We start from the raw sequence: 56730 nt of genomic DNA on the forward strand, positions 1-56730 counted from the left end.
CCCCAAGCATGGGCGTCACCCCCAATTCGACCCTGCGTCTGGACAGCTACCTGGGCTACAAGCATCAGTTTGACAGCAGCCTGGGCTACGAGGTGGGGTTGATCCATTATAGTCAGCCAAACATCGCAGGCCCCGACAGTTACGCCCTGTACGGGGGTATCTCGGTGCTGGGCAGCCGCTTCGGCGGGGCGCTGCGTGACAACCCCGACAACCGCACTGGCACGTTGTTCGCCGACTTCGGCCAACTGCCATTGTTCGACGCAGACTTCACCGTCAAGCTCGCCCACCACCGCCTGGGCACGCCCTTTACCATTGGCGATGGCAGCCAGGTGAATGCCTTTTCCGATTGGTCGTTGGAGCTGTCGCGGCCCTGGCTAGGCATTGACCTCAACTTGATCTACAGCAACTCCAGCCTCAGTGGCGGCTGTGATGCGTACTCGGGCATCAACACCTATTGCGACAGCATGGTCACCCTCAAGGCGCAGCGCAGCTTCTTTTAACGACGCGGTGCCAGCGCCAGGGCAATACCGCCCAGGACCACCACGCAGGCGATCAGCAAGCGCAACGACAACGGCTCACCGATCAGGGCGACCCCACCCAGTGCGGCAATCACCGGCACGCTAAGCTGCAGGGTCGCCGCCTGTTGCGCACTGATCTGCCTGACCACGCCATACCACACGGCGTAGCCGGCGCCAGAAGCCAGCACACCGGAGCCCAGGGCATACAACAAGCCGAGTGGCGTAAAGTGCGGGCCGGCGCCCAGCAACAGCATCGGTAGCAGCAGCATCAGGCAAGGCAGGCTGCGGGAAAAATTGCCGGCGGTGTCGGCCAGCGGCCTGGGCGAGCCTTTGCCCAGCAGCGTATACACGCCCCAGGCCACGCCGGACAAGGCCATCAGCAAGGCACTGGCCAACGGCGGCGCCGAGGCACCGGGCAAAAGAAGCACCAGCAGGCCGGCAAAGGCGATCAGCATGCCCAGCAGCATGCGCACCGTGATGTGTTCACCCTTGTACCAGGCAAAGCCGAACATGGTGATCTGCACTGCACCGAACAGCAACAATGCGCCCGCGCCTGCCCCCAATTGCAGATACGCCGCAGAAAACAGGAACGCGTACAGGAACAGGGCCAGGCCGCCCCGCCAACTGCCACCCATGGCCTGCGCCGGCCTGCGCAGGCGGATCAGCAACAACAGAAACAACGCACCACTGGTCAGGCGCACCACGGTGAAGGATGCCGGGTCGATGGCCCCGTCTTTCAGCGCCAGCCGGCAAAACACCGAGTTGGCAGCGAAAGCCACCAGGCTGAACAGTGCAGGCCAAAGCCAGGCCCTGGCCTTGCGGTGGGCAAGCGTGGTGGTGCCGGTGCTCATGGTGTGGTCACCTCTGAGTAAACATTGTTGTCATGGCGGCAATGCTGAAAGGGCCAGCACCGATATACAACAAAGTGATTCCTGGGCGCCACCGGTGAATCGCCCGGCGCTACAGCACAGCTACGGCCTCGATCTCGACCAACATGGCATCCAGCGCCAGCCGGGGCACCGGTATCAGCGTGCAGGTCGGTTTCATGTGCGGGCCCCAGGCCTTGTCGGCCTCGGCCACCCATTGGCGCAGGCGCGCTTCGGAATGCTCGACAATCAGCAGGGTCAACTTGAACACCTGCGCCAGGCTGGCACCTTTCGACGCCAGGGCCAGCTCCAGGTTGGCCAGTGCCTGGCGGGCCTGTTCGGCGAACAATGGCGACAACTGGCCGTTGCTGTCCTCTCCACCCTGGCCGGCGATGAACAGCAGACGGCTGTCGGCGCGCACTTCGGCGACATGGGAATAGGCGTTGCCACTGGGGTCGTACAGGCCTTCGGGGTTGCTTAGCTGGAATGCACTTGATGGGGTCACGACACGCCCTCGCTTGGTTGAAAGAGTGGCGCAGTATCAGACCTTGAGTTAACTCGAGGTCAAGCACAGAGTAGGACGTTTCGCACAAGGCAATGTGCTGCTTGAACCACGCGTCTGTTTGCGCACTGGCGGCCCGGTAGTAAATTGCAGGACCCGGCATGGAGGCCTGTCCATAACAAGGAAATGCTCATGAGCAAGTATGATTTTCAGCTGGCCTATACCATCAAACCGCACAACGCTGCCCACGATGAAGCCGACGCCGTGCAAGCGCGCCTGCACCTGCGCGTGAAGCTCGGCCTGGACACCGTCGAGCATATCGAAACCACTTTGCTCGGTGTCATCACCCTCAAAAGCGCCACTGTCGCAGACCGCAAGCGGGAAGCTGAGAAGCTGCTTCACGATTACATCCATGACGCGCTCAAACAGTTGCGCGTTCTGTCCACCGTAGAATTCTACGGCTGCCTGATGGTGGACGGGTTGGGCCCGGCCGTACGCTTCGACATCCTGCCCAGATGAACCTCGACGGCATCAGGCGCCCCCGCGCCTGACGCCGAGTACCGTCATTTCTCCTGCAGTACCGCCCTGCCTTTCACCGCCCGCGGCCCGCGCCAGGCCCAGAACAGCAACCCGGGGAATGGTGCGTAGACCACGAACACAATCCACAGCATCTTGCGTTCGGCGCGCCGCTCACTGCCGATGATGTGCCAGATGGCCCAGATCTCCAGCAGGATGACCAGGGCCGCGATGATGAGCCAGATCGTACCGATTTCCATGAGCGCTCTCCCAATTGGCATGTTATGGGTTGGGTTGCTGCAAGCGCTGAGGGTTCAGATTGATTTTCCCGCCTCAAGGGCCCTCACGCAGTTGCAACCACTGCGCCAGGCTAGACCGGTTGCCTGAACACGACCTGCAATGCGACACAGCCACCGGGGAGATTGTCTTTCCTCCGGGCACCGTCCACACTCTGCGGGCCAGCCAGGAAGCGGAGTCCAGAGTGCCCACGCCACGCCAGTTCAGCAAGAAGACCAGCACCAGCAACATGCTGCGGCTCAAAACCAGCAGCGCCAGTGCCCAGGCTCCCTATCGGGTCGACTTCGTCCTGCTCGAACACTTCTCGATGGCCAGTTTCACCGTGGCCATGGACGTGCTGGTCACAGCCAACCTGTTGCGCGCCGACAGCTTCCAGTTCACCCCGCTGTCGCTGGACGGCGACCGCGTGCTCAGCGACCTGGGGCTGGAACTGGTGGCCACCGAGCTGTCCGCCGAAGCGTTGCGGGAGCTGGACCTGTTGGTGATCTGTGGCGGCTTGCGCACACCGCTGAAGTACCCGGAACTCGACCGCCTGCTGGACGACTGCGCCACCCACGGCATGGCCCTGGGCGGCTTGTGGAACGGTGCCTGGTTTCTTGGCCGCGCCGGGGTGCTGGACGACTATGGCTGCAGCATCCACCCCGAACAGCGCGCCAGCCTGTCCGAACGCAGCCCGCAAACACGTATTACCCCGGCAAGCTTCACCCTCGACCGCGATCGCCTGAGCGCCGCCAGCCCCAACGGCGCCATGGAGCTGATGCTGGGCCTGGTGCGCCGGCTGTATGGTGACGGCCTGGCCGAAGGCGTGGAGGAAATCCTGTCGTTCTCCGGTGCGCGCTACCGCCAGGTTGGCCCGGGGGCGAAGAAGTCCATGAGCCTGCACCTGCGTACCATCGTCGAACTCATGGAAAACAACCTTGAGGAAACCCTCAGCCTCGACCAACTGGCGGCCTACAGCGGGCGCTCGCGGCGGCAGATCGACCGGCTGTTCCAGGCCCAGCTTGGCACGTCGCCACGGCGTTACTACATGGAACTGCGCATCACCAAAAGCCGCCGCCTGCTGCAGTACTCCGACCTGTCGGTGATGGACGTGGCAGTGGCCTGCGGCTTTGTTTCGGTGTCGCACTTCAGCAAGTGCTATGCGGCGTACTTTGGTTACCCGCCGTCACGTGAGCAGCGGCTGGGCGAGTGAGCGGCGTTCAGGCGCGGATGTAGCGCAATACGGCGTCACAGATCATGGCCTTGTGGCGCTGCTTGACCTGGTCATCAGACAGATCGATCTGGAAGATCTCGCCAAAGGTGTGACGGTTCGACACCCGGTAGAAACAGAACGAGCTCATCAGCATGTGCAGGTCGATAACCTCGATGCCGGTGCGGAACACGCCTTCCTGCACGCCACGATGCAGGGTGTTGCCCAAGGCTTCGAGCACCAGGCTGCTCATTTCGCGAATGGCCGGCGACTGCTTGACGTATTCCCCGTAGTGGATGTTTTCGGTGCAGATGATGCGCACGAAATCGACATTGCGGTCGTGGTGATCGAAGGTGAACTCCACCAGCCGGCGTATCGCCTGCTCAGCCGGTAACGACTCCAGGTCCAGGCTCTGCTCGGTCTTGCGAATATCCCCGTACAGCTTCACCAGGCACTCGCAGTACAGCTGCTCCTTGCTGCCGAAGTAGTAGTAGATCATGCGCTTGGAGGTAGCGGTACGCTCGGCGATGGCGTCCACGCGTGCGCCGGCCAGCCCTTGCTGGACGAACTCGTTGATGGCGGCCTGGAGGATGTCCTCGCGGGTTTTCTCGGGGTTGTTCTTGCGCGTTTTGCGCCCCCCTTCGGTTTCAGGCTGGCCGAGGCTGACTACGGAATCACTCATACCCACTCACAGGCTATTTATTGGAATGTGGGGGGATTATCCGCGAGCGCGGCCACGCAGGGAAGCACGCTGTTGGTCGGGTAGCCATAACGCATTGTGGCTGGCGGGCCTTGATATCGCGCCCCGCAACCCGCTAGCCTGCCTGCCCTTGCCGTGGATGGACCCTGCCTCATGCACCCGCGCGACCTCGCCGCCTACCTGTTCCTGGCCATCGCCTGGGGCTTTTCTTTCCTGGTGCTGCTCAAGGTGGTGCATGCCTTTGGCTGGGTGGGCGCGGTCAGCCTACGGGCACTGATTGCCAGCGGCACCCTGGCGACCCTTGCCGCCCTGTTGGGCCGCAGGCTGCGCCTGCGCTCGCTGCTGGTACCCTTGCTGGTGGTGGGCGCGACCACGGTGGCCGGGCAACTGATCGGCATGTCATACGCCACCCCACGTATCGGTACGGCCATGGCGGCCATTTTTGTCGCCACCATTCCGCTGTTTTCAATGCTGATCGGGCGGGTGTGGGGGCTGGAGAAAATCACCCCGCAAGGCCTGACCGGGCTGCTGCTGGGTATTGTCGGCATCGTCATACTGGTCGGTTTTCCGGCCCGCCCTGTAGATGACGATTTCATCCACGGCTGCATCGCTTCGCTGCTAGGCGCCATCAGCGCCGCCTACGGCAGCAATTACGCCAGCCTGCACCTGCGCGGCCAGGACCCGTGGACAGTCACCGGCGGCGCGTTCCTGGCTGGCGGGCTGCTGACCCTGCCGCTGCTGCTGGCAGTACCGGTGCCCAGCGTGCCACAGGCGGGCGATTGGCTTTACCTGCTGATTAGCGGCGCAGTGATGAGCGCTACCACCTATGTACTGTATTTTGGCCTGGTAGCCCGCATCGGCGCGACCCGCGCCATCAGCGTGGAGTTCGTGGTCACGCTGGTAGCGGTATTGGTCGGCGCGCTGTTTCTCGATGAAGCCCTCAGCCTGTTGCAGGCAGCAGGTGGCCTGATAATTCTGCTTGGCTGCATGCTGGTGCTGGGCCTGCTGCCAAGGCGCAAGCAGCGGCTGCCCAGCTAGTGCGGGGTCAGTCGCGCTGGGCGGTGTCGCGCGTCGGTGGCGGGGTCAGGTGCAGCACGCGATTGCGCCCGCCCTCGGCGAGCAAGTAGCCGCCCTTGCGGTCTGCCACGATCGACTGCGGCGCCTTGAGGAAGGTCAGCATGGTGTGCTGGACGCCGTCAGCGTCGATGAGCAACAAGCGCGCGCGGTGCGTGTTGTCCTCGCTGATCCACAGGCCACGTTGGTCACAGTACAAGAACGTAGGGTTACGCAGGCCGTCGACCACTACTGGGTCGCGGCCATCGTCGGACAGGGCGCGGACCTTGCCATTGGCCTTTTCGGTATACAGCAGGCGGCCATCACTGCAACGGGTAAGGCCTTCGGTTTCGGTCAGGCCGGAACGCAGCACATCGAGCTGGCCGCTGTTCCAGTCATAGCGCATCAGGCGGCCGTTGCCCTTGCGGTCTTCGATAGCGAACAGATGGTCGCCGTCGTTCCACAGGCCTTGCACGCTCTCGCCATCGAACAGGTGGGTTACCTGGCCATCGCGAGACAGGCTGACGGGAGCCTGACCACCTTCCTGGCTGAACACCCAACCGCCCTGCGCCGCCACCATGCCATCAGGCTTGGACAGGTTGTCGATCACCACCACGCGATCACCGCTAGCGGTGATCTTGAGGATGCTGCCCCGGCCGTCGTCCAGCTCACGGCTGACCAGCAAGCTGCCATCGGCTTGTGGCAGCAACGAGGCGGCCTTGGTCACGTCGCGATGCAACACCTCGACATCCCAACCGGAAGCGGCCTGAACCGGGTAGAAACTTTGCCAGGCGAAGAAGCCCAGGGTGGCCACGAGCAGGCCAGTGGTGGCAGTCAAGGCGATGCGGGTGCTGCGCTTGCGCAGGATGTGCGGCATGTAGGGCTCCTCGGGATTGCTGGGGATCCTAGCAAGCGAATGTGAAAAAAATGTCGAAACCCACCGTACAGTTACAAAACAAAAGGATATAAAAATAACAAAACAATCTAACAAACTGGAATATATAAATTGAAAGCCTTACGCCGGCTCCTTAGTCTGGATGCATCGCCTCTCAGCCGATTCAAGGAACTATGCCCATGCCCGCCCGCACCTTCTCTCCCCTACGCCGTCTGCTGATCGGCGGATTGCTGGCCAGTGTCGCCAGCGCCTTGCTGCCCTGGTCCGAAGCCATTGCCGATGACGCCAAGACCCTGCGCATCGGTTACCAGAAGTTCAACAGCATCAACATCCTCAAAGGCAGCGGCGCGCTGGAGAAGGCCCTGGCACCGCAAGGCGTGAACGTGAGCTGGCACGAGTTTGCCGCCGGCCCGCAGTTGCTCGAAGCGCTGAGCACTGGCGCCATCGACCTCGGCCACGCTGCCGACGCCCCGTCGGTATTCGCCCAAGCCGCAGGCAAGCCGGTGGTGTACCTGGCTGCCGAACAACCGTATCCACGCGGCATCGGCCTGGTGGTGCGCGAGCAGGACCACCTGGCCAGCGTGCAGGACCTCAAAGGCAAGCGCGTGGCTACCGGCCGTGGCTGGAATGCCCAGTACCTGCTGGCCGTCGCGCTGGAACAAGCGGGCCTCAGCTATCAGGACATCACCCCCGCCTACGTCAACAATGCCGCCGATGCCGTGGCCGCGCTGCAATCGGGCAGTGTCCAGGCGGTGACCCTGTGGGACCCGTTCCTCGCCGCCGCAGAAAGCCAACCAGGGCTGAAAAACCTGCGCGACGGCAGCGGCCTGTCCAACAACCGCACCTTCTACCTGTCCACCGCCAGCTATGCCGACCAGCACCGTGCGCTGCTGAAGACCTTCTTTACCGAACTGGGCAAGGTCAGCCAGTGGGCCAACGCCAAGCCAGCCGAAGTCGCCGCGCTGCTGGCTCCGCAGCTGGGTATCAGCGCCAACGTGTTGGAAGTGGCCAGCGAACGGCGCAACTACAACGCCGTGGCCATTACCCCGCAGATCGTTGCCGAACAACAGAAGCTGGCCGATACCTTCCAGGGCCTAGGCCTGATTCCACGCAAGCTGCAGGTGGCCGATGCGGTCTACCCGGCTTCCGTGTTGCCTTGAGCGGAGCGCGCCGACCATGCCTCGCCCGATCCGCTTCAACGCCTTCAGCATGAACGCTGCCAGCCACCAATCCCCCGGCCTGTGGCGCCACCCACGCAACACCAGCGTGGCGTTCAACCGCCTGAACTACTGGACCGACCTGGCCCGCCTGCTTGAACGGGGCCTGTTCGACGCACTCTTCATTGCCGATGTGCTGGGCATCTACGACGTTTACCAGGGCGGCCCTGAAGCCGCCCTGCGCGGCGGCGTGCAGGTGCCGGTCAACGACCCGCTACTGCTGGTGCCGGCGATGGCCGGCGTTACCGAACACCTGGGTTTCGGTGTCACCTTCTCGTTGACCTACGAGCACCCTTACCCCTTCGCCCGGCGCATGTCCACGCTCGATCACCTGAGCAATGGCCGGGTCGGCTGGAACATCGTCACCGGCTACCTGGACAGCGCCGCCCGCAACCTGGGCCTGGCGCGTCAACTGGGCCACGACCAACGCTACGACCTGGCCGAGGAATACCTGCAGGTGTTGTACAAACTGTGGGAAAAAAGCTGGGACGACGATGCCGTGCTGTTGGAGCGCGACAGTGGGCGCTATATCGAACCCTCGCGGGTACACCCCATCAACCATGTGGGCGAGCATTTTCAGGTGCCCGGCATGCACCTGTGCCAGCCGTCGCCGCAGCGCACGCCGGTGCTGTTCCAGGCCGGGGCTTCGGCACGCGGCCAGCAGTTTGCCGCACGGCATGCCGAATGCGTGTTCATCAGCGGCCCAACGCCCACGGTGTTGCGCCGCTACGCCGACGGCATTCGCCAGGCCAGCGAGGCAGCTGGGCGTGGCCGTGACGAAGTGCTGATCTACGCCCAGGCGCTATTGATCGTCGCCCCCACGAGGGAGCAAGCCGAGGCTCGCTTCGCCGAATACCGGCGCTATGTCGACCTGGACGCCGCCCTGGCACTGTTGTCGGGCTGGACCGGTATCGACTTTGCGGGCCTCGACCCCGACGCGCCGATCGAATACGTCGAAAACGACGCTGGCCGCGCTGCCTTGGCGGCCTTTACGGCAGCCGACCCTGGCCGCCGCTGGACCGTACGCGAGGCCGCCGAGTTCGTTGGCCTGGGGGGCCGAGGCCCGGTGTTGGTGGGTGCCGCCAGCGAGGTGGCCGACCAGCTGGAAAGCTGGCTGGACCAGACCGGCATCGATGGTTTCAACCTGACGTACGCCGTGCAACCGGACGACCTGGCCAATGTGGTCGAGCTATTGGTGCCCGAGCTGCAGCGCCGCGGCCGCTACCCGCTGAACTACACCGAAGGTACCTTGCGCCACAAACTGTTCGGCCAAGGCGACCAGTTACCGGAACAGCATGTTGGGCGTCAGGTAGACATTCAGCAATCAAATACCGGGTATTCCAACATTTAATTTGTGGATGGCGCGCGCTCGACCCTATTCTGTCGCCACATCCCCTGCGCCGCACCGGCCGGTGCGGTTCAAGGCACGGGGAGAGAACAACAAGTCGAGATCGTCCATGTCGAACCATTCGTACTTCGCCCCCCACGGTGGGCACCCGGCTCAAACCGAGCTGCTGACTGACCGTGCCATGTTCACCGAAGCCTACGCTGTCATCCCTAAAGGCGTGATGCGTGACATCGTCACCAGCCACCTGCCGTTCTGGGACAAGATGCGCATGTGGGTCATCGCCCGCCCGCTGACCGGCTTTGCCGAAACCTTCTCCCAGTACATCGTCGAGCTGGCCCCGGAAGGCGGCAGCGAGCGCCCTGAGCTGGACCCGAACGCGGAAGCCGTGGTGTTCATCGTAGAGGGCGAACTGGACATCACCGTCGAAGGCAAGCACCACACCCTGGTACCAGGCGGCTACGCCTTCCTGGCCCCGGGCGCCGAATGGAGCCTGCGCAACAACAGCAAGTCCAACGTCACCTTCCACTGGCTGCGCAAGCACTACCAGAAAGTTGAAGGCCTGGACGTACCAGAATCCTTCGTCACCCACCGTGACAACGCCACCGTCATCGAGATGCCGGGCACCGAAGGCCGCTGGAAAACCACCCGTTTCGTCGACATGGCCGACATGCGCCACGACATGCACGTGAACATCGTCACCTTCCAGCCGGGCGGCGTGATCCCGTTCGCTGAAACCCACGTGATGGAACACGGCCTGTACGTGCTGGAAGGCAAGGCGGTGTATCGCCTGAACCAGGACTGGGTCGAAGTGGAAGCTGGCGACTTCATGTGGCTGCGCGCCTTCTGCCCGCAAGCCTGCTACGCCGGCGGCCCAGGCAACTTCAGCTACTTGCTGTACAAGGACGTGAACCGTCACGTACACCTGACACTGAACCCTAAGCGCTAAGCCCAGGCTGATGCCCGCAAGCCCGCCAACCTGGCGGGCTTTCTGTTTGCCGCGCATACTCAAACACCCATCCCTCGCGCGGTACCAGCCATGAACCGCTGCCTGCTGCTCGCCGCCCTGCTGCTGTGCACCTCTGCCCTGGCTGCCGATGACTGGAACCTGGCCTACGATCGCGAAGGCATTCGCGTGTACCTGAGCGCCGCAGCGGATTCGCCCTACCAGCAATTTCGTGGCGTGAGCACCATGAAAGCCAGCGTACGCACCCTTACCGACCTGCAAGAGAACCTGCGCGTAGCCTGCAAATGGCTGTACGCCTGTGACCAGATGCGTTTGCTGGACGTGGACGGCGCCAATACCTGGGTGTACCTGACCACCAACCTGCCCTGGCCGACGATGCCGCGGGACATCGTGCTGAAGGTGACCAGCGAACGCCTGGACGACGGCACCCTGCTGCGGCACCTGAGTGCCGAGCCCGACAGGATCCCCAAGGTGGACGGGCTGATCCGCGTGCAGCACCTGAGCGGCGAGTGGCGGATGAAGCCGCTGGGTGAGCGCGAAACCGAAGTGACGTATCAGTTGCAAGCCGACCCGGCCGGGGACGTGCCGGGCTGGCTTGCCAATCGGTTCGTGGTGGATGCACCAGTGGTGACGTTGCGTACGTTGCGGGCGGTGGCTGAGCGCCAGCCTTGAGGTGTGGGCAGCCCTGCGCTTTACGGCCGCGAACGCTAGGCGGCGGTAGCTGCCTGTGGCCGCATACATGCCTTGGCCCGGCGCCGGTAGGCCAGCAGCAGGCCCGCGTACCACAACGGCATCACGTACAACGCCGTGCGGGTGTCCGGTTCCAGGGCCAGCAGGCACAGCACGAAGATCAGGAACAGCTGCGCCAGCGCAGCGGTGGCCTTGCCACCTGGCAGCTTGAACCTGGACCGCTCATGGGCCTGCGGATTCTGCCGACGGTAAGCGAAGTAGGACAGCAGGATCAGTGACCAGGTAACGATGATCATCACTGCGGAGATGGTCGACACCAGGGTAAACACGGTCATCACTTCTGGAATCACGAACAGCAGCGTCAAGGCAATCGCCATGCACACCCCCGAGAACACCAGCGCCCGCACGGGCGTACCCGAGCCGGACAGCCGCCCGAACGCCACAGGCGCCTGCTGCTGATGTGACAGGCCGTAGAGCATCCGCGAGCCCGAGTAGACACCGCTGTTGGCCGACGACGCAGCCGACGTCAGCACCACGAAGTTGATGATGCCAGCGGCTGCGGGCAACCCGCCAAGCAGGAACAGTTCAACGAATGGGCTGCGGTTGGCCGGCACATTGGCCCAGGAGACCACACTGATGATGCACACCAGCGAACAGATGTAGAACAACAGGATGCGCACGGGGATGGTGTTGATTGCCTTGGGCAGGGTCTTCTCCGGGTCTTTGGCCTCCGCCGCTGCGGTGCCGATCAGCTCGGTGCCGACAAAGGAGAAGATGGCGATCTGAAACCCGGCGAGAAAGCCCAGGATGCCATGTGGCATGACCACGCCCGGTGCTACCAGGTGGCTGAACGAGGCGGTTACCCCTGCCGGCGAAGTGTAGGAGGTCGCGACCATTACCAGGCCGGTCACCACCAACAGCACGATGGCGACGATCTTGATCAGGCCAAACCAGAACTCCACTTCACCAAAGGCCTTCACCGCCAGCATGTTCAGCCCCAGCAGCAGGAACATGGTACCGAAGGCCGGTAGCCAGGTAGGCACATCGGGGTACCAGTACTGCACGAACCCCGCGACCACCACCACGTCACCCACCGCTGCCACTACCCAGCTGAGCCAGTACGACCAGCTGAGAATGTAACCGGCCCGTGGGCCCAGGTAGTTGTGCACCAGGTCGGCGAACGATTCCATCTGCAGGTTGGCCAGCAGCATCTCGCCCATGGCGCGCATGATGCAGAACACGAAAAAACCGATGATGGCGTAGACGAGGATGATCGAGGTGCCAGACAGCGCAATGATCTTGCCCGAACCCATGAACAGGCCGGTACCAATCGCACCACTGATGGAAATGAGCTGTATGTGCCGGTTTTCCAGCCGCCGTTTGAGCACACGGCCTTCTTCTGGAACTGCGCTTTGCGCGTTGCACGTTGGTTGCATAGTTGACCTCTTATTCTTTTTTTTGTAAAACCCCGCCGCCCCGCGCCGCACCATTTAATTGGTACTAAAGTGCAGGTTCTCGCCATTCAAGTCAGTCGAAACGTGGGTATTAACTCAGATGAAAAAACAGTGCCCGGTGCAACTTCGCAGCGGGTGTATTTGTTCTATTGAAACGCACCCAAGTGGCGCGTCCGATACAGTCCCGCGAAAGCCGTTTCATTCTGCCAGCGGCCCCGGTCAAGCGGAACGCTACAGAATGCACACCACCATCGGGATTTTGTGCAGTGTGAAAAGCCCGGGTGACAGTTTGCACAATGCACCTGCCAGAAGGCTTGACCCGGCAGTCACATCTTGTAGGTCGAAAGCAGAATGCTGGTCTCGGTGTTTTCGATGTGTGGTATCGAGCGAATGGTGTTCAACGCCCGGTCGAAGGCCTCGAGGGTGTCGGCGCGCAGCTCGGCCATCAGGTCCCAGCGGCCATTGGTGGTATGGATGGCCACCACGTTGGGGTGCCCACGCAGCGCGTGCTTGACCTCTGCGGCGTGGTGGCCGCTGATACCGATGCTGGTGATTGCGCGCACGCCCTGCTCCAGCGCATCGGAGCGCAGGCGTACCGTGTAGCCGATGATCACGCCCTGCTCTTCGAGCCGGGTAATACGGTTTTGCACGGTTGCCCGTGCCACCTTGAGCTTCTTTGCCAGGGTCAGCACGGGGGTGCGTGCATTGTCCCGCAACAGTGCAATCAGTTCCCGATCAATAGTGTCCATAGGCCTGCCAAATAATCAGATTGCTACTTTGGGGTGGCAGATTGTCTAGAAAGTTGACAAAACTGGCAACCTGCATTCTTCCGATTGACGCAACCTTTCATCAAAATGTTCACGCCACTTCAACAATCTCAAGCGTGCACCCGGAAGTACAGGGGTGACCGCGCAATAACAAGGTGCAAGAGCATGACGTATTTCATTGATGTTCCAACCATGTCGGACTTGGTACATGACATTGGCGTAGCGCCCTTCATTGGTGAACTGGCGGCAGCCATTCGCGAAGACTTCAAACGCTGGCAGGAGTTTGACAAGTCTGCGCGAGTTGCCAGCCATTCGGAAGTGGGTGTAATTGAACTGATGCCGGTCGCCGACAACAGCCGCTATGCCTTCAAATACGTCAACGGCCACCCGGCCAACACGGCCCGCGACCTGCATACGGTCATGGCCTTCGGCGTGCTGGCCGATGTCGACACCGGTTACCCGGTGCTGCTGTCCGAGCTGACCATCGCCACCGCCCTGCGCACCGCTGCGACATCGCTGATGGCAGCCCAGGCACTGGCCCGGCCCAATTCGCGCAAGATGGCGTTGATTGGCAACGGCGCACAAAGCGAGTTCCAGGCACTGGCCTTCCACAAGCACCTGGGCATCGAAGAAATCGTAGCCTACGACACCGACCCGCTGGCCACCGCCAAGCTGATCGCCAACCTCAAGGAATACAGTGGCCTGACCATCCGCCGGGCCGGCTCGGTGGCCGAAGCGGTGAAAGGCGTGGACATCATCACCACGGTGACCGCCGACAAGGCCTACGCCACCATCATCACCCCCGACATGCTCGAACCCGGCATGCACCTGAACGCTGTGGGTGGTGACTGCCCAGGCAAGACCGAGCTGCACGCCGATGTACTGCGCAAGGCCCGAGTGTTCGTCGAGTACGAACCGCAAACCCGTGTCGAAGGTGACATCCAGCAGTTGCCGGCAGACTTCCCGGTGATCGATTTGTGGCGCGTGCTGCGCGGTGAAAGCGAGGGCCGCCAAAGCGACAGCCAAGTCACCGTGTTCGATTCGGTGGGCTTCGCCCTGGAAGACTACACCGTACTACGGTACGTACTACAGCAGGCTGAAAAGCGCGGCATGGGCGCGAAGATCGACCTGGTGCCATGGGTAGAAGACGACCCGAAAGACCTGTTCAGCCATACCCGCGGCCGCGCGGGCAAAAGCCGCATCCGACGCGTTGCCTGACCCTGCTCCCAACCCGGTATTCCCACATGGCATTTCCAACGCGTTCGATTCAAGCACCTGCAGCCGTGGTCATGGTCCGGCCACATGCCTTCACCCCCAACCCAGAGACCGCAGCCGACAACTCGTTTCAACGCAGCCACCCGAGCCTCGCCGCACAAGCGCTGGCCGAGGTGGCACGTGATGAAGTCACCCAGGCCGTCGGTCGCCTTGAGGCCGAAGGCGTACGGGTACACCTGTTCGACGACTTCGGCGAACTCAATACCCCTGACTCGGTATTCCCCAACAACTGGTTCTCCACCCACCCCGGAGGGCACATCGCGATCTACTCGATGTACTCGCGCAACCGCCGCCGCGAGCGGCGCACCGATGTGATCGAAATGCTCAAGCATGAGTACCGCGTACAGGATGTCATCGACTATTCAGGGCTGGAGCAGGACGAACTGTTCCTCGAAGGGACCGGCGCCATGGTGTTCGACCACCTGTCACGGGTGGCCTACACCGCGCGTTCCAACCGCGCCGACCCGATTGCTCTCGAACGTTTCAGCACACACTTCAACTTTGAGCCGATGGTGTTCGACACGGCCGATGAACAAGGCACGCCGATCTACCACACCAATGTGCTGATGTGCGTGGCGACCGAGTTTGCCCTGGTAGGCTTCGGCACCTTCACCAACAAGGCGCGAGCCGAGGAAGTGCGCATGCGCCTGATTGAATCGGGGCGCGATGTGATCGACCTGAGCAACCAGCAAATCAGCCAGTTTGCCGGCAATGCCATCGAACTGTCCGGGCGTGACGGGCGCATTCTGGCGCTGTCACGCAAGGCCTTCGACAGCCTGAACGCCGAGCAACGCCAACGCATCGAACGCTCGGCGCGGCTGGTGCCACTGGACGTGCCGACCATCGAGATGGCCGGCGGCTCGGTGCGCTGCATGATTGCCGGCATTCACCTGTCGCCCCGCCTGGCTGCGGCGTACACCTGCGCCGGATGACTCGCGGCCTTGGTGCTGGTTGACGCGGTCGGTGTAGGAGCGGCCTTGTGTCGCGAAAGGGCCGCCACGCGGCCCCAGCAACTTGTGCACCACCGCTGAAATTCTGGGGCTGCTTTGCAGCCCTTTCGCGACACAAGGCCGCTCCTACAGCGACCGCGTCAGATCGTCAGGCCGCGTCAGATGCCACCACCTGCCAATAGCTGCGTCATCACCTCGGCCAACGCCTTGACCATCACATCTGCCGTCGGCCGGTGGACGATGACGATCTCATAGCTGTCGACCTCCGGCAGCCCTTGCCCTGCCCCCAGCACCCGGTGCTCACCAGTGGCCGCCCTTGGTGGCAGCAGGCTCACGCCCATGCCATCGGCGACCGCGGCCTGGATGCCACTGAGGCTGGAACTGGTGAAGCTGATACGCCAGCGTCGGCCCATGCCTTCGATCGCGTTGATCATGTCTTCGCGGTACAGGCCGCGTGGCGGGAAGGTCACCAGCGGGATCGGGTCGAGCTCGAAGGCGGGCGTACGCGCGCTGTCGATCCATTGCAGGCGCTCTGGCCAGCAGGCCACGCCCTCGCGGGTGTTGCGCCGCTGCTTGAGCAGCACCAGGTCAAGTTCACCATTGTCGTAGGCCTGGCTGAGGTCCCGGCACAAGCCACTGGTCACTTCCAGCTTCACCTGTGGCTGCAGCCGGCTGAAGGCCGACAACGCATTGGTGGTACGCCCGCCAACGAAGTCCTCGGGCACGCCAAGGCGCACGGTGGTACCCACCATCGCCCCGGCCAGGGCCTCGAGCATCTGGTCGTTCAGCGCCAGCATGTGCCGGGCATAGCCGAGCAGGGTTTGCCCGGCATCGGTCGGTAGCACATCACGGTTGCCGCGTACCAGTAGGCGGTGGCCGACCATGTCTTCCAGGCGGCGCACCTTCTGGCTGATCGTCGACTGGGTCGAATGCAGGCGCGCGGCAGCGGTGGTGAAGCTGCCGCAATCGGCCACCACGACAATGGCGCGCAGCAGGTCGAGGTCGAACAGAGCCCTATTCGATTTCACGCTGATAGACATCTTGGTATTCAACTACTGAATGGCGAACCTGCGTTCTATCACGGCTAGTCGCCAAGGGCCACACCTTCCCGCCGAGGGTCGGCACCACCTGACCAACCCTCGCCACTGCGCTGGATGATCTGCATGCCGCTGGTCATGGTCATCGGTGTCACGTCGTGTCCCCAGGCCGCCAACTGGCGGATCAGCGACGAGCTGGCCAGCCCTGCTTCCACTTCGGTACCCGCATTGCGGCTGCCGAAGTTGGGCAGGCCGGCGGCCTGCTGCGGGTCGAGCTGCCAATCCAGCAGGCCGACCAGCGCCTTGTTCACGTAACCAATGATCTGAGAACCGCCCGGCGAGCCGAGGCTGGCCACAAGCTCGCCAGAGGCACGCGAGAACACCAAGGTCGGCGCCATGGCCGACAGTGGCCGCTTGCCCGGCTGCACCCGGTTGGCCACCGGCTTGCCGTGCTCTTGGGGGGTGAAGGAAAAGTCGGTCAGGTGATTGTTGAGCAGGAAGCCTTTGACCATCAGGTGCGAACCGAATGCGGCCTCCACCGAGCTGGTCATGGCCAAGGCCTGCCCACTGTCATCCACGGCACTGAGGTGCGACGTGGAAATGCGCAATGGCGAGCGGTCAGGCGCCAGGGCCAGGTCCGCGCCTTGCGGCCGGCCCGGCAGTGCACGCTTCATGCTGTATTCACCGATCAAGGCGGCGCGGCTGGCCAGGTAGGCGGGATCGGTCAGGGCCTTGACCGGGACCGGCACATAGTCGCTGTCAGCCAGGTACTGGGCGCGGTCGGCATAGGCCAGGCGTTCGGCCTCGGCAATCAGATGCACGGCCAGTGGCGGTGCCTCCAGCCGGGCCGGGGACGAGGTGGCCAGCGGACGCAGCGCTGCCAGGTCGCGCTGGGGCGCAGCGCGTTGCACGGCTTCGAGCATGCCCAAGGTCTGCAGCACCGTCACCCCGCCCGACGATGGCGGCGGCATGCCGCATATTCGCCAGGCTTTGTAAGGGCCACACACCGGCTCGCGCTCCTTGGCCTGATACTGCTGCAAGTCCTGCAGCGACAGGTAACCCGCATTGGCATGGCTGCGCACCTTGGCCACAATGGCTTCGGCAATTTCACCGCTGTAGAACGCCTCGGGGCCTTCTGCCGCGATCCGCTCGAAGGTGTAGGCCAACTCAGGGTTTCGCAGTGTTGTGCCCACTGCCAGCGGCTTGCCCTGTTCATCCAGAAAATAGCGAGCCATTGCGGGTGAACGGCCAATGTAGGGGTCCCCGGCCAGCAACGTGTGCAGGCGCTCGGAAACCGCGAAACCGTTGCGTGCCAGGGCAATGGCCGGGGCGAACAGGTCGCGCCAAGGCAGCTTACCGTGTTGATCGTGGGCCAGTTTCAAGGCACGTAGCACCCCTGGCACGCCGACCGAACGGCCACCAATCTGCGCTGCCCGGAACGGCATCGGTGTACCGTCGGCTTGCAGGAACAGCTTCTCTGTCACCGCCGCCGGCGCAGCCTCGCGACCGTCGAATGCCTGTACGCGCCTGCCGTCCCAATACAAGATGAACGCCCCGCCGCCAATGCCACTGGACTGGGGTTCGACCAGGGTCAGCACCATCTGCATGGCGATGGCAGCGTCAATCGCACTGCCCCCGGCACGCAATATCGCCCGCCCCGCTTCACTGGCCAGCGGGTTGGCGGCAGCGGCCATGTGCCGGCTGGCGTGCACCGGCTGCAGCCCGCTGCGGTAACCAGAGGCCAGCTCCGGTGGTGCGGGCAGCACCTGGTCGGCACAGGCCCAGCCACTGGCAGCCACCAGGCACAGAGCGCTCATCAGCGGCGTAGAAAATTTCATCGTCTTGCTTCCTGCCTTCAACTATTCAGCCAGGCACTGTCGGTCATGCGCAAAGTTAACTTCAAGCCTTGCCGCGATTTTTCTAGGATGTAGCCAGGTCGATAAGGAGCCCGCCCATGCGTTTATCAATTGCCGCGACGCTGTTTGCCCTGTGCACCAGCCTTGCCACCCACGCCGAGACCCGCACTGTGGACAACCGCCTGCACAACGCCGCCCGCCACGATGACGTGCGCACTTTGCAACAATTGCTGGGGCAAGGTGCCCGGCTGGACAGCCGTGATGAGCAAGGGCGCACTGCCCTGCTGGTGGCGACCCACGGCAACCAGCTGGCGGCGGCGAAAGCCCTGATCGAAGCCGGGGCCGATGTGAATGCCAAGGACAACATCGACGACAGCCCCTACCTGTATGCTGGCGCCCGGGGCCTGAACGACATCCTGCGGCTGACCCTGCGCCACGGGGCGGACCTCAAGAGCACCAATCGTTACGGCGGCACCGCGCTGATTCCGGCTGCCGAGCGCGGGCATGTCGAGACCGTGCAAATGTTGATTGATGCCGGCGTTGACGTGAACCACCTTAACCGGCTGCACTGGACCGCGCTTATGGAGGCCGTGGTGCTGGGCGATGGCGGGCCGCGGCATGTGGAGATCGTGCGGCGGTTGCTGGCGGCCGGGGCGGATCGGCAGATTGCCGACAAGGACGGGGTGACCGCGCTGGAGCATGCGCGGCAGCGGGGGTATCGGCAGATGGAGATGCTGCTGGCCCACGAGTAAAGCCTGGCGTTGAAATGCTGGGGCGCAAAGCGCCCCTTAGAAATCACACCACTTCTTCGAACGGCAGCCCCACATAGTTCTCGGCAATGTTCACCAGCCCCGCTGGCGAGGTCAGGAAATACTCGCGGTCAGCCTCCTGCATCTTCTTGTCCCAGGCATCCTTGTGGCTACCGAAATCATGCAGCAGCTGGGTCATGAACCAGCTGAAGCGCTCGCCTTTCCATACCCGGCGCAAGGCCAGCGGCGAGTACTGCTGCAACAGGTCAGTGCGCCCTTCGCGGTATACCTTGAGCAGAATGCGGTACAGGTAGTTGACGTCCGAAGCGGCCAGGTTAAGGCCTTTGGCGCCGGTAGGCGGGACGATGTGCGCGGCGTCACCCACCAGGAACAAGTGGCCATACTGCATCGGCTCTACCACCAGGCTGCGCAGTGGCGCAATGCTTTTTTCCAGGGCTGGGCCCGTAACCAGGTCTGCCGCTACGTCGGCTGGCAAACGGGCTTTCAGCTCGTCCCAGAAACGCTCGTCAGACCATGCTTCGACCCGGTCCTGCAAAGGTACCTGCAGGTAGTAGCGGCTGCGGGTTTGCGAGCGTTGGCTGCACAACGCGAAACCTCGCTCGTGGTGGGCATAGATCAACTCGTGGTTGACCGGTGGGGTGTCCGACAGCAGGCCCAGCCAGCCAAACGGGTAAACCCGCTCGTACTGTTTCAGCACGCCCTCGGGAATGCTTTGCCGAGAGACGCCGTGGAAGCCGTCACAGCCGGCGATATAGTCACAGTCCACCCGATGCACCTGGCCGTCTTTTTCGAAGGTGAGATACGGCTTCTCGCCCTTCAGTTCGTGCGGCTGGACATTGCTGGCTGAATAGATGATTGGCGCGTCGTTGGCTTCACGGGCCTGCATAAGATCACGGGTGACTTCGGTCTGCCCATAGACCATCACCGTCTTGCCGCCGGTGAGGGCCTTGAGGTCCAGGCGTTGGCGGCGCCCGCCAACCAGCAGCTCGACACCTTCGTGCACCAGGCCCTCGCGGTCCATGCGTTCTGAGACTCCGGCTTCGCGCAACAGGTCGACAGTACCTTGCTCCAGCACCCCGGCGCGGATGCGGCCAAGGACATATTCGGCCGTCTGGCGTTCGAGGATGACGTTATCGATACCGGCCTTGTGCAGCAGCTGGCCCAGCAGCAGGCCCGATGGACCTGCACCAATAATTGCAACCTGAGTTTTCATTGTTGTTATCTCTTGTTCGGACGATGCCGGCCCAGGACTGGCAGTGGGCCCGCATCTGCTGTTAGGGTTTGCCCTTGCATTTTTACTGGCAAAAAACGCCAGTTAACTGTGCTATTCCATGCAAAACCTGCACTTTTACAAAAAACGTTCGATTAACGGACAGGTCAGCCCAGATGAAATCCACCCTCCCCGGCGTCCCGTTGTTCAAGCTGTATGGCGAAAACCAGGCGTGGCCCGGCACTGACCTGATGCATTGCGAATCGATCCCGGCACGCAGCCGCCTGCACCACTGGGAGATCAAGCCGCACCAGCATGCCGAGCTGTTCCAACTGCTGTATGTGCAGCGCGGCCAGGCCCAGGTGGAGATCGAGGGGGTGCGCAGTGCCATCGATGAGGCGGCGATCCAGGTGGTACCGCCGATGACCGTGCATGGCTTTCGCTTCAGCGCCGATATCCAGGGCTACGTGCTGACCTTCGGCACTGCGCTGGTAGCGAATCTGGAACAACGCCTGGGTGCGCCACTGACCGTGCTGGCACAACCTGCCTGTTACCCGCTGGGGCATGAGCGCGTGCACCTGCGCAGCCTGATCGACACCCTGCAGCAGGAGTACCAGGGCAATGCCCCGGCGCGCGCGGCAATGCTTGAAGCATTGGTTACCGCGCTTATGGTATGGATCAGCCGCCGCCAACAGTTGGGGCAAGCGCCACGTAACCGCGATGAGCGTGACCGCCTGTTGCTGGGGCAGTATTTGCGCCTGGTTGAAGCGCATTATCGCGAGCATCTGTCGGTAGAGGATTTTGCCGCGCGGCTGAATGTACCGAGCTTGCAGCTTAACCAGCTGTGCCGGGCGCTCAGTGGCCAGACTGCGCTGCAGGTTGTGCACCAGCGTTTGTTGCTGGAGGCTCGGCGTAACCTGATTTACACGCGGATGAGCATCGGGCAGTTATCGGATAGCCTGGGGTTCACCGACCCGACTTACTTTGCGCGGTGGTTCAAGCGTTTGAGCGGGCAGACGCCCAATGGATATCGGCGATCGGGGCAGCCTGACTGATTTGCAGCCGCCTGCTTGACGTATACGTCAACCTGCCTTCAGGATAGCCGCATACCCCACGCCGAGCCCCAGCATGAGCACCCAGACCTACAGCATCTCCGACCTGTCCCGCGAGCTGGACATCACCACCCGCGCGATTCGCTTCTACGAGGAACAGGGCCTGTTGAGCCCAGAGCGCCGTGGCCTGGAGCGTATCTACTCGCCGCGCGACAAGGTCAGCCTGAAGCTCATCCTGCGCGGCAAGCGCATCGGCTTTTCTTTGGCCGAGTGCCGCGAGCTGATCGAGCTGTACGACCCCACCAGCGGCAACCTCAAGCAGCTCAACAGCATGCTGGCGAAAATCGCCGAGCGTCGTGCCCAGCTGGAGCAGCAGATGCTCGACATTCACCAGATGCAACTGGAACTGGACACCGCCCAGGAGCGCTGCGAACAAGCCCTGGCCGCCACCCTGAACAACAAAGACAACCGCTGAACGCCACAGGAAACCCGCCATGTCCTTGCCCAAACACGTCCGCCTGGTCGAAGTAGGCCCCCGCGACGGCCTGCAGAACGAAGCCCAGCCCATCAGTGTCGCCGACAAGGTGCGACTGGTTGACGACCTCACCGAAGCAGGCCTGGCCTATATCGAAGTGGGCAGTTTCGTCTCGCCCAAGTGGGTGCCGCAGATGGCCGGCTCTGCCGAGGTGTTCGCCGGCATTCAGCAACGCCCAGGCGTGACCTATGCAGCGCTGGCGCCGAACCTGCGCGGCTTCGAGGACGCCCTGGCTGCCGGGGTGAAAGAAGTGGCGGTTTTCGCTGCGGCCTCCGAAGCGTTCTCGCAGCGCAACATCAATTGCTCGATCAGTGACAGCCTCAAACGCTTCGAGCCCATCATGGAAGCTGCGCGCAGCCATGGTGTGCGCGTGCGTGGGTATGTGTCGTGCGTGCTCGGCTGCCCTTATGAGGGCAAGGTCAGTGCCGAGCAGGTGGCCCCGGTGGCTCGCGCCCTGCACGACATGGGCTGCTACGAGGTCTCGCTGGGCGACACCATCGGCACCGGCACCGCCGGCGACACCCGCCGCCTGTTCGAGGTGGTCTCGGCGCAAGTACCGCGCGAGCAACTGGCCGGGCACTTCCATGACACTTATGGCCAGGCCCTGGCCAACGTCTATGCCAGCCTGCTTGAAGGCATCAGCGTGTTCGACAGCTCGGTGGCCGGGTTGGGCGGTTGCCCTTACGCCAAGGGCGCTACCGGCAACATCGCCAGTGAAGACGTGGTGTACCTGCTGCAAGGGCTGGGTATTGAAACCGGCATCGACCTGGGCCGGCTGATCGCCGCCGGCCAGCGCATCAGCAGCGTGCTGGGCCGCGACAACGGGTCGCGGGTAGCACGGGCGCGCAGCGCGCAATAAGTCACACGGGTGTCACATACGTGTGGGTGAAGTGTTACCGCCCCCACGTTTCACAGCAAAAAATCGGGTAACAGGGAAACAAATCGACAAAATTTCAGGCCAAGCGGTTTTGACGAAAAAAGCTAAGTGCTTGATTTTAAAGGGTTTGTAAAAGTTGGCACGCACCCTGCTATATCTTCGGTACAACAACAAAAAAAATGTGACACCCAATAAAAACAACAGGTAACGGCTCTGACATAACAAGAACAACACGGCAGAGGCGTAGCAAGCAGATTTTTTTGGAGTCGACACGCTTTTCAGGGGTACGCCCCGCGGTCTGGCACAGAACAATAAAACTACCTCAAGGTAGCAGCAGCCAGGTTCGGATCAGCCATGATGAAAGCAGGTCAGCGCTCAAAAAAATACGTTTGCTCTTGACCCCGCATGGGGGTCGCCCGCGACACCAGGACAAGCCGACAAAAACAACAATAGGCCGGTCCCAATAATAAAAAAAGAGCAGGCAACAACGCTTTGAGGGGAGCTTCGGCTCCCCTCAGTGCTTCCTGCCCTCTTCCTCCTTCTGCTTCTCCTCATCCTGCCCTTCGACCTTCTCTACCAGTAACGGCATCGTGCCCAGTACCAACAGGGCCAGTACCGTGCTGATCAGTGCCGTGGCTTCGCGGCCCATGCCAGCTGCTGTACCGATGGCTGCTGTCATCCACAACCCGGCCGCAGTAGTCAGGCCTTTCACATGGCTGGTGTCCTGGCCATTACCCTTGAGGATGGTGCCCGCCCCCAGAAAGCCGATCCCGGCGACGATGCCCTGGATCACCCGGCTCAACGCTTGCTCGTCAGCCCCGGCCATACTGGGTGCCAGCACGAACAAGGCGGCCCCCAGCGAGACCAGCATATGGGTACGCACCCCGGCAGACTTGCCTTTGTGTTCACGCTCGAATCCCAGCACGGCGCCAAGTACCGCAGCCATCAGCAGGCGCACAAGGATTTGTGTAACCTCGCGCTCATCGGTGACATCGGCGAACTCGGCCTGGATTGCTTGCCAGATGACGTCCATCGCGGTGGTGCCCCCTGCCTGAACATCGTGCTTGCATGGTTGACCTCTGCACACAGGGCAAAGTGCCGCTCAGCCTGCCGATGCAGCAACCAGCCCCAAACCGCGGTCCACCCTGTAACCCCCCCCAGGAGGACCACCCCATGCCCATTGAAGTCGACGAAACCACGCGCCGTTGCACACTGATCGGCGAAGACCTGCGCATCGAAGGTGAAGGCCCTGATATCGAAATCATCACCGACGAACAGTTGCATATGTCGGTGGCCCTGCTTGCGGGCCAGCGTGTGCCGATCACTGAAGCCGAGGCCGACGCACTCACCGTGGCGGGTGCGGTGGATAGCCGCAGGCATCTGAAGGCTAGCGTGCCAGGCTCGGTAATCTAAGGCCTGGCGGGGCCAAGCGGTAAATCTGATATGGTTTTTATCGCAAAACCTGAACCTGTGCTGATAACAGGTTCAAGGCCATAGTGCTCATGCCTGATCGAGGCCTGATGAGCACCGAGCCATGAACGATAGAATCCCTTTTACAGAGATCGCCACCGCCCCAGCCAGCCCCCAACCGCGACGCACCGACAGCGGCATCCATACCCGCAGCTTCACCGGGCTGTACCGCAACCTGCGCATCGGCTTTGCCGGCGCCCTGTTCGTGCTGTTCTTCGGCACCGCCTGGCTGAACTGGAACGGCCGCCAGGCCGTGCTGTGGGACCTGGGCAACAGTAAATTCCATATCTTCGGCGCCACGTTCTGGCCACAGGACTTCATCCTGCTGTCAGCGCTGCTGATCATCTGCGCCTTTGGCTTGTTTGCCATCACCGTCTATGCCGGGCGCGTATGGTGCGGTTACAGCTGCCCACAAAGTACCTGGACCTGGCTGTTCATGTGGTGCGAAAAGGTGACCGAGGGTGACCGTAACCAACGCATCAAGCTGGCCGCCGCGCCCTGGAGCCTGAACAAACTGGCGCGCCGCACGCTCAAGCACAGCCTGTGGCTGGCCATTGGCGTAGTCACCGGGCTGACCTTCGTCGGTTACTTCACCCCGATCCGGCCACTGGCTGCAGAGCTGTTCACCCTGCAACTGGGTGGCGTGGCGTTGTTCTGGGTTCTGTTCTTCACGGCCGCCACCTACATCAACGCCGGCCTGCTGCGCGATGCCGTGTGCCTGCATATGTGCCCGTATGCGCGCTTTCAGAGCGTGATGTTCGACAAGGACACCCTGGCAGTCGCCTATGACCCGCGTCGTGGCGAAACCCGTGGCCCCCGCAAGAAAGGCAGTGACGTTCAAGCTCAGGGCTTGGGCGACTGCATCGATTGCACCTTGTGCGTGCAGGTGTGCCCCACCGGCATCGACATTCGCGATGGCTTGCAGATGGCCTGCATCGGTTGCGCCGCGTGCATAGACGCCTGTGACGGGGTGATGGACAAGATGGGTTACGCCCGCGGCCTGATTGGCTACAAGTCCGAGCACAGCCTGCAAGGCGGTACCACTCACTGGCTACGCCCGCGCCTGCTGGGCTACGCCGCTGCACTGGTGGTGATGATCGGGGCGCTGGTGGTGGCCTTGCAGTTGCGCCCGATGGTGTCGCTGGATGTGATCAAGGACCGCGGCCTGTTCCGTGAAAACGCCCTGGGCCAGATCGAGAACATCTACCTGCTCAAGGTCATCAACAAGACCGAACGTACCCAGCATTATGAGCTGCGCCTGGTGGACGCCGACGGCTTTGCCTTGCAGGGCAACACCGCATTGGTCATCCCTGCGGGTGAAATGAGCGAATTGCCGGTGTCGGTGGCAATGCTCGCCGAACGCCCGACCAGCAGCTCGCAGACGCTGAGTTTTGAAATCAGCGAACGTGACGACCCCGCTATCCGTAGCGTGGCGCACAGTCGCTTCGTCGCCCCCATGAACCGTTGATCCCTTACACTGACGCCACCTTGCCTGCCAGGCTTCGACAGAAGGCCAGAATGAAACGCTACGAACGCTTCGCCGACGACATTGCCGAACTGATTCGCTCCGGGGTGCTGGGCCCCGGCCAGCGCGTGCCTTCGGTGCGCTACGCCAGCCAGACCCACGGGGTCAGCCCGTCTACTGTGTTCCAGGCCTATTACCTGCTGGAGCGGCGCGGGTTGATTCGCGCCCGGCCGCGCTCCGGGTATTTCGTCAACGCCCACGCTCCGCGCCAGTTCAGCGAGCCGCAGGCGCTGCAGCCGGTCAGCGAGTCTACCGACGTGGACGTCAGCGCGTTGGTGTTCTCCATCCTCGACTCGATCAAAGACCCCAACACCATACCGTTCGGCTCGGCCTTCCCCAGCCCCGAGCTGTTCCCCCTGCAACGCTTGTCGCGCTCGCTGGCCAGCGCCAGCCGCAGCATGGACCCGCGCATGGTGGTGACTGACCTGTCGCCGGGCAACCCGCAGCTGCGCCGGCAAATCGCACTGCGTTACATGGTCGGCGGGCTGATGTTGCCCATGGAAGAGCTGCTGATCACCAACGGTGCGCTGGAAGCCTTGAACCTGTGCCTGCAGGCAGTGACCCAGCCGGGTGACCTGGTCGCGATCGAAGCCCCCGCCTTCTATGCCTGCCTGCAGGTGCTGGAGCGGCTCAAGCTCAAGGCCGTGGAGATTCCGGTGCACCCGCGCGAGGGCATGGACCTGGGGGTACTTGCGCAAACCCTGGAGAAGCACCCGGTTAAAGCCGTGTGGTGCATGACCAACTTCCAGAACCCGGTGGGTGCGAGCATGCCAGAAGCCAAGAAGCAGGCTTTGGTTGAGTTGCTGACACGCCATCAGGTGCCGTTGATCGAAGACGACGTGTACGCCGAGCTGTACTACTCGCAACAGGCGCCCAAGCCAGCCAAGGCTTTCGACACCCAAGGCCTGGTCATGCACTGCGGTTCGTTCGCCAAAAGCCTGGCACCGGGCTATCGCATTGGCTGGGTGGCCGCCGGGCGCTTTGCGCAGAAGATCGAGCGGCTGAAACTGATGACTTCGTTGTGTGCCTCGATGCCGGCCCAGGCGGCCATCGCCGACTACCTGCAACACGGCGGCTACGACCGCCACCTGCGCAAACTGCGCTACGCCCTGGAAGGCCAGCAGGCCAACATGCTGGCGGCCATCGCGCGCCACTTCCCGGCGCAGACGCGGGTCAGCCAGCCCTCTGGCGGCTACTTCCTATGGCTGGAACTGCCCGAGCAAATGGACGCCCTCAAGCTGTTCCACATGGCCTTGGCGCAAGGGATCAGTATCGCTCCCGGGCCAATCTTTTCACCCACCCGGCGCTTCGGCAACTGCATCCGCCTGAACTACGGCAGCCCCTGGCACGACGGTGCCGAGCGGGCCATGGAAACCCTTGGGCGGATCATTCGCTCGTTTTGATAGCGACTGGCCCGAGGGGCGACTATAGTTGCTCGATCCGTTCATCGGGCCCTCGCCATGCAACCAGACGCGCCTCCGTCGATTATCCAGTTGCAAGCGCGTGTCGCAGAGCTGGAGGCGCGCCTGGCAGAGCGCGAAGACACCTCACAAGCACACATCAAGCTGCTGGGCGAACTGCTCGACAGCAGCCTGGCCAATGTATTCGCTGCCGACCGCAAGATGCGCCTGGTGGCCATCAACCGTACGGCACGCGAAACCTTCGAACGTTACCGAGGTTTCGTACCGCAGATTGGCGACCACGTATCGCAGTTTCTGACCAACCAACCCGACATCATGGACCGTCTGGCCCCGGTATGGCCGCGCGTAATGGCCGGCGAAGCGTTCATCGACACCATCACCCTCGGGCCCGTTGACGCACCACGCCATTACGAAATCCGTTGCCATCCGTTGCTCGATATTCAGCAACGCATCCAGGGCGGCTACATGTTCGCCTATGACATCACCGAGCGCACGGCCGAACAGCAACGCCTGCGCCAGGCCGAGGAAGCGTTGCGTCAGTCGCAAAAAATGGAAGCGGTCGGCCAGTTGACCGGTGGTATTGCCCACGACTTCAATAACCTGCTGGGCAGCCTGCTAGGTGCGCTGGAACTGGCCGAGCAGCGCTTGCGCGAACAACGCCACGCCGACACCGCGCGCATGCTGGAACTTTGCCGCAACACCACGATACGCGCCGCCACGCAGGTACAGCGCCTACTGGCCTTCTCGCGCCAGCAAACGCTGATGCCGCAACCCATCGATGTGCAGTGCTTGGTTGCCGGTATGCAAGACTTGATCGCCAGTTCTACCGGTCCTCACATTGATTTCCACGACCAGACATTGGCCGGACTGTGGCAGATTCGCATCGATCCGCAGCAACTGGAAAATGCCTTGCTGAACCTGTGCATCAATGCCCGAGATGCCATGCCCTTGGGCGGTATCCTCAGCATCTCGTGTGCAAACAGTGACCTTGCTGTGGCCGAGGCCGGGCAACTGGACCTGCCCGCAGGGCGGTATTTGCACATTCGCGTCACCGATACCGGCATGGGCATGTCCAACGAAGTGATGCAGCGAGCCCTTGAACCCTTCTTCACCACCAAACCGCTCGGACAAGGTACCGGCCTGGGGCTGTCCATGGTCTATGGCTTCGTCCGCCAGTCCGGCGGGCAGTTGCAGATCGAAAGCGTGGCTGGGCAAGGCACGTGCATTCACCTGTATTTTCCTCAGGAAGAGTACATCAGTGCCGACAACCCACCTGTGCCAGCCACAACCTGTGTTGTGCTTTCCGCCCCCCGTGTGCAGCGGGTCATGCTAGTGGAGGACCAGTCCGCCATGCGCTTGGTGCTCGTCGAAGTACTGACTGAACTTGGCCATGAAGTACAGGCTTTCGACGTTGGCCGCCCGGCACTTGAGGCGCTGCATGCGGGCCCGCTACCGGACTTGCTCATCACAGATGTCGGCCTACCCGGAGGTATCGACGGTTATCAGCTGGCAGAGGCGTTTCAAGGGTTTCAGGCCAACGCCCCGGTATTGCTGATCACCGGCTATGACGCTGCCGAGCTCCCGCCCAGTACCCGTCCCGACAGCCGCACCGAGCTGCTGTCCAAACCGTTCGACCTGCAGAGCTTCTGCAGTCGGGTAAACCGCTTGCTGGGTATTGCGCCGCCGCAGCGCTGATCGTCTATCCGCCAGCAGGTGAACACGTTAAAGTTTGCTTCTCCTCTTTTTGTCGGACAACGGCATGCCCTCCCGCGACCTGCTCTCCCTGCGTCAACAAGTCGAAGCTCTGCAACGGCAGAACGCACTATTGGAAGCACGTCTTGCCAGCCTTCAAGACCATGATCAGGGCTTTTACCGGTCGTTGTTCGACACCATGGACGAAGGCTTTTGCATCATCGAATTCTTCGACGGCCCGCACGGTCCGTTGAGTGACTATGTGCATGTGCTGGCCAACGCGGCCTACGCCAAGCACGCTGGTATTCCCAACGTGGTCGGGCAGAAGCTGCGCGAGATGGTGCCTGACGAGGCCGATGACTGGGTGGCGCGCTATGGCGCTGTACTTCGTACCGGCGACCCCCTGCACTTCGAGCAGGAGCTGGTCGCCACCGGCCATGTGCTATCAGTAACCACTTTTCGCGTAGAGCCAGCCGAAAAGCGTCAGGTAGCCGTGTTGTTCAAGGACGTGACCGAACGCCGGCGTGCGGAGCAAGCCCTGCAGCGCCTGAACGAAGAGCTCGAGCAACGCGTGAACATGGCACTGGCAGAGCGACGCTTGTTTGCAGAGTTGGTCGACCACAGTGTGGTCAATGTGCATGTGCTCGACAACGACATGCGCTGGCTGGCCATCAACCGCCAGGCCAAGCTTGATTTCCAGCTGCTGTTTGGGAAAACCCCGGAAATCGGCGATTGCCTGACAGATCTGATAGATGATGGGCTTCACGGTCAGGCGCTGAACCTGACCTTGTGGAAGCGCGCCCTGGCGGGTGAGCAGTTCGTAGAAGTCGGCACCTTCGGCAAGGAGCCCCTGGCGCGCCATTACGAGCTGCGCTTCAACGCCCTGCGCGACCATGAAGGAGAAATACAAGGGGCCTTTCTGTTCGCCTACGACATCACTGAGCGGGTGCAAGAGCAGGATCGCTTGGCCAAGGCCGAAGAAGCCCTTCGTCAAGCGCAGAAGATGGAAGCCGTGGGCCAGCTCAGCGGCGGCATCGCCCACGACTTCAACAACTTGCTGGGCGGCATACTCGGCGCTCAGGAACTGATGCGCCAACGCCTGGACCAATCACGCTTCGACGCCCTGGAGCCGTTGCTGGAGCTGTCCAGCGGCTCGGCGCAGCTGGCCTCTTCGCTGGTGCACCGGCTGCTGGCGTTCTCCCGCCAGCAGACCCTGCAACCCTGCTCCACGCAGGTGGCCACATTGGTGGCCGGCATGGAAGAGTTGCTGCGCCGCACCATAGGCCCGGAAATTACCCTGAACAGCCAGTTCGCCAGCCAGCTGTGGCCGACCTTCATCGACCCGCCACAACTGGAAAGTGCCCTGCTCAACATTTGCATCAACGCCCGCGACGCCATGCCTGCGGGTGGTTTGATCGACATCATCGGCGACAACCTGCAAATTGACGAAGCGCAGGCCCAGGCATTGGAGATACCTGCCGGCGAGTACGTGCGGCTAAGCATCGTCGACAACGGTAAAGGCATGTCGGCCGAAGTGGCGGAGCGCGCAGTCGACCCGTTTTTCACCACAAAACCTATCGGCCAGGGCACCGGCCTGGGGTTGTCGATGACTTACGGCTTCGTGCGCCAATCGGGAGGGCAATTGCGCGTGTTGTCCGTACTTGGTGAAGGTACACGAATCGAGCTGCTGTTCCCACGACACCATGAGCAACCCAAAGCCCCAGCGCCCAAGGCCCGCGACACGCGACTTGAAAAAAGCAGCACGGCGGCACGGCGAATCCTGCTGATCGAGGACCAGGCGGCCTTGCGCATGGTGGTCGGCGAAGTGCTGGAGGAGCTGGGCTACCAAGTGGACGCTTTCGAGAATGGCCCGACTGCCCTCGCGCACCTGCAACGTGGCGAACGGCCAGACCTGCTGCTGAGTGATATCGGCCTGCCGGGCGGCCTGAATGGTCGCCAGGTGGCCGAACGCTGCCGTGAGCGCTACCCAGACATCAAAGTGTTGTTCATCACTGGCTACGACGAAAGCGCGGCGCTCAGCGACGGCCAGTTGCTGCAAGGTACATTGGTGCTGACCAAGCCGTTCGAGCTGGAAGTGCTGGCCGAGCGGGTACGAGAACTGCTGGAGGATTGACGGGCGCGTTCAGCGCCCTCCGCTCAGGTCGATGAAACTACCGGTGGAATAGGATGCTTTGTCCGAGAGCAGCCAGAGGATGGCCTCGGCCACTTCCTCGGGGCGTCCACCGCGGCCCATGGGCAAGCCGGGTTCGAGCTTGCTGACGCGATCCGGGTCACCGGACAGCGCATGGAAACCGGTGTGGATATAGCCCGGTCGTACGCCATTGACCCGTACGCCCTCGCCTGCCACCTCTTTGGCCAGGCCGATGGTGAAGGTATCGAGCGCGCCCTTGGAGGCTGCATAGTCGACATATTCATTGGGTGAACCAAGCCGTGCGGCCATCGACGACACGTTGACGATGGCCCCGCCCTGCCCGCCATGCCGGTGCGCCATGCGCAGCAAGGCGTGCTTGGCGCAGAGCATGGGGCCGACGACGTTGGTCTTCATGATCTTGAGCAGGCGGAACTCGGACATTTCCTCGACGCGGCTTTGCTGGCCGATGGTACCGGCGTTGTTGACCAATGCGGTGACCGGGCCGAGTTCTTCGTCGACGCGCTGGAACAGTTGGATGATTTCATCCTCGACGCTGGCGTCGGCGCGCACGGCAATGGCCTCGGCGCCCAGGGCGCGTACCTGGCCGAGGATGTTTTGCGCAGCTTGGTCGTCGGTGTGGTAATTGATGCAGATGCGGTAGCCGTGACGGGCGGCCAGCAACGCCGTGGCGGCGCCGATACCGCGGCTGCCGCCGGTGATGACGATGACGTTCTCCATGAATGTGCCAATCGTTTGGGGAAGGGAGGATCGACAATAGGCGAAAAGGCGACGTAGGGGAATGACCAAGGTCAGCTCCCACCTCCGATTCCCACCCCACTCCGGCTCTTGATCTTGCTCTTGATCTTGATCTTGATCTTGATCTTCGCGACTTCAGGAGGCCGAACGTAGGCCTTGCGGAGGGAGGTGACGGGCATGGATGCCCGTCAAGCGCTGGGCCCCAGGATGGGGCCTGCAGCGCGGTCCTCCCGGGAGCAAGGCCGGAGTGAGGGGAACCCCGGAGCGCAGCGTAGGGGCCGGATGATGGGAGCGCAGCGTTTTTTGGTTACTTTTTGTCGCGTTTGACAAAAAGTGACTCGCCGTAAGGGCGAAAAGGTGAGTCAGTGTCGCCATCGCAAACGGACTGTGCGCCGGGTCAAAACAGACAAACTCTGCTTCTTGCTTCTTGGATGTGGGCCTTCACACCGAGTAAACATTCATTCACGCAGATCGTCGCCTGGACTATCACGCGCTTAGAAGCAAACGCCGAAGCAAGAGCAAGAGCAAGAGCAAGAGCAAGAGCAAGAGCAAGAGCAAGAGCGTTTGAATCTAATCGTGTACGTGCTCAATGCCCAGCCGACGCCGGCCCCGCCTTGGCCGTAAACGGTGGCTTGGCAAACCACACCAACAGAATCAACCCAGCAAACACCCAGGTCATCAAAGTGAAGTAGTCCACCGTGGACATCATGTAAGCCTGCCCATTGAGTATCTGCTCCAGTTGCGCATAGCTCTGCGGGCTGGCCCCACCCAACTGCTCAAGTGTATGCCGCGTCGCCGGGTCGAACTGGCTGATGTTCTCGCTCAGGTAGGCATGATGCTGGTCCGCCCGGCGAATCCAGATCCACGTCGTCAACGAAGCCGCAAAACTCCCGCCCAAGGTGCGCAGGAACGTCGCCAGCCCAGAACCATCGGCAATCTGGTGCGGCGGCAGGTCGGACAGCAGAATGCTCAAGGTCGGCATAAAGAACAACGCCACCCCAATACCCATGAACAACTGCACCAAGGCCACATGCTGGAAGTCCACTTCACTGGTGAACCCCGCGCGCATGTAACAACTGGTACCGATCGCCAGGAACGCCAGCCCCGCCAGCACCCGCAAGTCGAACCGGTGCGCATACTTGCCCACGAAAGGCGACATGATCACCGGCAGCAAGCCAATCGGCGCCACCGCCAGGCCCGCCCAGGTCGCGGTGTAGCCCATCTGCGTCTGCAACCACTGCGGCAGGATCAGGTTGATACCGAAGAACCCGGCATACCCCCCGACCAGCACGATGGTGCCGACGCGGAAGTTTCGATGCACGAACAAACGTAGATTGACCACCGGGTGGCGGTCGGTCAGCTCCCAGATCACGAACACTGCCAGAAACACCACCGAGATCAGGCTGCCGACGATGATGAAGGATGACTCGAACCAGTCCAGGTCGTTGCCTTTATCCAACACCACCTGCAAGGCGCCGACGCCGATGATCAGCGTGAGCAGGCCGATGTAGTCCATCGGTTGACGACTGGTGACCACCGGCCGCGTACGCATCTGCTGACGCACCACCGCGGCAGCGAACAGGCCGATCGGCACGTTGATGAAGAAGATCCACGGCCAACTGTAGCTATCAGTGATCCAGCCACCCAGAATTGGCCCGGCAATCGGCGCCACCACCGTGACCATCGCCAGTAATGCCAGGGCCATCCCCCGTTTCGCCGGGGGATAAACAGCAATCAGCAGCGTCTGGGTCATCGGGTACAACGGCCCGGCGACCACACCCTGCAGCACACGAAACCCGACCAGCTCGGGCATCGACTGGGCGATACCGCACAGGAACGAAGCCAGCACGAACAGCAGTGTGGCCCAGATGAACAGTTTCACCTCACCAAAGCGGCGGCTCAGCCAGCCAGTCAACGGCAAGGCGATGGCGTTGCTCACCGCGAACGAAGTGATAACCCAGGTACCCTGCTCATAGCTCACCCCCAGGTTGCCGGAAATGGTCGGCAAGGCCACGTTGGCGATGGTGGTGTCGAGCACCTGCATGAACGTCGCCAGCGACAGGCCGATGGTGGTCAGCAGCAGGCTTGGCGGCGTGAACTGGGCAGCGGCGTTGTTGCTCATCGCTGCGCCGTCTTGCCGGGTGCGCTGTTTTCGTGAATCAGCTGGGTGATCAGGTTATCGGCTTCGACCAGCTGGCGGTCATACACCTGGGTGGTGTAACTGGCCTGCTGTGGTGGCTGCTGGGCCAGGGTCGGGCCGCTCTGGTCGTGCAGGTCGACTTCCACCACGGTGGACAGGCCGATCCGCAGCGGGTGGTCCTTGAGCTGGTCGGGGCTGAGGTGGATACGCACGGGTACACGCTGGACGATCTTGATCCAGTTACCGGTGGCGTTCTGCGCCGGCAGCAAGGCAAAGGCACTGCCAGTACCCGCGCCAAGGCTGTCGACCGTGCCGCTGTACTTGACCTCGCTGCCGTACAGGTCAGCGCTGATTTCCACGGGCTGGCCAATGCGCATGTCACGCAGCTGGGTTTCCTTGAAGTTGGCGTCGATCCACACCTGGTCCAGCGGGATTACCGCCATGGTCGCGGTGCCCGGCTGCAGGCGCTGGCCCAGCTGCACGGTGCGCTTGGCGACATAGCCGGTGACCGGCGCGACCAGGGTGGTACGGGCGTGGTCGAGGTAGGCCTGGCGCAAGTCGGCTGCGGCAGCCATCACCTCGGGGTGCGAGGACACCACGGTGTCGTCGACCAGCGCGCTGCTGGTGCTGAGTTGCTGGCGTGCGCTGTTGACGGCGGCCTGGGCCACGCTCAAGTCGTCGCGGGCATGGGACAGCTCTTCTGCGGCAATCGCACCGCTGTCGGCCAGCACCTTGCGCCGGTTGAAGTCCTGCTGCGCCTTGCGCAGTTCGGCCTGGCGCGTTTCCAGCTGGGCCTTGAGCGAGTCGACGTTGCTGTACAGCCCGCGGACCTGGCGCACACTGCGCGCCAGCTTGGCTTCGGCGGACTGCAAGGCCACCTCGCTGTCGGCCGGGTCGAATTGCAGCAACACCTGGCCGGCATGGACCAGGTCGCCGTCATCGGCTCCGATGCTGGTCACAGTGCCGGTGACCAGTGGGGTGATTTCCACGACGTTGCCATTGACGTAGGCATCGTCGGTGCTTTCGTGCCAGCGGCCGACCAGGCTGTACCAGGCCCACGTGCCGATACCACCAAGTATCAGCAGCAACAGCAGGCCAAGCAGCCAGGCCTTGCGCTTGCGCGAGGGCTCGGCGGAGGGAGTCGGGGTGTCTGCGGGAGTGGCCATGACAATACCTTGGATAATTCGTGACAGGGTTCAACGGTCGCCGAAACGGCGGATCGTCAACGGGTCGCCAGCACCGAGCAGCACCTTGGCCAGCAGGCCTTCCAGGGTCTTGAGCTCTTCAGGTGCCAGCACGCCGCACAACTCGTTCATCGCGGCGGCGCCTATTTCTGGCAGGCGGTCGGCCAGACGCTGGCCGTCGGCCGTGAGCGCCAGGCGCACCAAGCGCCGGTCGTCGGCGCAACGGTTGCGCACGATCAGCTCCTTCTGCTCGAGGCGGTCGAGCATGCGGGTCATCGAACCGCTGTCCAGGCCCAAGTAGCGGCACAACTCGGCCGGGGTATCCACCTGGTACTGGGTGACGATGATCAACACCTTGAACTGCGCGGCGGTGACGCCCTCTGATTCGAGGTGCCAGTCGAGAATGCGGTCCTTCAGGATCGCCGCACGGCCAAGCAACATGCCGATGGCGCAGTTCTGGAAGTTTTCGGGAGAGAAATGGGCCATCGAAGACTGCTCGGGTAATTGTGTAAAAATATTACTGCCTAGGCAGTGAATGTCAAAGCTTTGATTAGCTAGCTATGAAAAATTTCATGATTTCTACGGCATACGCCGCTCCAGCAAGGGGCCGTGCAAAAGCGGCTAGCGCGCTTGCAGGCCCAACGCCTCGACCGCCCCGCAGGCAATCGCCATGCCCACCAGCTCCGCCAGGCTAGCCGCCTGCAAGCGTTTCATCACCCGCCCCCGATACAGGTCCACGGTCTTTACGCTGATGCCCAACTGCTCAGCAATCTCGCGGTTGCTCAACCCTTGGACCAGTGGCACGAACACGTCACGCTCACGCGGTGTGAGGCCGTCGATGCGCACCTGCACCAAGGCCAGCGCCTGGTCGCCCTGGCGTGCCCGCGCGGCGTGCTCCAGTGCGGCCTGCACACTGTCGAGCAGCAACTGGTCGTTGTAGGGCTTTTCGATGAAGTCGCAGGCACCCGCCTTGAACGCCCGCACCACGATCGGCACATCGGCATGGCCGCTGACGAAGATCACCGGCAACATCAGGCCACGCTCACGCATTGCCTGCTGCACGGCCAACCCGCCCAACCCCGGCATGCGCACGTCCAACAACACACACGCGGGCGCATCGTTCACGCAGGCGTCGAGAAATGCCTGCCCGCTGGCAAACGGCAAGGCCTGCAGGCCCACCGACTGCAGCAGCCACACCGTCGAGTCGCGCATACCCTGGTCGTCATCGACCACATACACTTTCGCTTGCACCCTAGCCTCTCCCTAACCCCTGCTGACCGCCAGCCGGCAGCACAGTACCAAACCGCCGTCGACACCCGCCCGCGCCCACAGGTTGCCACCAAAGCCTTCGATCAGGCTGCGGCTCATACTCAAGCCCAGGCCCAGGCCGTCGGCTTTGCTGGTGGTGAACGGCGTGAAGATTTCATCCAGGCACTCGGGCGATACGCCCGGGCCCTGGTCGGCGACCTCGACGAGCACACCCTCGCCATCGCGGGTGGCGCCGAGCAGGATACGTGACGGTTTTTCCCCGTGCAGCTCGCGGTTGGCATCGATGGCATTGCGCAACAGGTTGAGCAGCACCTGTTCAAGCAACACCCGGTCGGCATACACCGAGGGCAGTTGCGCGCTGATGCGCAGCTCGACCTGCACCTGGTCACGCGCGGCTTCCCAGGCGCACAGGCGCATGGCTTCGCCGGCCACCTCGGCCACGTCCAGTGCCTGCAGGCGTCGCGGTCCCTTGCGTAGAAAGGCGCGCAGGCGGCGGATCACTTCGGCGGCATGGGTGGCCTGCTCGCTGATGCGCTGCAGGCCCTGGCCTACCCGCTCGCGGGCTTGCGGGTCGCGCTCCAGTCCCTGCAAGTAACGCTGGCTGGCGTTGGCGTAGTTAACCACCGCAGCCAGCGGCTGGTTGATCTCATGGGCAATGCCCGAAGCCAGTTCGCCCAGGGTGGCCAGGCGGGCACTGTGTGCCAGGCTTTCCTGCGCTTCGATGCGCAAGGTGATGTCACGGGACACACTGACCACCTCAACCACCGCGCCGGTGTAGGTCTCGCGGATCGCCCGGCTGGCGATTTCGAACCAGCGGTAGCCGCCAGCGGCCTGACGCACCCGGCAGGTCATGGTGTGGTAGCCGTCCTGGTCCAGCGCGGCAGCGGCCTGGCGCAGTACCTGGCGCCGTTCACGCGGGTGCAGCAGGGTGTGCACGGGCATGCCGCGCAGTTGCTCGGGCCACAGGCCGAGCAGGCGAAATGCTGCCGGTGAAGCATCGAGAAAACGGCCATCGGGGCTGTGCCGGGAAATCAGGTCGGTGGTGTTTTCGATGATCAGCCGGTACAGGCGCCGGGCGCGGCTGGCTTCACGTGCGCCGTGGCGCTCTTCACTGGCATCACGACAGCGGCCCAGCACCTGTTGGCCCTGGTCATCCGGCATGAACGTCCACAGCACGATGCGCTCGCCGACCTGCACTTCGACATCGCTGATCGCCCGATGCTGGCGCAGGCAGGCACGCACCAGGGCGGCACAGTTGGCCGGCAGCCAATGGACCAGCGCCGGGCCTTCGGCAACCCAGGCCTGCAGGGCTGGGTTGAGCGCCAGCGGGCTGGCATCGCTGGCCAGCAACAGGCTGGGTTGTGGGTCTTTGGCGAGCAAGGGGTAGGCAGTGTTATGCACGATGGGCGGCTCGTTGCTATAGTAGTTTTACTATATTGCTATAGTCGATATTCCTACTACCATAGCGACTCGCGTAAAACTGCGACAGAGGGAGCGGCCCACCGTCCGCCTCCCTGCACCCTGAACAGAGCTAACAATCAGCCATCGGGGGCCAAGCGCACAGGCTGCGTCTGCCTCCCTTACAGGATTACCGCATGTCGATCTATGCCCAGGGCCTGATGCCCGCTGCCGTCAACCATGTCGCCCTCACCCCGCTGAGCTTCATCGAACGCACCGCCGCCGTATACGGCAATTACCCGGCCGTCATCCACGGCGCCATCCGCCGCAACTGGCAGGAAACCTACCAACGCTGCCTGCGCCTGGCCAGTGCCCTGGCTGGCCGTGGCATCGGCCGTGGCGACACTGTGGCAGTGATGCTACCCAACACCCCGGCCATGCTTGAGGCGCACTTCGGCGTACCCATGATCGGTGCCGTGCTCAATACCTTGAATGTGCGCCTGGATGCCGAGGCCATCGCCTTCATGCTGCAGCACGGCGAGGCCAAGGTGCTGATCACCGACCGCGAGTTCCATGCCGTCATCGAAGCCGCCCTGGCGCTGCTCGAACACCCGCCGCTGGTGATTGATGTGGATGACCCGGAGTATGGCGAGGGCCGCGCTGTCAGCGAGCTGGACTATGAAGCCCTGCTTGCCGAAGGGGACCCGGACTTTGCCTGGGAATGGCCCGATGACGAGTGGCAGGCCATTTCGCTGAACTACACCTCCGGCACCACCGGCAACCCCAAGGGCGTGGTCTACCACCACCGCGGCGCTTACCTGAACGCACTGGGCAACCAGATGACCTGGGCCATGGGGCACCGCCCGGTTTACCTGTGGACCCTGCCAATGTTCCACTGCAACGGCTGGTGCTACCCCTGGACCATCACCGCGCTGGCCGGCACCCATGTGTTCCTGCGTCGGGTCGACCCGCAGAAAATCCTCACCCTGATCCGCGAGCACCGGGTCAGCCATTTGTGCGGGGCGCCAATCGTGCTCAACGCCCTGGTCAACATGCCCGAAGCCGCCAAGGCAGCCATCGAGCACCCGGTGCAGGCCATGGTCGCCGGTGCCGCGCCGCCGGCCAAGGTGATTGGCGCCGTGGAGGAAATGGGCATCAAGGTCACCCACACCTACGGCCTGACCGAGGTCTACGGCCCGGTGACCGTGTGTGCCTGGCATGACGAATGGGATGCGCTGTCGCTGGACGAGCGTGCGCGGATCAAGTCGCGCCAGGGCGTACGCTACCCAACCCTCGACGGCCTGATGGTCGCCGACCCGCAAACCCTCCAGCCGGTGCCGCGCGACGGCAACACCCTGGGCGAAATTTTCATGCGCGGCAATACCGTGATGAAGGGCTACCTGAAAAACCCTGAAGCCACCGCCGAAGCCTTCCGTGGCGGCTGGTTCCACACCGGCGACCTGGCCGTATGGCATGCCGACGGATATGTCGAAATCAAGGACCGGCTCAAGGACATCATCATTTCCGGTGGCGAGAACATTTCCACCATCGAGGTCGAAGACGCCCTCTACAAGCACCCGGCTGTACTGGAAGCCGCCGTGGTGGCACGCCCGGATGAAAAGTGGGGCGAAACGCCGTGCGCCTTCGTTGCCCTCAAGCCGGGCCGGGAAGACACCCGCGAGACCGATATCACCAGTTGGTGCCGCGAGCACCTGGCCGGGTTCAAGGTGCCGAAGACCGTGGTGTTTGGTGAGCTGCCCAAAACCTCCACCGGCAAGATCCAGAAGTACGTGCTGCGCGACCGGGCCAAGGCCCTCTGAAAGCGCAGCCGCTTCTTCGCGGGCTTGCCCGCGAAGAGCCGACCCTGACTTCCTCCTTCAAGAGCCAACGATGACTACCTATTCCGCCCCCCTGCGTGACATGCGCTTCGTCCTGCATGACGTATTCAACGCCCCGGCCCTGTGGGCCCGCCTGCCCGCCCTGGCCGAGCGCATCGACGCCGATACCGCCGACGCCATCCTCGAGGAAGCCGCCAAAGTCACCGCCCAGTTGATCGCCCCGCTCAGCCGCAACGGTGACGAGCAAGGCGTGCACTTCGACGCAGGCGTGGTTACCACCCCCGACGGCTTCCGCGAGGCTTGGAACACCTACCGCGAAGGTGGCTGGGTCGGCCTGGGTGGCAACCCGGAATACGGCGGCATGGGCATGCCGAAGATGCTCGGCGTGCTGTTCGAGGAAATGCTCTACGCCGCCGACTGCAGCTTCAGCCTGTATTCGGCGTTGAGCGCCGGCAGCTGCCTGGCAATCGATGCCCACGCCAGCGAAACGCTCAAGGCCACTTACCTGCCGCCCCTGTACGAAGGCCGTTGGGCCGGCACCATGTGCCTGACCGAACCCCATGCCGGCACCGACCTGGGGCTGATCCGAACCCGCGCCGAACCCCAAGCCGATGGCAGTTACCGCATCAGCGGCAGCAAAATCTTCATCACCGGTGGCGAGCAGGACCTGACCGAGAACATCGTCCACCTGGTGCTGGCCAAGCTGCCCGACGCACCCGCCGGCGCCAAGGGCATCTCGCTGTTTCTGGTGCCCAAGTACCAGGTCGAGGCCAATGGCCAGCTAGGCGCGCGTAACGCCGCCCACTGCGGCTCGATCGAGCACAAGATGGGCATCAAAGCCTCGGCGACCTGTGTAATGAATTTCGATGGTGCCTTCGGTTACCTGGTGGGCGAACCCAACAAAGGTTTGGCGGCGATGTTCACCATGATGAACTACGAGCGTCTGTCCATCGGCATACAAGGCATCGGCTGCGCCGAGGCGTCCTACCAGAGCGCCGCCCGCTACGCCAACGAGCGCCTGCAGAGCCGCGCCGCTAGCGGCCCACAGGCGCAGGACAAGGCTGCCGACCCGATCATCCACCACGGCGATGTACGGCGCATGCTGCTGACCATGCGCACCCTCACCGAAGGTGGCCGGGCGTTCGCCGCCTACGTTGGCCAACAGTTGGACCTGGCGCGCTATGCCGAAGACGCCGGCGAGCGCGAACATGCCCAGCGCCTGGTGGCGCTGCTGACACCAGTGGCCAAGGCATTCTTCACCGACAACGGCCTGGAAAGCTGCGTGCTGGGCCAGCAAGTGTACGGCGGCCACGGCTACATCCGCGAATGGGGCCAGGAGCAGCGAGTGCGCGACGTGCGGATTGCGCAAATCTATGAAGGCACCAACGGTATTCAGGCCCTTGATCTGCTCGGGCGCAAAGTGCTGGCCGACGGCGGTCAGGCGTTGGCCAGCTTTGCCGCCGAAGTACGAGCGTTCAGTGTGGATGCGCCATTGCACCGCGAGGCACTGCAGGCAAGCCTGGCGCGGTTGGAGGCTACCAGCGCCTGGCTACGGGCGCGGGCCGGCGCGGATGCCAACCTGGTCAGCGCAGTGGCAGTCGAGTATCTGCAACTGTTCGGGCTTACCGCATATGCCTATATGTGGGCGCGAATGGCGGCGGTGGCGTTGGCCAAGCGTGATGAGGACGAAACGTTTCATGGGGCCAAGCTTGCGTGTGCGGCGTTCTTCTACCAGCGGGTATTGCCGCGCGGGTTAGGGCTGGAGGCCAGCATCAGAGCGGGCAGCGACAGCCTTTATGGGTTGGAGGCAGCACAGTTCTGAAAGGCCCTGGGGGCGCTTGGCGTCCCTAGCGCGACATAGGGCCGCCCCCACAATAGACGCGCAGTCCCTTGTGGGGGCGGCCTTTGTCGCGATGGGCTGCGCAGCAGCCCCGTGGATTTCAGCCTGCATTCTTGTACGCGAAGGGTTCTCAGACGCTGAAAAACCGTTGCAAAACCGACGAAAAACCGGCACAACTGATAGTCATTCGCCATTACGCCGGTTCTCGGGGGCCCTTCTGCAAGGGTAGAATGCGCAAAACCCGGAGCCGCAATGAACCACGACCGCCTCAATCCCAGCCCAGACGATGCCATCACCGACGCCGCCGCGCACTGGTGCATGCGCCTGCACGCCGAAGATTGCACGGCGGCCGAGCGCGAGGCATTCGCCCGCTGGCAGGCGGCCGACCCACGGCATGCCGAGGAATACCAGGCGATGCTGGAAATCTGGCAAACCGCCGACTTGCTGCCGCGCAACGCCACCGTCATCGACTTCAACCCGCCCGCCAAGCAAGCCGCACGCCCGCGCAACTGGCGGCCGCTGGCGTCTGCGGCGGCGATTGCCCTGGCAGTGCTGCCACTGGCAGGCTGGATGGGGTGGGAGCAGGGTTGGCTGCCCAACCATTACCAACACTTCGAAGCCAGTGACCGCATGCAGACGGTGGAGCTGAGCGACGGCAGCACGGTGCAGCTCAACCTCAACACCGAGCTCACCTACCTCAACTACAAAGACCAGCGCCAGGTCACGCTCAAGCGCGGCGAGGCGTTCTTCAAGGTGCAGCACGACAGCAGCCACCCGTTCATCGTGCGTGCCGGCCGTGGCCAGACCCGTGTCACCGGCACCCAGTTCAACGTGTGGAAGTACCAGGACCAGGTCAAGGTTACCCTGGTGGAAGGCTCGGTGCTGGTGTCCAGCGATGGCAGCGCCGGCGGCTATCGCCTCGGCCCTGGCATGCAGGCCAGCTACCACAAGGGCGACTTCGAGCCACAACTGGAGCAGAGCGACGACTACGGCAACAGCCTGGCCTGGCGCAGCGGCAAGCTGGTGCTCGACAACTTGAGCCTGGAACAAGCGCTGCCGGTGATCAACCGCTACCTCGACGCACCGCTGCAGCTGGCCGACGCCAGTACCGGTCGCATTCGCATCAGCGGTATCTACAACACCCGTGAAGTGGGGCGCCTGGTCAACAACCTGCCCAAGGTGCTGCCGGTCTACCTGACCCGCAGCAAGGACGGCAGCACCGTGCTAAACCGCATCTCGCCGCCCCCCGACAAGGGCTGACGCCCTCCCCGCCTTACAAGGTCATTGCCGCCAACCAGCCGAACGCCAGCAACGGCAGGTTGTAGTGGATGAAGGTCGGCACCACCGTGTCCCAGATATGGTGGTGCTGGCCATCCACGTTCAGGCCCGAGGTCGGCCCCAGGGTCGAGTCCGAGGCCGGTGAACCCGCATCCCCCAGCGCACCGGCAGTACCGACGATGCACACCGTGGCCAGCGGGTCGAAGCCCAGTTGCACGCACAGCGGCACGAAGATCGCGGCCAGGATCGGCACAGTGGAGAACGACGAGCCGATCCCCATGGTCACCAGCAGGCCCACCAACAGCATCAGCAAGGCGCCGATGCCCTTGCTGTGGTCGATCCATTGGGCCGAGGTTTCCACCAGGCTCTTCACCTCACCGGTAGCCTTCATCACGTCGGCAAAACCGGACGCGGCAATCATGATGAAACCAATCATGGCCATCATCTTCATGCCTTCGGTGAACAGGTCGTCGGTATCCTTCCACTTGACGATGCCTGACAGCGAGAAGATCAGGAAGCCAACCATGGCACCGATGATCATCGAGTCCAACAGCAACTGAACGATAAAGGCAGCAGCGATCGCCAACCCGGCCACCAGCAAGGTCAGCGGGTTGTACTGCACGCTCACCTGCTCCACCTGTTCGATACGCGCCAGGTCGTAGTCACGCTTTTTGCGATAGCTGATGAACACCGCCAGCAACAGGCCGACGAGCATACCGGCAGCCGGGATGGCCATGGCGTGGGTGACATTGACGCCACTCACGTCGACACCCGCGCGGGCGACGTTGGCCAGCAGGATTTCGTTGAGGAAGATGTTGCCGAAACCCACCGGCAGGAACATGTACGGCGTGATCAGACCAAAGGTGATCACACAGGCGATCAACCGGCGGTCGATGCGCAGGCGCGTCAGCACGTACAGCAGCGGCGGCACCAGCAACGGGATGAAGGCAATGTGGATGGGCAGGATGTTCTGCGACGACACGGCCACCACCAGCATCAGGCCGATCATCAGCCATTTGACCTTGCCGCCATGGGCATGGCCCTGGCGGTCGATCATGACCAGGGCGCGATCGGCCAGGGCATGGGCCAGACCAGACTTGGCGATGGCCACGGCAAAGGCGCCCAGCAGTGCATAGGACAACGCCACCGTGGCGCCACCGCCGAGGCCACCGTTGAAGGCCTTGAGCGTGCCTTCGACACCCAGGCCACCCACCAGCCCACCGACCAGGGCGCCGATGATCAGGGCGATGACCACGTGCACGCGGGACAGGCTGAGTATCAGCATGATGCCGACCGCGGCGATCACTGCATTCATGATTGGCTTACCTCATTACGGCGGAAAAAACCGCGAACTCTGAAGCAGTGGGCGGCAGATGTCAAAAGCGCCATGTTGCGTCACATTACCAATGCCTTGCAGCGGACCTGATAATTAAATTGAACGTTTGAATAAAGAAAAAACCCAGGCCGCCGACACAGTCGCAAGCCACACTCTTATTACAAGGGATCCGCCCCCATGCCTTTGCGACAACTTTCCATCCAGTGGAAGATCACCCTGCTCGCCGGTCTCTGCCTGGCCGGCATCGTCACCTTGCTCGTCGGCCTGTCGCTGTACCGCATGGACCACAGCTCGGACCTGGTCAAGGCCAGCAGCATGCAGATGCTGACCGAGGCGGCGCAGTCGCGTATCGAGTCGCAGGGTGAAGTGCAGGCGCTGAACATCCGCCGCCAGTTCATGGATGCCTACCAGTACGGCGCCGGCTTCGCCCGCCAGGTGCTGTTCCTGCGCGAGCAGGCCGAAAAGCGCTTTCTCGATGCCTTCGACCTGCGCGAGGACATGACCCGTCAGGTGCGCGCCGCGCTACAGGCCAACCCCGACCTCCTCGGCCTGTCGCTGGTGTTCGAGCCCAACGCCCTGGACAGCAAGGACAGCCTGTTCGCCGGCAAGGCAGAGCTGGGCAGCAACGAAACCGGTCGCTTTGCCCTGTACTGGTCGCAGCCGCGTGCCGGCCAGCTGACCGCCATGGCGCTGCCTGAGCATGACATGGCCAACACCGAGATCGGCCCCAGCGGCCAGCCAGCCAACACCTGGTGGGTATGCCCGCGCACGACCGGCAAGGTGTGCGTGGTAGAACCCTACTTCTATGACATCGACGGCCAGCAGGTGCTGATGACCAGCATCGTCTTCCCGCTGGCGGTCAACGGCAAGATCATTGCCACCCTGTCCATCGACATCAACCTCAACAGCCTGCAGGCACTGAGCCAGGAGGCCAGCCGCAGCCTCTACGAAGGCCGCACCACGGTCGGCATACTCAGCCCGGTCGGCCTGCTGGCGGGCTACAGCGCCGATGCCAGCAAGCTGGCCCAGCGCTTCGACCAGGTAGACCCGGCCAAGGGCGCCGAACTGGTAGGCAAACTGGCCAATGGTAAGATGACTATCCTCCACGACCAGCAGCGTTTGAAGGTGCTGGCGGCCTTCCGGCCGATCCCCGACGCACAACCTTGGGGCGTGTTGCTGGATGTACCGGAAAATGCCCTGACCGGCCCGGCCGAAACACTGAAGCAGGAACTGGACGCGCTGAATACCAGCGGCACCTTGCTGGAATTGGGCCTGGGCCTGGCCGCTGCCATTGCCGGCCTGCTCATGGTGTGGCTGATGGCCCGTGGCGTTACCCGGCCGATCCTCGGCGTGGCTGCCATGCTCGAGGACATTGCCAGCGGCGAAGGCGACCTGACCCGCCGCCTGACCTACCAGAAGCAGGACGAACTGGGTGAATTGGCCGGCTGGTTCAACCGCTTCCTCGACAAGTTGCAGCCGACCATCGCCGAGGTCAAACGCTCGGTGCAGGCCGCCCGAGGCACTGCCGACCAGTCCTCGGCAATTGCCACTGAAACCAGCGCCGGCATGGAGCAGCAGTATCGCCAGGTTGACCAGGTAGCCACCGCCTCGCATGAAATGAGCGCCACCGCCCAGGATGTCGCCCGCAGCGCCGCGCAGGCGGCACAGGCCGCGCGTGACGCCGACCAGGCCACCCGGGAAGGCCTGGCCGTGATCGACCGCACCACCACCAGCATCGATACCCTGGCCGCCAACATGAGCGACGCCATGGCCGAAGTCGAAGGCCTCGCGCAGAACAGCGAAAAGATCGGTTCGGTGCTGGAGGTGATCCGCTCGATTGCCGAACAGACCAACCTGCTGGCGCTCAACGCCGCCATCGAGGCGGCCCGTGCCGGTGAAGCCGGCCGTGGCTTTGCCGTGGTTGCCGATGAAGTACGCAACCTGGCTCGACGCACTCAGGAGTCGGTGGAAGAAACCCGCCAGGTGATCGAAGCCTTGCAGAACGGCACCCAGGAAGTGGTCGGCGCCATGGACCACAGCCACCGCCAGGCACAGAGTGGCGTTGCGCAGGTCGGCCAGGCCGTCACTGCACTGCAGCGCATTGGCCAGGCGGTGACGGTGATCACCGACATGAACCTGCAGATCGCTTCGGCCGCCGAAGAGCAAAGCGCGGTAGCCGAGGAAATCAACAGCAACGTGGCGACCATTCGTGATGTGACGGAGTCGCTGTCAGGCCAGGCCAACGAGTCGGCGCGGGTCAGCCAGTCGCTGAACAGCCTGGCCAACCAGCAGCAGGCGCTGATGGACCAGTTTCGCGTATGAGCCGGGCGGGGCCGGCACCTGCCGGCCCCGACTCAGGCCGCGAACCTGCCGCCGCCGAGGATGCGGTCCAGCAGCACCAGCGCGCCATGCACATTGGGCCTGGCGCCCATCGGCAGCACCTCGGTACCCGCTAGCGTGGCATCGTCGTAGCCAGACGCCATGACCAACTGATGCATCTGGTTGCCATTGAGGTAGACGTGGTGCTGCTCCATGGCGTAGGACTGGATCAGGCTCAATGCACCGCACACCATCGGCGTGGCGCTGGAAGTGCCAGCATAGCGGCCTGTGTAGTCCCTTTCCTCACCACGCAGGTCCTGCAAATCGCCATAGGAAAGCGTGACTACGCTGTCGCCCCAGGCATTGAGCATACGGTAACGGTAATGGTGATTGGAGTAGGCGTGGGGCTTGCCGTCATACGAATGGCAGGCCCCCACCAGAATCGCACCTGAATCGCCATGGTCGGCAAAATAGGGCCAGTTGGCCAGGTCGACACCTTCGCCAGCACGGGTGCCTTTGTCCGCAAGCGTCCTGCTGCTGCCATTGGCTGCTGCATTGACCACCACGGCACCGCGCCGGCTCAACTGCTGCATGACAGTCCACCAGGCCTTGTCGTGCAAGGATGGCAACATGGTGCTCAGCACCTCGGCATGGGCGGTCTGCCGATTGATACCCACGATGTCGCCGGGTTCTACATTCCGTAGCAGGTCCTTGAGCGCCTGGAAGCTGCCTTGGGCATCCTCCGCGCGGTTGTTGTACAGGTACAGTTCGCTGTTACGGCTGATCCCGGTCGCGCCAATACCGTTGCCCGCAGCCAGAATGATTCCCACCGAAGCCGTTCCGTGGTCGGGATCATGGTTGGGTTCGAGCGAGACGATTTTCAAGGCAGGATTGCCGCGCAAGTCTTCATGATCAGGGTGCAACCCCCCATCACTGAAGTGAATCCGCGCGCCGTAACCCGTTACCTGCTGCGCCCAGGCCTCGCGCACATTCAGCCCTTGCCACCGGGGGCCAGGTGCGTCGAGGTAATGCTGGCGCGGCTCGAAATCGGGTGTAGCTTGAGCATTTTCATAGGCATGGTTGCCCGCCACCACGGCGCCGCCGGTCAGCAGCGTTGCCAGTAGCCCGGCCAGGCCGAGCAAAATTAGGCTTGGCTGGGGCGCTGCCGGCATGAACTGCAGTGACTGCACATACTCCCGCGCCGCCAAAGCCTTGAGCAAGGCGAGGTAGGTGTCACCGAGCATGCTGGCTGGCTGGTCGAGAATGTAATGGTCGCGCAATGGCCGGAGCCTGTCTTCGCCCTGTTCCTGTTCGTCCAGAACAGGTCGCAACGCGAGTACCGATTCAAGGTTCGGCCAGTAGCGGACCCATGCAGAACCTGAGCCCGGCTCCAGCTCTCGGAGAAATCGCTCGTGCCCTCCGGGGATGAATTCGATGACAACCGGCGGGAACGGTGTGCCGGGTGCCAAGGTGGGCATCCCTTGCGGCCCATCGTCGCCTCCCTGCACCTGCTCCACGGCTCGTTTACGACGCCCGCCAGCACCGGGTACCGGCACCTTGTCGAGGATGCTCCTGTTGACCTCGTCAGCCTTTATGTCGAGCACCAAGGGCCGCATGTCGATAACGCCAGCTGCGCCAACCGGCCGGCCCAGCGCCCGAGCATGCTCATCGAGCAGCACGACTTTGGGCTGGATCGAATACACGCCCGCCTCTTCTTCGGCCAGCAACGTGGCAGGGCATCCATGGTCGCTCGGCTTGCCGCTGCGTGCCTGGGAGTACACGGACTTTCCCGGGAATGAAACCGGGCCGTCGGGGCCAGCCCGTTCAAGTTCGTAGCGGATGCGATTGACCTTGTGCAGGTCTGCACCGTAACAGCGAACATGAAGTTTTCCATCGAAACGAAAGTTGCGGTAATACACGAAATGTAAATCCAGCGTCATCGGGGCTGCCTCTTCAGGTGTGCATGCCAAGCAGAAGAGCCCAGCTTTGCAACGCGCAGCACGCCTGGGCAGTGGGAGCACCTTCCCCCGACCGCGCCGGCGATGCGCCAGGGGCCTCGTCTACACTTGCCCGCATCCACTCAATGGCAATCGAAGGCCCCGATGAACAGACTTCCAATGCTGCTGGCCAGCCTGCTGCTCGCTGTCAGCCTGGCCGCCACCGACAGCGCCGCCTCGGCAGAACGCAGCGAGCCCATCCACTTTGGCGCCATCGGCTGGGAAAGCGGTGCCCTCACCACCGAAATCCTGCGGCTGATCGTGGAGCGCGGCTACGGCTACACCACCGACACCCTGCCCGGTAGCACCGTCAGTATGGAGGTGGCCCTGGCGCGCAATGACCTGCAAGTGATCGCCGAGGAGTGGGCCGGGCGCAGCCCTGCCTGGGTCAAGGCCGAACAGGCCGGCCAGGTGTTCGCGCTGGGCGATACGGTGAAAAATGCAGAGGAAGGTTGGTGGGTGCCGGCCTATGTGATCGAAGGCGATGCCGCACGCAAACTGAAACCCTTGGCACCCGAGTTGCGCAGTGTCGAGGACCTCAAGCGTTACCCGCAGGTTTTCCGCGACCCCGAGTCGCCCGACAAGGGCCGTTTCCTGAACAGCCCCAGCGGCTGGACGTCTGAAACGGTCAACAGCCAGAAGCTCAAGGCCTACGGTTTGAATGACCTCTATACCAACTTCCGCAGTGGCTCCGGCGCGGCGATGGACGCCGAGATCGGCTCGGCTATCCGTCGTGGCCAACCGGTGCTGTTCTACTACTGGAACCCGACCCCGCTGATGGGGCGCTACAAGCTTGTACGCCTGCAAGAGCCACCGTTCAATGCCCAGGCCTGGGCCACCCTCACCGATGCCGGCAACCCCAACCCGAAGGGCAGCCGGTCGCTGCCGGCGAAGTTGTCGATTGGCGTGTCCAAGGTCTTTCGTGATAGCTACCCGGACCTGGTCAGCGTGTTCGAACGGGTGGACCTGCCCATCGATCGCCTGAACCAGGCCTTGGCCGCAATGAGCGAAAAACGCACGCCACCGCGCGACGCAGCCCTGACCTTCCTGCGCGATAACCCTGATGTGTGGAAAACCTGGCTGCCTGCGGACATCGCCGCCAAGGTCGAGGCCAGCCTGTGAGTGACGGCTTCCCGCAGACTCTGCAGTTTTCCTTTGCCGACAGCGTCAACCGCCTGGTCGACTGGCTGGTGATGAACTACGGCGACCACCTGCGCAGCGTCTCAGACCACTTGCTGCAACTGCTGGTCGGCCTGGAGAACCTGTTGCGCCTGCTGCCCTGGTGGCTGTTGTTGCTGCTGGTCGGCCTGCTGGCCTGGCACGCCACCCGCAGCGTTGTGCGCAGCACAATACTGGTCGCGCTGCTGGCATTTATCGGCATGCTCGGGCTGTGGGACAAGCTGCTGCAAACCCTGGCGCTGGTGCTGGTCAGTACCGGCCTGTGCGTGCTGGTGGGCGTGCCATTGGGCATCCTGCTGGCCGCCCGACCGCTGGCCAGGCGGTTGCTTCTGCCGGTACTGGATGTGATGCAGACGCTGCCGGCGTTCGTTTACCTGATCCCGGTGCTGATGCTGTTTGGCCTGGGCAAGGTGCCCGCCGTATTCGCCACGCTGATATACGCCCTGCCACCGCTGGTGCGGTTGACCGAACTGGGCTTGAGCCAAATCGACCCTTCGTTGTTGCAGGCGGCCCACGGCCTGGGCGCCAGCCGCTGGCAGCGGTTGCGGCGCATCGCCCTGCCCTTGGCGCTGCCAAGCATCATGGCCGGGCTCAACCAGTCGGTGATGATGGCCTTGTCGATGGTGGTAGTGGCGTCGATGATCGGCGCCCGTGGGCTGGGTGAGGATGTGCTGGCGGGGATCCAGACCTTGAATGTTGGTCAGGGCGTGCAGGCCGGGCTGGCAATTGTTGCCCTGGCCATGGTGATCGACAGGATCAGCCAGGCGTATGGGCGTAATAGGCGCTGAGCAGCCTTGTGCTGCGAAACGGCCGGGCCTGACAATGCAGCACTGACCGTTCAACCCTGGACCCGCCCGCATGTCTCTCAAAGCCCTGCGCACCCTGGTGACCATCGCCCGCCACGGCACCTTCGCCCGCGCCGCCGACCTGCTCAGCCTCACCCCTTCAGCGGTGAGCCTGCACATCAAAACCCTTGAAGACGAGTTGCAGGTTCCCCTGTTCGACCGCAGCCGCAGGCAGGTGGCCCTGACTGAAGCAGGCCAATTGGCGGTGGCTCGCGCCGAGAGCATTCTGGCTGCCTACGACGAACTGGCCGACGCCTTGGCCTGCGGCCCGAGCCTGCGCGGCCGCCTGCGCCTGGGGGCGATCCATACGGTGTTGGCGCGGCGCCTGCCCAGGGCGCTGGTGTGGATCAAGGCCAACCACCCGCAGTTGCACATCAGCGTGGCCTCGGGCATGTCGGCGGAGCTGGCGCGACGCGTGGAGGACGGTGAACTCGACGCGGCGATCACCACCGAACCCGTCAGCCCTTACCCGCAAAGCCTGGACTTCACTGCATTGTTCGAAGACCGCTTCTGGGTCATCGCCAGCCCTGAACTGGCCGGGTACAGCGTGCCGCAGTTGCTGGCCAGCCAGCCATTCCTGCGCTTCGACAAGCGCGCCTGGGCCGGGCGACAGATCGAGCAGGAGTTGCGTCGCCAGCATTTGCAGGTGAGCGAGCAGATGGAACTGGACAGCCAGGAAGCTTTGGCGCGCATGGCGGTTATGGGCCTGGGCGTGGCGATCGTACCCATGGCCGATGACGACCTGCAGCGCTTGCCGCCCGCCACTTGCCTGCCGTTTGGCGAGCCGCAGCTGACGCGACGTGTGGTGTTGCTGGAGCATGAGAAAAGCCAGCGACGGCATTTGAGTGCTGTGCTGAAGACAGCCTTGGAGTCGTAAGCTGCAACAATGCATTTTTTCTCAATGGTCAGTGCAGAAAACAACGTTTTTACAGACCGTTCCTCACCCGTAGTCTGTTCGCGTACCCGACCACGGAACGTCGATCATGCTCCATTTGCTGCTGGCCACCCTGCTCCCGATCATCCTGCTGATTGCCTTGGGCACCTTCCTGCGCCTACGCGGCTTTCTTGGCGAAAGCTTCTGGCCCGGCGCCGAGCGCCTGAGCTACTACGTACTGCTGCCGTCGCTGTTTCTGCACGGCCTGGCCACCGCCAACCTTGATGGCGTACCGGTGCTGGGCATGGTCGGCGCACTGATGCTTTCGACCCTGGCCGGCGCCGTATTACTGATGCTGTATCAAGGGGCGGTAAGCCACGATGGCGCCGATTTCACCTCGGTGTTCCAGGGTGGTATTCGTTTCAACAACTACATTGGTGCCACCCTGGCGGCTGGCATCTACGGCAGTGCAGGGATTGCCCTGGCGGCGGTAGCCAATGCCGCCATCGTCCCCCTGGTCAACCTGCTCTGCGTGCTGGTGTTCGCCCGCTTCAGCGCCCGCCACAGTTCACCGCTCACGGTGCTACGGGCAATCTTCGCCAACCCGCTGATCGTCGGCTGTGCGGGTGGGCTGCTGCTGAGGGCCACCGGTTTGGGCTTGCCGACCGGGATCGAGCCCACGATCAAGGCCTTGGGCCAGGCCGCCCTGCCGCTGGGTTTGCTGTGCGTCGGCGCGGCACTGGGCGGCGCTCGCCTGGGCCAGCAGGTGCGCCCGCTGATGGCGGCGTCGGCGTTCAAGTTCCTGGTCATGCCACTGACCACCTGGGGCCTGTGCAGAGTGCTCGGCCTGAGTGGTCAGGCGGCGGTGGTGGCGGTGCTGTTCCAAGCGCTGCCCACCGCTTCGTCATCCTATGTGATGGCCCGGCAAATGGGCGGCAATGCGCCCTTGATGGCCACCATCATCGCCCTGCAGACCGTAGCGGCCGCCGCCACCCTGCCTTTGGTGTTAATGCTTACGCTTGGCTAGACTGAGACTCACTCCACCCTTCGGAAGCTTGCCCATGCGCCGTTACTGGATGCTGCTCGGCCTCACCTCGGCACTGCTCGCTGGCCCCTTGAATGCGGCCGACCCGGCCAAGGCCGCCGTCGCCGAGGACAAGGCCGAAGTGCTTGAAGAAAAGGTGGTGGAAGATGCCCCTCCCCCCAAAAAAGCTGAAAAACTGACCCCAGGCGAAGCGCAGGCGGTCGACCCGGTTGGCAAGGCGCCGTTGGATGACAGCATCACCTGCCTGGCCCGCACCATCTACTGGGAAGCCAAAGGCGCCGATGCCGAGGACATGACCGCCGTGGCCAGCGTGGTGCTCAACCGCCTGGGCCACGATGGCTTCCCGGACACCATCTGCGGGGTGGTCAAGCAGGGCGTGGAAAGCAAGGCCTGCCAGTTTTCCTGGTGGTGCGACGGGCGCTCGGATCAGGTCGAGGAAGCCCAGCGCTACGATGTCGCCAAAGAAATCGCACGCAAGGCACTGAACCAGCAGTTGAAGGACCCCACCGGCGGCGCGCTGTACTTCCACGACCGCACCGTGCACCCCGATTGGGCCAAGGCGTATCGCAAGACAGCGCAGACTACCCACTTCCTGTTCTACAAGCCGAACCAGGCGTTGGCGCGTTGATGCGAACGCGGCGGACCGTGCGGGCTCGATAAGAATGATTAGCAATTCATCGCACTTTTCCGCCGACCAGTGGTCTACTCCCTCTTTTGCCGCCAGCAACGATTGCCGGCGCTTTCATTGCTTTGCACGAGCTAGGGCCAAAAGCCCCCGGCTTGTGTAGGATGAGCAGCGCATACCACGACGCTGCCAGTCATAGGGAGATCCACATGCGCGTCCTGTCATCCGTTGCCGCCTTGTCGCTGGGCCTGGTCGTTTCGACCGGGGTACTGGCTGTCACCGGCGAAGAGGCGCAACTGATCGATTCGATCAATGTGTACCGCAGCAAGGCCCAGCCCTGCGGTGGCGAGGCGTCGCTGGAGCTGCCGCCGCTCAATAGCGACACCCGCCTTGCGCTGTCGCCAGAAGGCACCCGCGACTTGCAACAGGCCATGACCCGCGCGGCCTACCCCATGGTCAACGTCCAGGCCATCAGCCTGTCGGGCCCGCGCGATGCGCGCGCCGCCATGCATGCCATCGAGGAAAGCTTCTGCCAGGTAGTGCTCGACCCGCAATTCGTCGATATCGGCGTCAGCCAGGAGGGCCGCGACTGGCGCATCGTGCTGGCCCGGCCGTTGCTCAGCGGCCGCCTGGGTGACTGGCAAGCCGAGGGGCAGAAAGTGCTGCAGGAGATCAACGCTGCGCGCAAGGTGCCACGCCAATGCGGTGGCCAACCCTTTGCCGCCGCCCCGCCACTGAGCTGGAGCACAGTACTGGCCGGGGTGGCTGCCAACCACACGCGGTCCATGGCCAACCAGAACTTCTTCGACCACATCGACAAGGATGGCCGCACACCCGGTGACCGGGCGGAACTGGCCGGGTACCTGTATCAGCAAATCGGCGAGAACATTGCCGCCGGGCGTGATACTGCGCACAAAGTGGTCGACGGCTGGCTGGATAGCCCAGGGCACTGCGCCACGCTGATGAACCCAGACTTCCGTGAACTGGGGGCTGCCTATGCGGTAGACCCGAAGAGCGATGCCGGGATCTACTGGACAGGCTTGTTCGGCACACCGCAGTAAGCGCTGCCTGCTCGCAAGGCCAAGGCCGTACAGCCAAACCGACGGCGCACGCACTTGCCCAGGTAGCTGGCATCGCCCAGGCCCACTTCATCGGCAATCTGCGCCAGGCTATGACTGGAGTTGAGCAAACGCCAGCGCGCCTGCTGCAAACGCATTTCCAGCCACCAGGCCTTGGCGCTCATGCCGTGGCTGGCCTGAAACTGGCGGTCCAGCTGGCGCCGGCTGATGCCCAGTTCCTTGGCCAGTTGCTCCACTGCCAACGGCGAGCCCAGGTGATGGCGCATCAGCGCCTGTGCCCGCTGCACCTGCCGCCCCTGCCCGGCGCCCAGCTCCAGCGAACGCAAGGCATGACGGCTGTCGCGGGTTTCGTCCACCAGCATATCGGCCAGCCCCTTGAGCGCGCGGGTACGCCCGCAAGCGTGTGAGAGCAGCGCAACAGCCAGGTCGATGGCGGCGGTGCCGCCGGCACACGTGATGCGATTGCCATCGATGCAGTACAACTGCTCACGCAGCAATCGCAGCTGCGGGAAGGCAGCACGAAACTCGGCTTCGTGACGCCAGTGCACCACCACCTCATGCCCCTGCAGCAGTCCGCAGGCGGCCAGCAGGAAGGCGCCATTATCGACCCCTACCAGCTTCACACCGGCCTTGCCGGCCTGGTGCAGCAGCGCCTGATAGCGTGGCGCCAGCGCGGCAGTGGCCATGGCATTGCGACCGCCGAACACCACCAGGTAGTCGAAACTGCTCAGGTCGAGCTGGCTGGCAATCGCCTCGACCTGCAGCACCGCACCACTGCTTGATTGCACCGGGTCAAGGCTGAGCCCGGCCACGGTCCAGCTGCAATAGCGCTGCTGGCTGTAGTCCTCGTCGTCGGCGCTGAAGCGCAATTTGTCGAGAAAGGCGCCAAACGGCAGCAGGGCAAAATCCGGTAACGGCAGGATCAGCAGGCGGATGTCGGGCTGCATGTCAGCGAGTCCATAAACGACCATTAAATGTCTAGATCATACTCTATCAGCCGGATCATCAGGCCCTAGACTGGCATCCCCACATCACCAGGCATTTCCAACATGGCCCTCGACACATGGCTCATCTACCTGCTGGCCAGCATCGGCCTGTCGCTGACCCCAGGGCCCAACAGCCTGTTGGCGCTGACACATGGCGCCCTGTATGGCGCGCGGCGAACGTTGTTCACCATCGTGGGCGGGGTGTTTGGCTTCAGCGCCTTGATCGCCCTGGCCATGTTCGGCCTCAGCGCGCTGCTACAAACCTCGGCTTCGGTGTTGGGCGTTTTGAAGTGGGTGGGTGGCGCCTATCTGATCTGGCTGGGTATCCAGCTGTGGCGCAGCCCCGGCCTGCAATTGGAGCTGACCGAGCGCAGCGCGCGGCTCGGCAATGCCGGGTTGTTCCGCCAAGGCCTGCTGTCGGCCATGGCCAACCCCAAGGTGCTGCTGTTCTATGGTGCCTTCCTGCCACAATTCATCGACCCACAGCGTGGGCTGGTGCTGCAGTTCGTGGTAATGGCGGCGACCTTCGCCAGCGTCGAGTTCCTGGTCGAGTACCTGCTGGCGCGCCTGGCATTTCGCATTCGCCCTTGGCTGGCCAAGGGCGGCAAGGGTTTCAATCGCTGCTGCGGCAGCCTGTTCGCCTTGATTGGCGTGGCGCTGCCGCTTGGCCGATAGCACGCTCCCTGTTCAGGCGCGCCGGGCCTTCAGCAGGAAGACCAGCAACGCAACACCCGGCAAGCCTGCCCCCACCAGCGCCACCCCCTGCCAGCCAAACTGGCTGAACAACGCGCTGGCCACCGCCGACCCCAGCGCCCCGCCAAGGAAGATGCTGGTCATGTACACCGCGTTCAGCCGCCCGCGGCTGGCCGGGTCCAGTGCGTACACTTCGCGCTGGCCAATGACCATGTTCATCTGCACCGCAAAGTCCAGCAGCACGCCGGTAAGGCCCAGGCCGATCACGCTGTAACCCGGGCTTGTTAGCCCCAGCAGCAAGGCCACCGGCGCCAGCATCAGCGCCAACAGCGAGCCGGCGCGGGCATGCCCGGCATCCGCCAGGCGCCCGGCCATGGGTGCAGCGATGGCGCCCACTGCACCGACCAGGGCGAACACGGCGATCTGGCTCTGCGACAGGCCGTGTTCACTGGCCAGGGCCATCGGCACGGCCGTCCAGAACAGGCTGAACGCTGCGAACATCAACGCCTGGTACAACGAACGCTGGCGCAGCAGTGGATAACGGCGCAGCAGAGTGAGCAGCGACAGCATGAGCCCGGCATAGCTGGCCTTGTGCTCGGGACGACGCTGCGGCAGGGTCAGCGCCAGCAACAGGATGATCGCCAGCATGACTCCGGCGGCGCCAATGAACACCGCGCGCCAGCCAAAGTGGTCAGCCACCAGGCTCGAAACCGGGCGCGCCAGCAGGATACCCAGCAGCAGGCCGCCCATGATATTACCCACCACCCGGCCACGCTGCTGTTCCGGCGCCAGGTGCGCCGCCAGCGGGATAAGCATCTGCACCGACACAGAACTGAAACCGATCAGCAGTGCGTAACCCAGGAACAACTGCCCCTGACCACTGCTGCTGGTGCCCGCCAGCAGCAGACTGAAACAGGCCAGGACAGCGGTAGCCACCATCAGGCGGCGGTTTTCCAGCAGGTCGGCCAGCGGCACCAGCAACAACAGGCCCAGGGCATAACCCAGTTGGGTAAGGGAAACGATCAGGCTGGCATGCTCGGTGGATAGCCCCAAGTCTGGGGCAATCAGCCCGACGATGGGCTGGGCATAGTAGATGTTGGCGACGATCGCGCCGCAGCAGAATGCCAGTAGCACGACCAGGGCCCGGCTCAGGCTGGCAGCTGCCGGTTGCGCTGCCGCAAGGGAGGGATTCATGCGAGGTTCCTCGACTAGGGGTATATGCTGGCTACCTTACCCATGCGCGCTTTCGCC

General features: G+C 63.1%; 51 protein-coding genes and 1 pseudogene (1 of these 52 cut by a window edge). 31 read left to right on the forward strand and 21 right to left on the reverse strand.

Annotated elements, in window-relative coordinates; translation table 11 throughout:
* A protein-coding gene (locus APH35_RS03110; protein ID WP_060514186.1) for a TorF family putative porin crosses the window boundary here: on the forward strand, positions 1-500 show its 3' portion. It extends 217 nt beyond the left edge of the window; only the last 500 of its 717 coding nucleotides appear in the window; its start codon lies beyond the left edge, outside the window; it ends in the stop codon at positions 498-500.
* Here the strand turns inward: APH35_RS03110 and APH35_RS03115 are convergent.
* On the reverse strand, positions 497-1369 hold the full coding sequence (locus APH35_RS03115) for a DMT family transporter (RefSeq protein WP_060514187.1): 873 nt from the start codon (positions 1367-1369) through the stop codon (positions 497-499). The two genes, APH35_RS03110 and APH35_RS03115, sit on opposite strands and share 4 nt — an antisense overlap.
* Positions 1370-1478: 109 nt before the next feature.
* On the reverse strand, positions 1479-1889 hold the full coding sequence (locus APH35_RS03120) for a RidA family protein (RefSeq protein ID WP_060493442.1): 411 nt from the start codon (positions 1887-1889) through the stop codon (positions 1479-1481).
* Positions 1890-2078: 189 nt separating this feature from the next.
* Between APH35_RS03120 and APH35_RS03125 the strand changes: the two genes are divergently transcribed.
* Entirely contained in the window at positions 2079-2405 is a 327-nt protein-coding gene (locus APH35_RS03125) for a hypothetical protein (RefSeq protein WP_060514188.1), read from the forward strand.
* 44 nt (positions 2406-2449) lie between these two features.
* Here APH35_RS03125 and APH35_RS03130 read toward each other — a convergent pair whose 3' ends face one another.
* Entirely contained in the window at positions 2450-2662 is a 213-nt protein-coding gene (locus APH35_RS03130; protein ID WP_012272047.1) for a PLDc N-terminal domain-containing protein, read from the reverse strand.
* Positions 2663-2883: 221 nt separating this feature from the next.
* On the opposite strand from APH35_RS03130, the gene APH35_RS03135 reads away from it, so the two are divergent.
* Positions 2884-3891, forward strand: a complete 1008-nt coding sequence (locus APH35_RS03135) for a GlxA family transcriptional regulator (protein ID WP_041166479.1) — start codon at positions 2884-2886, stop codon at positions 3889-3891.
* Between the two features lie 7 nt (positions 3892-3898).
* Here the strand turns inward: APH35_RS03135 and APH35_RS03140 are convergent, their stop codons facing one another.
* Positions 3899-4570, reverse strand: coding sequence for a TetR/AcrR family transcriptional regulator (locus APH35_RS03140; RefSeq protein ID WP_012272045.1), 672 nt, complete (start codon positions 4568-4570; stop codon positions 3899-3901).
* Between the two features lie 171 nt (positions 4571-4741).
* On the opposite strand from APH35_RS03140, the gene APH35_RS03145 reads away from it, so the two are divergent.
* A complete protein-coding gene (locus APH35_RS03145) occupies positions 4742-5626 on the forward strand; it encodes a DMT family transporter (RefSeq protein WP_060514189.1) in 885 nt (294 codons plus the stop codon).
* A 7-nt stretch (positions 5627-5633) separates the two neighbouring features.
* Here APH35_RS03145 and APH35_RS03150 read toward each other — a convergent pair whose 3' ends face one another.
* Positions 5634-6518, reverse strand: coding sequence for a hypothetical protein (locus APH35_RS03150; protein WP_060514190.1), 885 nt, complete (start codon positions 6516-6518; stop codon positions 5634-5636).
* A 197-nt stretch (positions 6519-6715) separates the two neighbouring features.
* Between APH35_RS03150 and APH35_RS03155 the strand changes: the two genes are divergently transcribed.
* From APH35_RS03155 to APH35_RS03170, 4 genes are all read left to right on the forward strand, one after another.
* Positions 6716-7696, forward strand: a complete 981-nt coding sequence (locus APH35_RS03155; RefSeq protein WP_012272042.1) for an aliphatic sulfonate ABC transporter substrate-binding protein — start codon at positions 6716-6718, stop codon at positions 7694-7696.
* A gap of 16 nt (positions 7697-7712) precedes the next feature.
* Entirely contained in the window at positions 7713-9104 is a 1392-nt protein-coding gene (locus APH35_RS03160; RefSeq protein WP_060493444.1) for an LLM class flavin-dependent oxidoreductase, read from the forward strand.
* 106 nt (positions 9105-9210) lie between these two features.
* Positions 9211-10047: a bifunctional allantoicase/(S)-ureidoglycine aminohydrolase gene (locus APH35_RS03165; RefSeq protein WP_016499386.1), complete on the forward strand. Its 837-nt coding sequence runs from the start codon at positions 9211-9213 to the stop codon at positions 10045-10047.
* Positions 10048-10137: 90 nt separating this feature from the next.
* Positions 10138-10737 (forward strand): START domain-containing protein, encoded by a 600-nt coding sequence (locus tag APH35_RS03170; RefSeq protein ID WP_012272039.1) that lies wholly within the window; start codon positions 10138-10140, stop codon positions 10735-10737.
* Positions 10738-10772: 35 nt separating this feature from the next.
* Here APH35_RS03170 and APH35_RS03175 read toward each other — a convergent pair whose 3' ends face one another.
* Entirely contained in the window at positions 10773-12191 is a 1419-nt protein-coding gene (locus APH35_RS03175) for an amino acid permease (RefSeq protein WP_060514191.1), read from the reverse strand.
* 344 nt (positions 12192-12535) lie between these two features.
* Positions 12536-12958 carry an Lrp/AsnC family transcriptional regulator gene (locus APH35_RS03180; RefSeq protein ID WP_012272037.1) on the reverse strand — a complete coding sequence of 141 codons (423 nt, stop codon included), beginning with the start codon at positions 12956-12958 and terminating at the stop codon, positions 12536-12538.
* Between the two features lie 183 nt (positions 12959-13141).
* Between APH35_RS03180 and APH35_RS03185 the strand changes: the two genes are divergently transcribed.
* Positions 13142-14194: an ornithine cyclodeaminase gene (locus APH35_RS03185; protein ID WP_060493445.1), complete on the forward strand. Its 1053-nt coding sequence runs from the start codon at positions 13142-13144 to the stop codon at positions 14192-14194.
* Positions 14195-14220: 26 nt separating this feature from the next.
* Positions 14221-15183: a citrulline utilization hydrolase CtlX gene (ctlX, locus tag APH35_RS03190; RefSeq protein ID WP_171577261.1), complete on the forward strand. Its 963-nt coding sequence runs from the start codon at positions 14221-14223 to the stop codon at positions 15181-15183.
* Positions 15184-15359: 176 nt separating this feature from the next.
* Here ctlX and APH35_RS03195 read toward each other — a convergent pair whose 3' ends face one another.
* Both APH35_RS03195 and ggt read right to left on the reverse strand, forming a co-directional pair.
* Positions 15360-16241: a LysR substrate-binding domain-containing protein gene (locus tag APH35_RS03195; protein ID WP_012272034.1), complete on the reverse strand. Its 882-nt coding sequence runs from the start codon at positions 16239-16241 to the stop codon at positions 15360-15362.
* Positions 16242-16285: 44 nt separating this feature from the next.
* Positions 16286-18076: a gamma-glutamyltransferase gene (ggt, locus tag APH35_RS03200; protein WP_060514192.1), complete on the reverse strand. Its 1791-nt coding sequence runs from the start codon at positions 18074-18076 to the stop codon at positions 16286-16288.
* 116 nt (positions 18077-18192) lie between these two features.
* On the opposite strand from ggt, the gene APH35_RS03205 reads away from it, so the two are divergent.
* Entirely contained in the window at positions 18193-18846 is a 654-nt protein-coding gene (locus APH35_RS03205; RefSeq protein ID WP_060493449.1) for an ankyrin repeat domain-containing protein, read from the forward strand.
* A gap of 43 nt (positions 18847-18889) precedes the next feature.
* On the opposite strand, the gene pobA is transcribed toward APH35_RS03205, so the two are convergent.
* Positions 18890-20077, reverse strand: a complete 1188-nt coding sequence (gene pobA, locus APH35_RS03210) for a 4-hydroxybenzoate 3-monooxygenase (protein ID WP_060514193.1) — start codon at positions 20075-20077, stop codon at positions 18890-18892.
* A gap of 173 nt (positions 20078-20250) precedes the next feature.
* On the opposite strand from pobA, the gene APH35_RS03215 reads away from it, so the two are divergent.
* From APH35_RS03215 to APH35_RS03225, 3 genes are all read left to right on the forward strand, one after another.
* Complete coding sequence (locus APH35_RS03215; RefSeq protein ID WP_012272030.1) at positions 20251-21129, forward strand: helix-turn-helix domain-containing protein; 879 nt, start codon at positions 20251-20253, stop codon at positions 21127-21129.
* 73 nt (positions 21130-21202) lie between these two features.
* Complete coding sequence (locus tag APH35_RS03220) at positions 21203-21601, forward strand: MerR family transcriptional regulator (RefSeq protein ID WP_003247847.1); 399 nt, start codon at positions 21203-21205, stop codon at positions 21599-21601.
* 19 nt (positions 21602-21620) lie between these two features.
* A complete protein-coding gene (locus tag APH35_RS03225; protein ID WP_060493452.1) occupies positions 21621-22520 on the forward strand; it encodes a hydroxymethylglutaryl-CoA lyase in 900 nt (299 codons plus the stop codon).
* Positions 22521-23052: 532 nt separating this feature from the next.
* Here APH35_RS03225 and APH35_RS03230 read toward each other — a convergent pair.
* On the reverse strand, positions 23053-23571 hold the full coding sequence (locus APH35_RS03230; protein WP_003247836.1) for an MgtC/SapB family protein: 519 nt from the start codon (positions 23569-23571) through the stop codon (positions 23053-23055).
* A 140-nt stretch (positions 23572-23711) separates the two neighbouring features.
* On the opposite strand from APH35_RS03230, the gene APH35_RS03235 reads away from it, so the two are divergent.
* The 5 genes from APH35_RS03235 to APH35_RS03255 all read left to right on the forward strand — a co-directional run bounded on the left by APH35_RS03235 (position 23712) and on the right by APH35_RS03255 (position 30780).
* The gene (locus APH35_RS03235) at positions 23712-23951 is read left to right on the forward strand and encodes a DUF3203 family protein (RefSeq protein WP_012272027.1); all 240 of its coding nucleotides are present in this window, start codon (positions 23712-23714) and stop codon (positions 23949-23951) included.
* Positions 23952-24072: 121 nt separating this feature from the next.
* Positions 24073-25476 carry a cytochrome c oxidase accessory protein CcoG gene (gene ccoG / locus APH35_RS03240; protein WP_012272026.1) on the forward strand — a complete coding sequence of 468 codons (1404 nt, stop codon included), beginning with the start codon at positions 24073-24075 and terminating at the stop codon, positions 25474-25476.
* Positions 25477-25526: 50 nt separating this feature from the next.
* On the forward strand, positions 25527-26936 hold the full coding sequence (gene mapR, locus APH35_RS03245) for a GntR family transcriptional regulator MpaR (RefSeq protein ID WP_012272025.1): 1410 nt from the start codon (positions 25527-25529) through the stop codon (positions 26934-26936).
* 57 nt (positions 26937-26993) lie between these two features.
* Positions 26994-28649 carry a PAS domain-containing sensor histidine kinase gene (locus tag APH35_RS03250; RefSeq protein ID WP_060514194.1) on the forward strand — a complete coding sequence of 552 codons (1656 nt, stop codon included), beginning with the start codon at positions 26994-26996 and terminating at the stop codon, positions 28647-28649.
* 64 nt (positions 28650-28713) lie between these two features.
* Entirely contained in the window at positions 28714-30780 is a 2067-nt protein-coding gene (locus tag APH35_RS03255) for a PAS domain-containing protein (RefSeq protein WP_060514195.1), read from the forward strand.
* Between the two features lie 9 nt (positions 30781-30789).
* Here the strand turns inward: APH35_RS03255 and APH35_RS03260 are convergent, their stop codons facing one another.
* The 6 genes from APH35_RS03260 to APH35_RS03285 form a co-directional block, all read right to left on the reverse strand.
* Positions 30790-31536, reverse strand: a complete 747-nt coding sequence (locus tag APH35_RS03260) for an SDR family oxidoreductase (protein ID WP_012272022.1) — start codon at positions 31534-31536, stop codon at positions 30790-30792.
* Positions 31537-32140: 604 nt separating this feature from the next.
* Entirely contained in the window at positions 32141-33676 is a 1536-nt protein-coding gene (locus tag APH35_RS03265) for a DHA2 family efflux MFS transporter permease subunit (RefSeq protein ID WP_012272020.1), read from the reverse strand.
* The gene (locus APH35_RS03270; RefSeq protein WP_060514196.1) at positions 33673-34860 is read right to left on the reverse strand and encodes an HlyD family secretion protein; all 1188 of its coding nucleotides are present in this window, start codon (positions 34858-34860) and stop codon (positions 33673-33675) included. Before APH35_RS03270 ends, APH35_RS03265 begins: the two co-directional genes overlap by 4 nt.
* Before the next feature lie 30 nt (positions 34861-34890).
* Positions 34891-35364, reverse strand: a complete 474-nt coding sequence (locus APH35_RS03275; RefSeq protein ID WP_060514197.1) for a MarR family winged helix-turn-helix transcriptional regulator — start codon at positions 35362-35364, stop codon at positions 34891-34893.
* A 135-nt stretch (positions 35365-35499) separates the two neighbouring features.
* Positions 35500-36129, reverse strand: coding sequence for a response regulator transcription factor (locus APH35_RS03280; RefSeq protein ID WP_012272017.1), 630 nt, complete (start codon positions 36127-36129; stop codon positions 35500-35502).
* A gap of 12 nt (positions 36130-36141) precedes the next feature.
* On the reverse strand, positions 36142-37548 hold the full coding sequence (locus tag APH35_RS03285; protein WP_060514198.1) for a sensor histidine kinase: 1407 nt from the start codon (positions 37546-37548) through the stop codon (positions 36142-36144).
* A 194-nt stretch (positions 37549-37742) separates the two neighbouring features.
* Between APH35_RS03285 and APH35_RS03290 the strand changes: the two genes are divergently transcribed.
* The 3 genes from APH35_RS03290 to APH35_RS03300 all read left to right on the forward strand — a co-directional run bounded on the left by APH35_RS03290 (position 37743) and on the right by APH35_RS03300 (position 42483).
* Positions 37743-39365, forward strand: a complete 1623-nt coding sequence (locus APH35_RS03290; RefSeq protein WP_012272015.1) for an acyl-CoA synthetase — start codon at positions 37743-37745, stop codon at positions 39363-39365.
* Positions 39366-39435: 70 nt separating this feature from the next.
* Positions 39436-41205 (forward strand): acyl-CoA dehydrogenase C-terminal domain-containing protein, encoded by a 1770-nt coding sequence (locus tag APH35_RS03295; protein ID WP_060514199.1) that lies wholly within the window; start codon positions 39436-39438, stop codon positions 41203-41205.
* Positions 41206-41475: 270 nt separating this feature from the next.
* The gene (locus tag APH35_RS03300; RefSeq protein WP_012272013.1) at positions 41476-42483 is read left to right on the forward strand and encodes a FecR family protein; all 1008 of its coding nucleotides are present in this window, start codon (positions 41476-41478) and stop codon (positions 42481-42483) included.
* A 13-nt stretch (positions 42484-42496) separates the two neighbouring features.
* Here APH35_RS03300 and APH35_RS03305 read toward each other — a convergent pair whose 3' ends face one another.
* Positions 42497-43816, reverse strand: coding sequence for a Na+/H+ antiporter family protein (locus tag APH35_RS03305; protein WP_012272012.1), 1320 nt, complete (start codon positions 43814-43816; stop codon positions 42497-42499).
* 519 nt (positions 43817-44335) lie between these two features.
* Between APH35_RS03305 and APH35_RS29830 the strand changes: the two are divergent.
* Together APH35_RS29830 and APH35_RS29835 are read left to right on the forward strand one after the other, a co-directional pair.
* Positions 44336-45301, forward strand: a pseudogene (locus APH35_RS29830) (PDC sensor domain-containing protein); the annotation flags it as partial.
* A 102-nt stretch (positions 45302-45403) separates the two neighbouring features.
* Positions 45404-46159, forward strand: a complete 756-nt coding sequence (locus APH35_RS29835; protein ID WP_407075133.1) for a methyl-accepting chemotaxis protein — start codon at positions 45404-45406, stop codon at positions 46157-46159.
* 32 nt (positions 46160-46191) lie between these two features.
* Here APH35_RS29835 and APH35_RS03315 read toward each other — a convergent pair whose 3' ends face one another.
* The gene (locus APH35_RS03315; protein WP_060514201.1) at positions 46192-48096 is read right to left on the reverse strand and encodes a S8 family peptidase; all 1905 of its coding nucleotides are present in this window, start codon (positions 48094-48096) and stop codon (positions 46192-46194) included.
* Between the two features lie 162 nt (positions 48097-48258).
* Between APH35_RS03315 and APH35_RS03320 the strand changes: the two genes are divergently transcribed.
* The 6 genes from APH35_RS03320 (at position 48259) to APH35_RS03345 (ending at position 53782) form a co-directional block, all read left to right on the forward strand.
* Positions 48259-49275, forward strand: a complete 1017-nt coding sequence (locus APH35_RS03320; protein ID WP_060514202.1) for an ABC transporter substrate-binding protein — start codon at positions 48259-48261, stop codon at positions 49273-49275.
* Positions 49272-50120, forward strand: coding sequence for an ABC transporter permease (locus APH35_RS03325; RefSeq protein WP_012272008.1), 849 nt, complete (start codon positions 49272-49274; stop codon positions 50118-50120). The genes APH35_RS03320 and APH35_RS03325 overlap by 4 nt, the downstream gene beginning before the upstream one ends.
* Before the next feature lie 70 nt (positions 50121-50190).
* Positions 50191-51054 carry a LysR family transcriptional regulator gene (locus tag APH35_RS03330; RefSeq protein ID WP_012272007.1) on the forward strand — a complete coding sequence of 288 codons (864 nt, stop codon included), beginning with the start codon at positions 50191-50193 and terminating at the stop codon, positions 51052-51054.
* 106 nt (positions 51055-51160) lie between these two features.
* Positions 51161-52078, forward strand: coding sequence for an AEC family transporter (locus APH35_RS03335; RefSeq protein WP_060514203.1), 918 nt, complete (start codon positions 51161-51163; stop codon positions 52076-52078).
* A gap of 34 nt (positions 52079-52112) precedes the next feature.
* Positions 52113-52724 carry a cell wall hydrolase gene (locus tag APH35_RS03340; protein ID WP_012272005.1) on the forward strand — a complete coding sequence of 204 codons (612 nt, stop codon included), beginning with the start codon at positions 52113-52115 and terminating at the stop codon, positions 52722-52724.
* Between the two features lie 206 nt (positions 52725-52930).
* Positions 52931-53782 carry a CAP domain-containing protein gene (locus APH35_RS03345; RefSeq protein ID WP_012272004.1) on the forward strand — a complete coding sequence of 284 codons (852 nt, stop codon included), beginning with the start codon at positions 52931-52933 and terminating at the stop codon, positions 53780-53782.
* On the opposite strand, the gene APH35_RS03350 is transcribed toward APH35_RS03345, so the two are convergent.
* Positions 53749-54747, reverse strand: a complete 999-nt coding sequence (locus APH35_RS03350; RefSeq protein WP_060514204.1) for a GlxA family transcriptional regulator — start codon at positions 54745-54747, stop codon at positions 53749-53751. The two genes, APH35_RS03345 and APH35_RS03350, sit on opposite strands and share 34 nt — an antisense overlap.
* 102 nt (positions 54748-54849) lie before the next feature.
* Between APH35_RS03350 and APH35_RS03355 the strand changes: the two genes are divergently transcribed.
* The gene (locus tag APH35_RS03355) at positions 54850-55461 is read left to right on the forward strand and encodes a LysE family translocator (protein ID WP_012272002.1); all 612 of its coding nucleotides are present in this window, start codon (positions 54850-54852) and stop codon (positions 55459-55461) included.
* A gap of 12 nt (positions 55462-55473) precedes the next feature.
* Here APH35_RS03355 and APH35_RS03360 read toward each other — a convergent pair whose 3' ends face one another.
* Positions 55474-56673 (reverse strand): MFS transporter, encoded by a 1200-nt coding sequence (locus APH35_RS03360; protein WP_060514205.1) that lies wholly within the window; start codon positions 56671-56673, stop codon positions 55474-55476.
* Positions 56674-56730: the final 57 nt, after the last annotated feature.

It is taken from the genome of Pseudomonas sp. NBRC 111132 (assembly GCF_001320565.1).
Classification (GTDB): Bacteria; Pseudomonadota; Gammaproteobacteria; order Pseudomonadales; family Pseudomonadaceae; genus Aquipseudomonas; species Aquipseudomonas putida_P.

Coding starts and splice junctions, on each gene's coding strand:
- APH35_RS03330 (WP_012272007.1), top strand. CDS start 50,191: ATGTCTCTCAAAGCCCTGCGCACCCTGGTGACCATCGCCCGCCACGGC.
- APH35_RS03215 (WP_012272030.1), top strand. CDS start 20,251: ATGAAATCCACCCTCCCCGGCGTCCCGTTGTTCAAGCTGTATGGCGAA.
- APH35_RS03275 (WP_060514197.1), bottom strand. CDS start 35,364: ATGGCCCATTTCTCTCCCGAAAACTTCCAGAACTGCGCCATCGGCATG.
- APH35_RS03295 (WP_060514199.1), top strand. CDS start 39,436: ATGACTACCTATTCCGCCCCCCTGCGTGACATGCGCTTCGTCCTGCAT.
- APH35_RS03125 (WP_060514188.1), top strand. CDS start 2,079: ATGAGCAAGTATGATTTTCAGCTGGCCTATACCATCAAACCGCACAAC.
- APH35_RS03150 (WP_060514190.1), bottom strand. CDS start 6,518: ATGCCGCACATCCTGCGCAAGCGCAGCACCCGCATCGCCTTGACTGCC.
- APH35_RS03225 (WP_060493452.1), top strand. CDS start 21,621: ATGTCCTTGCCCAAACACGTCCGCCTGGTCGAAGTAGGCCCCCGCGAC.
- APH35_RS03265 (WP_012272020.1), bottom strand. CDS start 33,676: ATGAGCAACAACGCCGCTGCCCAGTTCACGCCGCCAAGCCTGCTGCTG.
- APH35_RS03145 (WP_060514189.1), top strand. CDS start 4,742: ATGCACCCGCGCGACCTCGCCGCCTACCTGTTCCTGGCCATCGCCTGG.
- mapR (WP_012272025.1), top strand. CDS start 25,527: ATGAAACGCTACGAACGCTTCGCCGACGACATTGCCGAACTGATTCGC.
- APH35_RS03355 (WP_012272002.1), top strand. CDS start 54,850: ATGGCCCTCGACACATGGCTCATCTACCTGCTGGCCAGCATCGGCCTG.
- ccoG (WP_012272026.1), top strand. CDS start 24,073: ATGAACGATAGAATCCCTTTTACAGAGATCGCCACCGCCCCAGCCAGC.
- APH35_RS03195 (WP_012272034.1), bottom strand. CDS start 16,241: ATGTCTATCAGCGTGAAATCGAATAGGGCTCTGTTCGACCTCGACCTG.
- APH35_RS03130 (WP_012272047.1), bottom strand. CDS start 2,662: ATGGAAATCGGTACGATCTGGCTCATCATCGCGGCCCTGGTCATCCTG.
- APH35_RS03115 (WP_060514187.1), bottom strand. CDS start 1,369: ATGAGCACCGGCACCACCACGCTTGCCCACCGCAAGGCCAGGGCCTGG.
- APH35_RS03340 (WP_012272005.1), top strand. CDS start 52,113: ATGCGCCGTTACTGGATGCTGCTCGGCCTCACCTCGGCACTGCTCGCT.
- APH35_RS03235 (WP_012272027.1), top strand. CDS start 23,712: ATGCCCATTGAAGTCGACGAAACCACGCGCCGTTGCACACTGATCGGC.
- APH35_RS03320 (WP_060514202.1), top strand. CDS start 48,259: ATGAACAGACTTCCAATGCTGCTGGCCAGCCTGCTGCTCGCTGTCAGC.
- APH35_RS03305 (WP_012272012.1), bottom strand. CDS start 43,816: ATGAATGCAGTGATCGCCGCGGTCGGCATCATGCTGATACTCAGCCTG.
- ggt (WP_060514192.1), bottom strand. CDS start 18,076: ATGAAATTTTCTACGCCGCTGATGAGCGCTCTGTGCCTGGTGGCTGCC.
- APH35_RS03290 (WP_012272015.1), top strand. CDS start 37,743: ATGTCGATCTATGCCCAGGGCCTGATGCCCGCTGCCGTCAACCATGTC.
- APH35_RS03220 (WP_003247847.1), top strand. CDS start 21,203: ATGAGCACCCAGACCTACAGCATCTCCGACCTGTCCCGCGAGCTGGAC.
- APH35_RS03250 (WP_060514194.1), top strand. CDS start 26,994: ATGCAACCAGACGCGCCTCCGTCGATTATCCAGTTGCAAGCGCGTGTC.
- APH35_RS03185 (WP_060493445.1), top strand. CDS start 13,142: ATGACGTATTTCATTGATGTTCCAACCATGTCGGACTTGGTACATGAC.
- APH35_RS03260 (WP_012272022.1), bottom strand. CDS start 31,536: ATGGAGAACGTCATCGTCATCACCGGCGGCAGCCGCGGTATCGGCGCC.
- APH35_RS03270 (WP_060514196.1), bottom strand. CDS start 34,860: ATGGCCACTCCCGCAGACACCCCGACTCCCTCCGCCGAGCCCTCGCGC.
- pobA (WP_060514193.1), bottom strand. CDS start 20,077: ATGAAAACTCAGGTTGCAATTATTGGTGCAGGTCCATCGGGCCTGCTG.
- APH35_RS03160 (WP_060493444.1), top strand. CDS start 7,713: ATGCCTCGCCCGATCCGCTTCAACGCCTTCAGCATGAACGCTGCCAGC.
- APH35_RS03345 (WP_012272004.1), top strand. CDS start 52,931: ATGCGCGTCCTGTCATCCGTTGCCGCCTTGTCGCTGGGCCTGGTCGTT.
- APH35_RS03175 (WP_060514191.1), bottom strand. CDS start 12,191: ATGCAACCAACGTGCAACGCGCAAAGCGCAGTTCCAGAAGAAGGCCGT.
- APH35_RS03180 (WP_012272037.1), bottom strand. CDS start 12,958: ATGGACACTATTGATCGGGAACTGATTGCACTGTTGCGGGACAATGCA.
- APH35_RS03165 (WP_016499386.1), top strand. CDS start 9,211: ATGTCGAACCATTCGTACTTCGCCCCCCACGGTGGGCACCCGGCTCAA.
- APH35_RS03360 (WP_060514205.1), bottom strand. CDS start 56,673: ATGAATCCCTCCCTTGCGGCAGCGCAACCGGCAGCTGCCAGCCTGAGC.
- APH35_RS29835 (WP_407075133.1), top strand. CDS start 45,404: ATGGAGCAGCAGTATCGCCAGGTTGACCAGGTAGCCACCGCCTCGCAT.
- ctlX (WP_171577261.1), top strand. CDS start 14,221: ATGGCATTTCCAACGCGTTCGATTCAAGCACCTGCAGCCGTGGTCATG.
- APH35_RS03155 (WP_012272042.1), top strand. CDS start 6,716: ATGCCCGCCCGCACCTTCTCTCCCCTACGCCGTCTGCTGATCGGCGGA.
- APH35_RS03170 (WP_012272039.1), top strand. CDS start 10,138: ATGAACCGCTGCCTGCTGCTCGCCGCCCTGCTGCTGTGCACCTCTGCC.
- APH35_RS03230 (WP_003247836.1), bottom strand. CDS start 23,571: ATGGACGTCATCTGGCAAGCAATCCAGGCCGAGTTCGCCGATGTCACC.
- APH35_RS03300 (WP_012272013.1), top strand. CDS start 41,476: ATGAACCACGACCGCCTCAATCCCAGCCCAGACGATGCCATCACCGAC.
- APH35_RS03140 (WP_012272045.1), bottom strand. CDS start 4,570: ATGAGTGATTCCGTAGTCAGCCTCGGCCAGCCTGAAACCGAAGGGGGG.
- APH35_RS03205 (WP_060493449.1), top strand. CDS start 18,193: ATGCGTTTATCAATTGCCGCGACGCTGTTTGCCCTGTGCACCAGCCTT.
- APH35_RS03315 (WP_060514201.1), bottom strand. CDS start 48,096: ATGACGCTGGATTTACATTTCGTGTATTACCGCAACTTTCGTTTCGAT.
- APH35_RS03335 (WP_060514203.1), top strand. CDS start 51,161: ATGCTCCATTTGCTGCTGGCCACCCTGCTCCCGATCATCCTGCTGATT.
- APH35_RS03350 (WP_060514204.1), bottom strand. CDS start 54,747: ATGCAGCCCGACATCCGCCTGCTGATCCTGCCGTTACCGGATTTTGCC.
- APH35_RS03255 (WP_060514195.1), top strand. CDS start 28,714: ATGCCCTCCCGCGACCTGCTCTCCCTGCGTCAACAAGTCGAAGCTCTG.